Origin of the sequence: Pseudomonas sp. PS02288, from assembly GCF_029959715.1 — a bacterium.
GTDB classification, from domain to species: Bacteria; Pseudomonadota; Gammaproteobacteria; order Pseudomonadales; family Pseudomonadaceae; genus Pseudomonas_O; species Pseudomonas_O kuykendallii.
In genome coordinates this window covers 55217-107410 of sequence record NZ_JASCPA010000005.1, presented here as the reverse complement: position 1 = coordinate 107410, position 52194 = coordinate 55217, and the positions used below count along the sequence as shown (strand labels likewise).

Sequence of the window (52194 nt, the reverse complement as noted above, 5' to 3'; positions counted from 1 at the left end):
GGGCTGAAGCCCACCACCCTACGATGATGTCTCCCAGACTGCGCCGAACAAAAAAAGCCCCGCGACTGCGGGGCTTTTTCATTGCGGCTGATGCCTCACAGGCGCGGGTAGTCGATGTAGCCTACCGGGCCCTGGCCGTAGAAGGTTTCCGGGTGCGGCGTGTTCAACGGCGCATCGGCCTCCAGGCGTGCCGGCAGGTCCGGGTTAGCGATGAAGGGAACGCCGAAGGCGACCGCATCGGCCTTGCCGCTTTGCAGCCAGGCGTTGGCCTGCTCCTTGGTGAAGCGTTCGTTGGCGATGTACACGCCGCCGAACTGCTGCTTGAGTTGCGGGCCGAGGCTGTCGTCGGCTTCCTTCTCGCGGGCGCAGATGAAGGCGATGCCGCGCTTGCCCAGCTCGCGTGCGACGTAGCCGAAGGTCTCGGCGCGGTTCGAGTCGCCCATGTCGTGGGAATCGGCGCGCGGCGCCAGGTGCATGCCGACACGGCCCGGCGCCCATACGCCGAGTACTGCGTCGGTGACTTCCAGCATCAGGCGGGCACGGTTTTCCAGCGAGCCGCCGTACTGGTCGTCGCGCTGGTTGGTCGAGTCCTGCAGGAACTGGTCGAGCAGATAGCCGTTGGCGCCGTGGATTTCCACGCCGTCGAAACCGGCGCGCTTGGCGTTCTCGGCACCCTTGCGATAGGCCTCGACGATACCTGCGATCTCCGCTGTCTCCAGCGCGCGCGGGGTGACGAACTCTTTCATCGGGCGCACCAGGCTGACGTGGCCGGCCGGTTTCAGCGCGCTCGGCGCCACCGGCAGTTCACCGTCGAGGTACAGCGGGTCGGAAATCCGCCCGACGTGCCACAGCTGCAGGACGATGCGTCCGCCGTTGGCGTGCACGGCCTGGGTAATGTTGCTCCAGCCGGCGACCTGTTCCTCGGACCAGATGCCGGGGGTGTCGGGGTAGCCGACGCCCAATGGCGTGACCGAGGTGGCCTCGCTGATGATCAGCCCGGCCGAGGCGCGCTGCACGTAGTACTCGGCCATCAGCGCGTTGGGCACGCGGCCGACGTCGGCGCGGCAGCGGGTCAGCGGCGCCATGATGATGCGGTTGGGCAACTCGAGGTCGCCGACTTTGATGGGATCGAAAAGCGTAGGCATGTTCGTTACTCCGGTTGCGTTGGTCATTCGGTTACAGGCATGAGACGGGCTTTGCCGGCGCTGAAGGTGATCAGCGTGGCGATCAGCGCCAGCACGGCGAGCACGGCGGCGGCCAGGGGGACGCGGGTCAGGCCTAGGCCCTGGTCGATGACCAGTCCGCCGACCCAGGCGCCCAGGGCGTTGCCGACGTTGAAGGCGCCGATGTTCAGGGTGGAAACCAGGTTCGGTGCGTCCTGGCCGAAGGCGACCACGTTGACCTGCAACGCCGGCACGGCGGCGAAGGAGGCAGCCGCCCAGAGGAACAGGGTGACTTCGGTCGGCACCAGGGCGTGGCTGGTCCAGCTCAGCGCGGTGGACACCAGCGCCATCGCGGCGAACACGCCGAGCATCGTGGTGCGCAGGCGCCAGTCGGCCAGACGCCCGCCGATCACGTTACCGACGGTGAGACCCAGGCCGATCAGCAGCAGCGTCCAGGTCACCCCGCGTGGCGACACGCCGGTGACTTCGCCGAGCAGCGGCGCGACGTAGGTGAACAGGGCGAACATCGAGGCGGCGAACAGCACCGTGGTGCTCAGCGCCAGCCACACACCGGCGCCGCTGAGGGCGCGCAGCTCGGCGCGCAGGTCGGTCTTTTCCTCGTCGTGTCTGTTCGGCAGCACTTTCCACAGGCCGATCAGCGCCACCACGCCGATCAGCGTCACCGCCCAGAAGGTCGAACGCCAGCCGGCGGCCTGGCCGAGCGCGGTGCCCAGCGGCACGCCGAGCACGTTGGCCAGTGTCAGACCGGTGAACATCAGCGCCACCGCTGAGGCGCGGCGGTTGGTAGGCACCAGACTGGCGGCGACCACCGAACCGATGCCGAAGAAGGCGCCGTGGCAGAGCGCGGTGACCACCCGGGCGAGCATCAGCAGGTCGTAGTTGGCGGCCAGCGCACAGAACAGATTACCGGCGATGAAGAAGCTCATCAGCACCAGCAGGGCGCCCTTGCGCGGCAGGCGCGCCGTGGCCATGGCCATGAAGGGCGCGCCGATGGCGACACCCAGGGCGTAGCCGGTGACCAGCCAGCCGGCACCGGGGATGGAGACGCGCAGGTCGGCTGCCACCTCGGGCAGCAGGCCCATGATGACGAATTCGGTGGTGCCGATGGCAAACGCGGACAAAGCGAGTACGAGAAGCGAAGTAGGCATGCGCCGGCTCCTGATGTAATTCAGTGGTGGCAGTGGCCAAAGGGCCAGGGCAGGACCAGGTCCTACTAGCAGCTGTTCAAAGCTCGTCGCTCAACTGCTGGAGGAATTCGCGAATCACCGCATCGTTGCGGCTGAAGAAACTCCATTGGCCGATCTTCTTGCTGCTGATCAGGCCGGCACGCTGCAAGGTCGCCAGGTGCGCGGAAATCGTCGATTGCGACAGCCCGGCGCGCGCGTCGATCTTGCCGGCACAGACACCCATCTCGAACGGATGGTCCTGCTCGGTGAAATGCGCGTGCGGGTCCTTCAGCCAGTGCAGGATTTCCCGGCGTACCGGGTGAGCCAGCGCTTTGATGATGCCGTCGAGGTCGAGGGCCATGGGGGTTCTCCGGTGTTCCGGTAAAACGGTATATCGCGATGGAGCGAACTTTATATCGGTATTTCGCGATATGCAAATATATCGATCCAGGACATGACAGCCGGTAGCGTGCATCGCACACTGGGCCGATGAATTACCTCGCACACCTTCACCTCGGCGGCGAGCAGCCGGCGCAACTTCTCGGCAGTCTCTACGGCGACTTCGTCAAAGGGCCGCTGGAAGGGCGCTTCCCCGAACCCATCGAAACGGCGATCCGTCTGCATCGGCGCATCGACGCCTACACCGACAGTCATCCGCTGGTACGCCAGGCCAAGCAGCGCTTCCCGCTGCAACACCGGCGCATCGCCGGTGTGCTGCTCGACCTGTTCTTCGACCACTGCCTGGCACGCGACTGGCCGGATTACGCCGAGCAGCCTCTGGATGCCTTCACCGCGCACGTCTATCGGGTGCTCGCCGGGGAACCGGCGTTGCCCGAGCGCCTGGCTTATGTCGCCCCGCGCATGGCCGCGCAGGACTGGCTCGGCAGCTACCGCGAGTTCGCCGTGCTCGGCCAGGTGATCCAGGGCATGAGCCGGCGCCTGTCGCGTCCGGAGTTGCTGGCCGGCACGCTGCCTCTGCTGAGCGACCTGTACGAGCCGTTGAGCGACGATTTCCGGCTGTTCTACCCCGAACTGCTCGGCTTCGTGCGGCAAACCTCCACCTGAATCCTGCCCGCCGCAGCGCGACTTTCTTCGCTGACCTGTATCAACGGCCCCGCGCGGGCACTCGGGTCGAATAAGCCGCTCGACCCAGGCAGGCACGGAGGAAACACATGGACAGATTGGTGGTGGCAACGGACCTATCCAGCCGCTCGGACCGTGCGCTGCTGCGCGCCGCGCAGCTGGCGGGCCGCTTCGGCTGCGAATGGACGATTCTGCATGTGGTCGACGACGACGTGCCGTCGGTGCTGGTCGAACGGGTGGTCAGCCAGGTCAACGACCTGCTGCTGGCCAAGGCGGAGAAACTGGCCGAGGTCGCCGGCCAGTGGCCGCGGGTGATGGTCGCCAGCGGCAATGTCGAGGAAACCATCATCGAGGTCGCCCGCGGGTTGTCCGCCGAGGTGTTGCTGGTCGGCACGCACCGTCGCCTGGCATTGCGGCAGTTGTTCCTCGGCAGTACCAGCGAGCGGGTGATTCGCAGCAGCCCGATCCCGGTACTGCGGGTCGGCAGCGCGAATGCGCCCTACGAACGGCTGCTGCTGGCACTCGACCTGTCGCCGCGCTCGGCGGACGTGCTGCGCACGACGCGCGCGCTGGGGCTGCTGGAGGCGCTGCATCCGATGGTGCTGCATGCCTTCGTGCCGGGCGAGGGCGCCGAGGCGCAGGCGCGCCAGGCGTTGCGCCAGTTCTTCCGCGGCCAGCATGTCGAGTTCGACGACTACCAGTTGCTGGTGGCCGGGGAGGAACCGCTGGCGATCGTAAGCCGCCTGCCGCTGGAGGTTCAGCCGCAGTTGCTGGCGATCGGCACGCCCGGGCGGGAAACCTCGGATAACCACATGCACGGCAGCGTCGCGGTGGAGCTTCTGCGCGGGCTCGACTGTGACATCCTCTGCGTACCGCCGCGCAGCTAAGCGGCCATGAACAAAAAGCCCCTGGCCGAGTGATCGTCCAGGGGCTTTTTGCTGGTGCCGGCTCAGGCGGCCCGGGCAGCCTCGGGTTCCCCGTAGAGCGCGCGTTCGATGCAGGTGCGCGCCTGGTCGGCCAGTTGCGAGCGACTGCGGCCCAGGCTGGCGATGGGTTCGAGGAACTGGATGCGTACCTCGGCGATCTCGCCGGCGAACAGGCGACGCAGGTGCGTCACCAGCTCGTCGTCGCCGACGAAGGGCGCCAGCGGATCGCGCTCGCCGTCGCGCAGGTAACTGATCGCCAGCGGTTGCAGCGGCCGTTGGGCCTCGATGGCGGCGCCGAGCATGCGCCCGTGGAAGTGCCGCACGCAGGCGCCGTCGCTGCTGGTGCCCTCAGGGAAAACCAGCACCGGCAGGCCCCGCCGCAGCCGGTGTGCCATCGACTGGCTCAGCGCGCCACTGTCGCCGGCGCCACGGCGAATGAACAGGGTGCCGGCCTGCTGCGCCAGCCAGCCGGCGAGCGGCCAGTGGCGCACGTCGGACTTCGACAGGAAGGACAGCGGCGCCAACCCGCCGATCAGCGGGATGTCGGCCCAGGAAACGTGGTTGCTGACCCACAGCATCGGCTGGCGCGGCGGCGTGCCCTCGATGCGCAGGCGAAATGGCAGCGCGCGCCCCAGGTGGGCAAGGAACCGCCGTGTCAGACGCTGGCGCAGCGGCAGCAACTCGCGTCGGGTAAGGGCGCAGAGCAGGGCCACCAGCCCGCCGAGCGCCGCGCCGAGGGCCAGCACAGCGAGTAGCCGGGTAAAGCGCAGGGCGGCGCGCATCAGACGGCCGCCTTGAAGTGACGGGCGTAGCGCGGGCACAGCTCGTCGCGCTTGAGCAGGACGAAAACGTCGGCGCTCTGGAAGTCCGGGTCCCAGCAGGGTTCACCGCAGACCTTGGCACCCAGGCGCATGTAGGCCTTGAGCAGCGGCGGCATCTCGACGATCAGGTTGTCCGGCAGCTCCAGCCGCGGCAGCGGGTTGGTCGGCTCGGCGCGCAGGTGTTCGGTGCTCAGATGGCGTTCGCGCAAGCGCTGCATCACCGCCTGGGCCTGGATGCCGCCGTCGCGCAGGGAGATGCTCGCGCAGCCCATCAGGTAGCGGTAGTCACCTTCGTTCAGCACTTCGGCCAGCTCGCTCCAGAGCACGGCGATGGTGCCGCCGTTGCGGTAGCGCGGATCGACGCAGGTGCGGCCGATTTCCAGCAGCGGACCTTGCAGGCCGTCCAGACCGTGCAGCTTGAATTCCTTCTCGCTGTAGAAGCGCCCCAGGCGGGCGGCGGCACGGTGGTCGAGCAGCCGGGTGGTGGCGACCAGCTCGCCGCTTTGCAGGTCGCGCACGCCGATGTGGCTGCAGTGCCGGTCGAACTCGTCGCTGTCCAGCCCGGCGTCGGCGCCGTCCAGGTGCGCGTCGAACTCGGCGCTGAATACCCGAAAGCGCAGCGACTGCGCCTCCTGCAGGGCTCGCCGGCCGACCAGGCGTTCGGCTTGCAGGCGACGGGCGTGGCGGGTTTCGCGTTCAAGGGCGAGTTGCGTCATGGCAAGCCTCCGGGGGCAGCGGGTTGCGGCCGGTCGGTAATGTTGGGCAAGCTCAGGCTAGGTACCCGTGGTGTCGACCGGATGACCGTTCGGTGACACTTGCATGACGCCCACCGAGGACATCGCTATGCCCTGGCAGCCCCTGCTTGGTTCGCTCGATCGGCTGCCCGCCGACCTGGCCCTGGACGACTGGTACGACGCCCTGCTGCAGCGGGCGGGCGAAGGCTCGCCGATGGAGCTGGCGATGCTCGCCGGACGCTTGGCGGCGACGCCCGGGCTGGCGTTTCTCGGTGGCTACCAGGCTGCGCTTCGCGTGCTCTGGCCATCGGCGCCGGCCAGCCTCGGCGCGCTGTGCGTGACCGAGCAGCGCAGCACCCGGCCGGCGGACATGCAGACGCGCCTGGACGGTTTGCTGCTGGACGGGCGCAAGGATTTCGTCACCGCCGCCGATGCCGCCGACTGGCTGCTGGTCGCCGCGCGCGACGAAGCGCCGGGCGCGTCCCCGCGACTGGCGCTGTGCGTGGTGCGCAACGGCGCACCCGGCGTGCGCGTGGAAAAACTGCCGGCGCTGCCGCTGATGCCCGACATCGCCCATGGCCGGCTGCACCTGCAGGGCGCGCAGTGCCAACGCCTGGCCGGCGATGGCTGGGACGACTACACGAAGCCGTTCCGCACCCTCGAAGACATCCATGTGCTGAGTGCGGTGCTGGCCTGGGTCTACGGCGTCGGCATGGAATGCGACTGGCCGCAGGCGTTGCGCCTGCGTTTGCTGGCACTGCTCGCCGGTTGCGCCGAAGTCGGACGGTTGTGCGCGCGCGCCTCGGCGACGCACCTCCTGCTCGCCGGGCTTTTCGCGCAGATGGATGCCCTGCGCGGCGAACTCGATGCGGCCTTCGCGGCGGGGCCTTCCCACTGGTCCGCCCTCTGGCAGCGGGACGCGGGGTTGCTCAATCTGGCCGCCAAGGCCCGCGCCAGACGCCTGGAAAAGGCCCTGGCGAACGCCTGAGAGAAGGCTGGCAAAGCGCCACCCTAGGGCCCTTAGGGCGCGGCCTTAGGGGGCTCGTAGGGGTTTACCCAATTTCCGCGGTTGACCGGCGTCAATAAAATTCACCCCAAGCGTACCGACACAACGACGTGCATCGCAGCTGATGGGCAGCGCCTCGTGAACCTACCTCTCTCCAGGTACGCCAAGGAGAATGAAGATGCTGTCCAAGAAAATCATCGCCGGCGCCGCCCTCGTAATCGCCTCCCTCTCTGCCGGTTCCGCCCTCGCTGCAGGCACCCTGCAAGGCCAGATGAATGTGCAGATCACCGTCGGTAGCGGTTGCACCGTCACCAACGGTACCAATGACGGTTCCAACAACGCCTTCGGCAACCTGACCTTCGGCAGCTACGCCGACCTCGCCAACATCGTCAACGGTCGCTCGGTCGGCTCGGGCGGCGGCAGCTCCTTCGGCGTCAAGTGCAGCCAGGGCACCGCCTACAGCGTCGCCCTCGACTCCGGCCAGAACGCCAGCGGCAACCAGCGCCGTATGCAGCACAACGGCGAGTTCGTGAACTATGACCTCTACCAGGACACCAGCCGCAGCCAGGCCTGGGGCAACGGGAGCAACGGCGGCACCACGCTGGCCGGCGTCGGCACCGGCAACAACAGCGAGCTGGTCGTCTACGGTCGCGTTCCGGCGCAGACCACCCCGTCGCCGGGCACCTACCTGGACACCGTACAAGTCACGGTCGCCTGGTAATTCCACGCCCGCCTGCGGAGCACTCGACCATGGCCTGGAACTTCTTGCTGCGCGCCGCGCTCTTCGCGGCGCTGCTCGGCGGCTCCTACGCGAGCCACGCCGCCAGCAAGACCGCCACCCTCGGCGTTCAGGCCACCCTGCTGCCCGCCTGCACGGCAGGAAGCAGCGTCTCGGGAACGGTCTCCTTCGATACCCTCAATTTCGGCACCTACCTGACCCTGGACTCGGCGGTCAGCATGGTCGGCCAGGCCGGTTCCGGCGCATTGCGCGTCAACTGCCTGAACAACACCCCGTACCGCGTGCTGATCAGCGCCGGCGGTTCCGGCTCGGTCGCCAATCGCACGATGACCGGCCCTGGTGCGAAGACCCTTGGCTACAACCTCTACACCGACGCCGCTTTCACCACCGTGTGGAACGACAGCACCGGCGTCAGCCGCACCGGCAACGGCCAGGACCAGTGGCTGCCGGTATACGGGCGCGTCCCGGCGCAGGCCGTGCCGCTGGCCGGCGTGTATGCCGACACCCTGACCGTGACGATCAGCTGGTGAAAAGGCGGCCTGGATTTCGCGCGCGCCTGTGCCTGGCCTGCCTGCCGGCGGCCCTGGCGGGAATGCCGGGCGCGGCATCGGCCGATACCGGCAGCAATGAGCTGACCCTGACCGCCAGCTTCCAGCTCAGCGCCGCGGTGCAGGCCGGCTGCGTGCTCGGTGGCGGCGGCACCGACGTCACCAGTTTCGGCAGCATCGACTTCGGCCAGCTGGCCAGCCTGAGCGCCGACGTCAAGGTGGCGAGCACCGTCAGTGGTGGCTCGATCCAGCTGCAATGCACGCCCGGCACCGCGCTGACCATCTCGCTGAACAGCGGCGCAAATGCGGCCTCGGGTGCGCGCTACATGGCTAAAGGCAGTGAGCGACTACGCTATCAGTTATATCAGGACGCCTCGTACGCCACGGTGTGGGGCGACCAGAACAGCGGGACGCCGTTGAGCATGACCTTTCCCGCCGGCGGCACGCTGTCCCTGCCGGTGTACGCACGTCTGTTCGCCAGCAGCCCGTTGCCTTCGGCCGGTCTGTATTCCGACGTGGTGACCGTGACTGTCACCTACTGAGAACGAATCCTCCCATGCCTGATGCCCGTTCCTCCCGTCATCTCCGTACCCTCCGGCGCCTGCTCGGCGTGCTGGGTTTCTCCGGTCTGCTGGGCAGCGCGCAGGCCGCCACCTCGGTGCTGATCTGGCCGATCAACCCGGTCATCGAGGGCGAGGGCAGCGGTGTCGCGCTCTGGCTGGAAAACCGTGGCGACGCGCCGGTGAAGCTGCAGACGCGCGTACTCGACTGGAAGCAGCAGGGTTTCGCCGACCAGCTCGGCGCGCAGCAGGGCGTTGTCGCGAGCCCGCCGATCATCAGCGTCGAACCAGGCAAGCGTCAGTTGATCCGGCTCATTCGCCGGCAGCCCGCGCCGCCGGGCGTCGAGCAAGCCTACCGCGTGCTGGTGGACGAGCTGATCCCGGAAGGCGGCCCCCAGGGCGACAAGGCCGGCGTGCAGTTCCAGATGCGTTACTCGGTGCCGCTGTTCGTCTACGGCGCCGGCCTGGCCGCGCCAAAGGACGGCGCCGCCATCGCCGATGACAAGGCGGCCGCCGTGGCCCTGAGCTATCGCGTGGAGAGCGAAGGTGGCCGCCGCTGGTTGCGCCTGCACAACGCCGGCAGCGTTCACGCGCGACTGTCCGAGGTTCGCCTGGTCCAGGGCGGCAAGGCCGTGCCGGTTGCCGAGGGGCTGCTCGGTTACGTGCTGCCCGGCGCCGACATGCGCTGGCTGATGCCGGAGGCTGTGCAGCCCGGCGCGTTCACCCTTGAGGCACGGGTGAACGAGCGCAGCGATCCGCAGACCATCGGTGCTCAGTAGCAGGTAGGGCCAGCGTGCGGGGGCTGATATGGAGTGTTTTGCGGGCGTGTCGCCGATCGCTGCTGCTGTGCCTGTGCATCGTCGGCACGGCTGCGTCGGCCGACGAGGAGCCGATGCAGCTGTTCCTCGAGCTGGTGCTCAACGAGCTGCCGACCGGGCAGATCATCGAGGTGCAGGCCGTCGGGGAGCGCTATCTCGTGGCGCGGCGTGACCTGATCGCCGCCGGCCTCAAGCTCGAGGCCGAGGGCGCCGACCCCGTCTCGCTGGACAGCCTCGCCGGCGTGCGCAGCACCTACGAACAGGAGATGCAGCAGCTCCGGCTGGACGTGCCGGTCGAATGGCTGCCGCGCCAGCAGATCGGCGTGAGCAAGAGCAGTGAACGGGTCGAGGCCGTCACCTCGCTGGGCGCGTTGTTCAACTACGACGTCTATTACAGCAACACCGAAGGCGGCAATGCGCTGGCCAGCGCGTTCACCGAGCAGCGCGTGTTCGGCGAAAAGGGCGTGTTCTCCAACAGCGGCGTCTATCGGCGCAGCTTCGGCGGTGTTCGCGATCTCGACGGCTACTACCGCTACGACAGCTTCTGGCGCTTCAACGATCAGCAGTGCCTGCTCAGCTATGCCGCGGGCGACGTGGTCAGCGGCGCGCTGACCTGGAACAGCGCGGTGCGCCTGGGTGGCGTACAACTGTCGCGCAACTTTACCCTGCGTCCGGACCTGATCACCTATCCGATGCCGCGATTCTCCGGCGACGCCTCGGTGCCGAGCACCGTCGACCTGTTCATCGACAACACCCGGGTCAGCAGCGAGACCCTCAAGCCGGGGCCGTTCACCTTCAACAGCGCGCCGGTGATCAGCGGCGCCGGCCAGGCCACCGTGGTGACCACCGATGCGCTGGGTCGCCAGGTGGCGACCACGGTGCCGTTCTATGTCACCAATACGCTGCTGCAGAAGGGCCTCACCGACTATTCGTTGTCCCTCGGCCGGCTGCGGCAGAACTACGGGCTGGAGAACTTCTCCTACGGGCGCTATGCCGGCAGCGGCACCTTCCGCTACGGCCTCAACGACCGGATCACCCTGGAAAGCCACGCCGAAACCACCAGCGGCTTCCAGCTGACCGGCGTCGGCAGCACCTTCTCGGTCGGCACTTTCGGCAGCGTCACCTCCTCAGTCAGCCAGAGCCGCTACACCGACAGCGGCCAGCAATACAGCCTCGGTTACAGCTACTTCTCGCGCCTGTTCGGCGTTTCGGCGCAGCGCGTCGAGCGTACCCGTGGCTACGCCGACCTCAGCGTGGTAGAGGCGCTGGACGCGCGTCCGCTGGACAACTTCCTGCTCAAGCGCAGCGACCAGGTAACCCTGACCTTCAGCCCGTCAGGGCTTGGTTCGGTCGGCCTCGGCTACTTCGCCAACCTGGCGCAGGACGGCAACAGCACCCGGCTGATCAACCTGTCCTGGTCGCGCACCCTGTGGAAGAACATCAGCTTCTACGTATCGCTCAACCGCGTGCTGGACGAGGACGGCTTCGCCGCCCAGGCGCAGGTGGTGGTGCCCTTCGACATGCTCTCGACCCTCAGCGCCAGCACCGACCGCAGCCGCAGCGGGCGCTATTCGCAGCGGGTCAACTACAGCCGCAACGCACCCAGCGAAGGCGGCGTGGGGATGAACCTCGGCTACGGCAGCGGCGACAGCGAATACGCCCAGGCCGACTTCACCTGGCGCAACCAGAGCGTGCAGTTGCAGGGCGGCGCCTACAACGATGCTGGCGATATGACCCACTGGGGCGACGCCAGCGGCTCGCTGGTGGCGATGGACGGCGGCCTGTTCGCCACCAACCGGGTCGACGATGCCTTCGTGCTGGTCAGCACCGAGGGCTATCCAGGCGTGCCGGTGACCTTCGAGCACCAACTGATCGGCGAGACTGATCGCAACGGCCATCTCCTGGTGCCCTGGGTGCCGTCGTACTACCGCGGCCAGTACGAGGTGGATCTGCTGAACCTGCCGAGCAACGTGGTCGCCGGCGACACCCAGCAGTTCATCGCGGTGGGCGAGGGAAGCGGCGCGTTGCTCGCCTTCACGCTGCGCCGGCAGTTTTCCGCCAGCGTCGTGCTGGTCGACGAAAGCGGCGCATTCCTGCCCCAGGGCGCGGTGGCCACGCTGGTCGGCGGCACCGGGAGAAGCCAGGTCGGCTGGGACGGCGTGGCCTACTTCGAGAACCTCGCCGCGCACAACGAGCTGGACGTACGGACTCCCGAGGCTGGCCAGTGCCGCGCCCGTTTCGACATCGACCCGCAGATCGCCGAAATGGCGCAGATCGGCCCCCTGACCTGTCATCGAACCACCGGAGCGCCATGAACAGAGTTTCCCCGATGTGCCGCTGGCTGCTGCCGATGCTTCTGCTGGCCGGCCTGACGCTGCAACAGGCCGCGGCCTGCAACACCACGACCTCGGACATCAACCTGGGAACCACCAGTTCGCTGACCCTGCCCACCACCACCTCGCAGGCGGCAGGGGCGGGCGGGCTGACCTGCAGCGGATCGCTGCAACTGGTGACCGGGGCCTACCTGCGCGTCACCCTGCTCAGCAGCACCCTGGTGCTGACCGGCGACCAGGGCGGCAGCGTGCCCTTCAACCTGTACTCCGACAGCGGCTACACCCAGGCCATGCTGGCCGGGCAGACCCTCACCCTCGGCGCCACCAACCTCCTGGCTATCGGCGGATCGGGCATCAGCGTGCCGCTCTATGCGCGCACCCAGCTCGGCGCCAACGTGCCGGCCGGCACCTACACGGGGACCGTCTCGGTGCGCTGGTACTGGGCGATCTGCCCGTCCGGCGTGCTCAACCTGTGCACCTGGGACACCAGTCCCGGAGTGGTCCAGCCGACCGGAACGGCCTGCGTGCTCAACTGCACGCCGACCAACTGGGGAACCGGCGCACTGGCCCAGATCAGCGTCAAGCTGGTCGTCACCAAGGCGTGCCAGCTGAGCACGCTGGCGGCGGTGGACTTCGGCGCGCAGGCGCTGGTATCGCAGTTCGCCCAGCGCACCCAGACCGTGGTGGTCCGCTGTACCAACACCGAAGGCTTCACCCTGGGCTTCGGCAATGGACAGAACTACCAGGCGCCGTGGCGACAACTGGCCAGCGGCGCGAACCGCCTGCGCTACAACATCTACCGGCCAGACGGGGTCACCGTGGTGAATACCGCGACGCCCTTTCCCGCGGTGGGGACGGGCAGCAGCCAGAGCTTCGAATTCAAGGCGATCATCGACCCGACCCAGGCCAACGTACCGGTGGGAACCTACATCGATAACGTGGTGTTGACGGTCAGCTACTGAGCCGACGCAGGGGGCTACCAGTAGAGGGTGACCACGGTCGGCGCCTTGTCGGCCGAGAGGGTGAGGGTGGACCTGGGCTGCAGATCGAAGGCGGTGCGGTTGCTGCCCGCCTGTTGCACCACGCGGAAACGGCTGGCGCCGGCACAGTCGTGGTTTTCCAGCCGGTAACCGTCCTTCGTCGCCTGGGTGCCGACTTCGCAACTGGCCTGCAGGGTGATGCCGATGTTCAGCGCGCCCGCCACCATACCGCTTGCCGATACGACGGTGCTGAAGCTGGCGAATGCCAGCAGGAGTACCAGGTTGCGACGTGTCATCGGTTACTTCATCCGGCTCGGGGTTAGTGGTGCGACTCCCTCCTTGGGATGTGCGGCTCCAGAAGGGCGTCATGCCTCACCGCATGGCAGAGACTACAGGGAGTGATAGCATACTGCCATTAATTTGCGCGCAAGATTACGTCAGGCTTACGAACGGTGATTCAGAGCTTGCCGCACGGAGCCGATCCGGCACGGGCGTTTTCGTCGCTTGAGCCCGGGCGTCGAAAGCCCCGTGGCACGCGGCTTGACACAAGTCAGTGGGGCAAAGCGTCACGCCGGTTAAGGTCGCGGCGCACTCTACGACGAGGTTTCCATGCGACGCGAACCCATCGTGCTGTTCGACAACGGCACCCACCAATGCATGATGTTCGACGATCTCGTCACGGGAGACGGCGTCCAGTCCAACCAGTTCCTGATCACCGATCACGAACAGTACCTGCTGCTCGATCCGGGCGGCGACCTGACCTACACGCCGCTGTCGCTGGAACTCTCCAAGCGCATCGATCTGCAGGAACTCACCTACATCTTCGCCTCGCACCAGGACCCGGACATCATCGCCTCGCTGGACAAGTGGCTGTTGCACACCCGCGCCAAGGTGATCTGTTCCAAACTCTGGGCGCGTTTCCTGCCGCACCTGACGGCCAACTATCTGGCCATCAGCCACGGCATTTCCACCTACGACCGGATCATCGCGCTGCCCGACGCCGGCCAGGCGATCCCGCTGGGGCGCAGCCTGCTGAAGGCGGTGCCGGCGCATTTCCTGCACTCGGTGGGCAACTTCCAGATCTACGATCCGGTGAGCAAGATCCTCTTCTCCGGCGACATGGGTGCCTCGATGGTCGACGACGCCAGCCCGGTGCGGGACTTCGCCGCCCACGTGCCGCACATGGAAGGCTTCCATCGCCGCTACATGGCCAGCAACAAGGCCTGCAAACTCTGGGCACAGATGGTGCGCGGCATTCCGGATCTGGAAATGATCGTTCCGCAGCACGGCCAGCCCTTCGTCGGCAAGGCGATGGTCGGTGCGTTCCTCGACTGGATCGAGAAACTCGAATGCGGCATCGACCTCATGGGCCCGAACGACTACCGCATTCCGAAGTAAGCGCCGCACCTCGCGTCATTCCCCTCCGTCGATCGTCGCGATTTCCCGTTGCCATGCAAAGGGTGGCGGGGAACTCCGCGGCGCATTGCCCTGCCTATACCTGCGTTCGGCGGCAGGCCGCTGCGCCTGCGCCGGGCGTTCCGTCGTCTGTCGGCGCCGTTTTTCGGCGTCAGCCCATGGCGGCTGAGATCAACGAATCACGGATGGTCGCGTCACCTGGGCAGGCGGTGCGGCGGCCGCCTCGCGGAGGTTCCATGCGCTGTCTGACGCTCTTGCTCGCGTTCTTCCTCAGCCCGTTGGCGATGGCCGACTGGCAACTGCAGACCGACTACTCGCGGATCAGCTTCGTCTCGGTGAAACGCGGCGACAGCGCCGAGGTGCAGCGTTTCACCGGCCTCACCGGCGTGGTCGATGCGCAGGGCGGCGTGCGCATCATGGTGCCGTTCAGTGGCCTCGACAGTGGTCTAGCGCTGCGGGACGAACGCATGCGCAACGACCTGTTCCAGATCGCCCGGTTCAGCGACGCGCAGGTCAGCAGCCAGGTCGACCTGGCGACCTGGGAAGCCCTCGCGGTCGGCGCGTCGAAGATCGACACCCTCGAATTCAAGCTCAGCCTGCACGGCCAGGAACGCCGGCTGAAGGCCGAGGTCCTGGTCAGCCGCATCGGCGAGCACAACATGCAGGTCAGCACGCTGGAGCCGGTCCTGCTCAAGGCCGTAGACTTCGATCTGGTCGAGGGGCTGCAGCGTCTCAAGGAGATTTCCGCGGTCCCCGATATCACCCCTGAAGTCCCTGTGTTCGCGGTGCTCACCTTCCAGTGGCACCCCTGATGCGGCGTACCTCCGGCCGCCGCCTGTAACCGCTGTCCCGCGCACCGAAACAGGAATTTGCATGCGCCCGTCGTTTTCCCGTTCCAACCCGGCCAGTCCCGTCGCGGCAGCGCGTCCAGCGTGATGCAGGACGGCGCGGTATTCCCCTGGCGCGGCGGCAACCGTTTCGCCCTGCTGGTCGACGGGTCGGTCTTTTTCCCGCGCATGCTGGAGGTCATCGCCGCAGCGCAGACCCGCGTCGACCTCGAGCTGTATCTGGTCGAGGACGGCGTTTGCGTGCAGCGGCTGATCGAGGCGCTGGTCGGCGCGGCGGCGCGCGGAGTGCGGGTGCGCTGCCTGTTCGACGGATTCGGCAGCCTGAAACTGGGCAGCGCGGCCCGCGCGCAGATCGAGGCGGCCGGCATCGAGCTGCGCCTGTACAACCCGTTGCGCTGGCAGCGCGGCGTGCGCAACCTGTTTCGCGATCACCGCAAGCTGCTGCTGGTGGACGAGCACCTGGCGTTCGTCGGTGGCACCGGCGCCACCGACGAGTTCTGGAACCCGGACATCGCGGAACTGCCCTGGCATGAGGTGATGGTGGAGATCGAAGGCCCGCTGATGCAGGACTGGCGGGCCTTGTTCGCCTACCAGTGGGCCCGCTGCGGCGAGCGCCGCTTCTGGTGGCCGAGCGATCCGCTGCAGCCTGCGCGCATTCCGCCTAGCCCGAGCCTCGGCGACGGCATGGGCCGCGTGGCCTACGCCGCGGCGCGCCAGCATCGGGATATCCTCCGCGCGCTGATCCGCAGCCTCAACCAGTCCAGGGAACGCATCTGGCTGGCGACCCCGTACTTCCTGCCGACCTGGAAAGTCCGCCGCCTGCTGATGAAAGCCGCGCGCCGCGGCGTCGATGTGCGCCTGCTGCTGACCAGTCGCAACACCGACCATCCGCCGATCCGCTTCGCCGGTCAGCGCTACTACGCGCGGCTGCTGCGCGCCGGGGTGCGCATCTTCGAGTACCAGCCGCGTTTCCTGCACATGAAACTGGTGCTGGTGGACGGCTGGGTCAGCGTCGGTTCATGCAATTTCGATCACTGGAACCTGCGCTGGAACCTCGAAGCCAATGTGGAGACCTTCGACCGCACGCTGACCCGCGAGGCCGAGGAGTGCTTCATCGCTGATTTCGCCGAGAGCCGCGAGATCACCCTCGAGGACTGGCGGGCGCGACCACTGCTCAAGCGGCTCTACCAGCGGCTGTGGGGCTGGATCGACCGGCTGGTGGTGAATCTTCTCGACCGGCGCCGCTGAACGCGCTTCGATGATCCAAACCGCGCGGATCGGCCGTTCGCCAACTAGGCTGGTAGCGCTGCTGTTCAACCCTCAGGAGAGTGCTCATGGCTGCCAAGAAGATCCTCATGCTGGTCGGCGATTACGTCGAAGATTACGAGACCATGGTGCCGTTCCAGGCGCTGGCCATGGTCGGCCACAGCGTCCACGCGGTCTGCCCGGACAAGAAGGCGGGGCAGACCGTGCGCACCGCGATCCACGATTTCGAGGGCGACCAGACCTACAGCGAGAAGCCCGGTCACCTGTTCGCACTGAATGCGGATTTCGCCTCCGTGCGTGCCGAGGATTACGACGCGCTGGTGATCCCCGGTGGCCGTGCGCCTGAGTACCTGCGCTTGAACGCCAAGGTGCTGGAGCTGGTGCGTGCCTTCGACGCCGCGAAGAAGCCGATCGCCGCCGTCTGCCATGGCGCCCAACTGCTCGCCGCCGCCGGCGTGCTCGAAGGCCGCGCCTGCAGCGCCTATCCGGCCTGCGCGCCGGAAGTGCGGCTGGCGGGTGGCGAGTACATCGACATCCCGGTGGACCAGGCCCACGTACAGGGCAACCTGGTCAGCGCCCCGGCCTGGCCCGCCCACCCGGTGTGGCTGGCGAAGTTTCTCGAGGTGCTGGGGACGCGGATCACGCTGTGAAGGGGTCGCGGTAAAGGAAAAGCCCCGGGCGTGGTGCCCAGGGCTTTTTTGTTTGGCCGGAGGCGCCATGGTGTTCGCTTGGGCTCCGTGTGTTTCCGCAGCCCTCACCCCCGGCCCCTCTCCCATGAATGGGAGAGGGGAGCAAAGCACGCTTCAGCAGATTTCCTTCGAGCACAAAAAAGCCCCGGTATTGACCGAGGCTTCTTGAATTTGGCTCCGCGACCTGGACTCGACGGCGTCAGCCGAACGCGCTTCAGCGCGGCCCCGCAGGGGTGAGCGTAAGCGAATAACCGGGGACGCAGTCCCTGGTGCGAGTCCGGGCGGATACAAAAAAGCCCCGGTACAACCGAGGCTTTCGAATTTGGCTCCGCGACCTGGACTCGAACCAGGGACCCAATGATTAACAGTCATTTGCTCTACCGACTGAGCTATCGCGGAACAACGACGCGCATCCTACTGATTACGAAGAAGAAGTCAACTACTGCAAAGCGCCGGGCGATGACTGAATCGGCCGGCAGCCTGCGCGCGAGCGCGAGCTGCCGGCGACGCTTCAGAGGACCTTGGCGATGGCCTGGGTCACGGCGCCGAGGTTGCCGTGGTTGAGGGCGGCGACGCAGATGCGCCCCGTGCCGACGGCGTAGATGCCGAACTCGCTGCGCAGGCGCTCGACCTGTTCGCTGGTCAGTCCGGAGTAGGAGAACATGCCGCGCTGGCGGGCGACGAAGCTGAAGTCGCGCGTGGCGCCCAGGGCACCCAACTGATCGACCAGTGCCACGCGCATGCCGCGGATGCGCTCGCGCATCTCGCCCAGCTCCTCTTCCCACAGGGCGCGCAGCTCGGGGCTGTCGAGCACGGCGGCGACGACGCTGGCGCCGTGGGTCGGCGGGTTGGAGTAGTTGGTACGGATCACCCGCTTGAGCTGCGAGAGCACGCGTGCGGCTTCGTCTTTCGTGCCGGTGACGATGGACAGCGCGCCGACGCGCTCGCCGTACAGCGAGAAGGATTTCGAGAAGGAGCTGGAGACGAAGAACGCCAGGCCGGACTCGGCGAACAGGCGCACGGCTTCGGCGTCTTGGTCGATGCCATCGCCGAAGCCCTGGTAGGCGATGTCGAGGAAGGGCACGTGCTCGCGCTCGCGCAGCACCTCGAGCACGGCTTTCCAGTCTTCCGGCTGCAGGTCGACGCCGGTCGGGTTGTGGCAGCAGGCGTGCAGCACGACGACCGAACGCGCCGGCAGGGCCTTCAGGTCGGCGAGCAGGCCGGCGCGGTCGACGCCATGGCTGGCGGCATCGTAGTAGCGGTAGTTCTGCACCGGGAAACCGGCGGATTCGAACAGCGCGCGGTGGTTTTCCCAGCTCGGGTCGCTGATCGCCACCACGGCGTCGGGCAGCAGGCGCTTGATGAAGTCGGCACCGACCTTCAGCGCGCCGGTGCCGCCGAGGGCCTGGGCGGTGACCACGCGGCCTTCGGCGAACAGGGAGGAGTCGGCGCCGAAGAGCATCTTCTGCACGGCCTTGTCGTAGGCGGCGATGCCATCGATCGGCAGGTAGCCGCGCGGCGCATGGGCGGCGATGCGGGCCTTCTCCGCTTCGGCGACGGCGCGCAGCAGCGGAATTCGTCCCTCTTCGTTGGTGTAGACGCCGACACCGAGGTTGACCTTGGTGCTTCGGGTGTCCGCGTTGAACGCCTCGTTCAGGCCAAGGATCGGGTCGCGCGGTGCCATTTCTACAGCGGAGAACAAACTCATGGTCGGGGAGCTCGAAGGGAAGAGGGCGATAGTCGGTGCGCCCCCTTGCCGTCAGGCGCTGAGGAAGGCGCAAACGGGGCGGTATTATAGCGGCCGAGTCCGCTACTCGCGATATCATCGACGGCCGTTATCGGGGAAATTTCCCGCTACGGGGTGATCGTCGTCACCTTCGCGCGTTTCGCTTCCACCCGCTTCGAGGTCCACATGTCCGAGTTCCAACTGGTTACCCGCTTTCAGCCCGCTGGCGACCAGCCCGAGGCAATCCGACAGATGGTCGAAGGCATCGAGGCAGGTCTGTCGCACCAGACCCTGCTCGGGGTGACCGGCTCCGGCAAGACGTTCAGCATCGCCAACGTGATCGCCCAGGTGAAGCGACCGACCATGGTGCTGGCGCCGAACAAGACCCTGGCCGCGCAGCTGTATGGCGAGTTCAAGGCGTTCTTCCCGAACAACGCGGTGGAGTACTTCGTTTCCTACTACGACTACTACCAGCCCGAGGCCTACGTGCCGTCGTCGGACACCTACATCGAGAAGGATTCCTCGATCAACGACCACATCGAGCAGATGCGCCTGTCGGCGACCAAGGCGCTGATCCAGCGTTCCGACGCGATCATCGTCACCACGGTGTCGTGCATCTACGGCCTGGGCAGCCCCGAGACCTACCTGAAGATGGTCCTGCACGTCGACCGTGGCGACAAGCTCGACCAACGCGAGCTGCTGCGTCGGCTCACCGAATTGCAGTACACGCGCAACGAGATGGACTTCGCCCGCGCCACCTTCCGCGTGCGCGGCGACGTGATCGACGTGTTCCCGGCGGAATCGGACCTCGAAGCGGTGCGTATCGAGCTGTTCGACGACGAGGTGGAGAGCCTGTCGGCCTTCGATCCGCTGACCGGCGAGGTAATTCGCAAGCTGGCGCGCTTCACCTTCTTCCCCAAGACCCACTACGCCACGCCGCGTGACACGCTGCTGGGCGCGGTGGAGAACATCAAGGCCGAGCTCAAGCAGCGTCTGGATTACCTGAGAGAGAATCACAAACTGGTGGAGGCGCAACGGCTGGAGCAGCGCACCCGATTCGACCTGGAGATGATCCTCGAGCTGGGCTACTGCAACGGCATCGAAAACTACTCGCGCTACCTCTCCGGGCGCGGTCCTGGCGAGGCGCCGCCGACCCTTTTCGACTACCTGCCGGCCGACGCGCTGCTGGTGATCGACGAGTCCCACGTCAGCGTGCCGCAGGTCGGCGCCATGTACAAAGGCGACCGTTCGCGCAAGGAAACCCTGGTCGAGTACGGCTTCCGCCTGCCGTCGGCGTTGGACAACCGGCCGCTGCGCTTCGACGAGTGGGAGGCGATCAGCCCGCAGACCATCTTCGTTTCCGCCACGCCCGGGCCTTACGAGGCGGAGCATGCCGGGCGGGTGATCGAGCAGGTGGTGCGGCCGACCGGGCTGGTCGACCCGCAGATCGAGATCCGCAAGGCGACCACCCAGGTCGACGACCTGCTTTCGGAAATCACCAAGAACGTCGCCATCGGCGAGCGCGTGCTGGTCACCACGCTGACCAAGCGGATGGCCGAAGACCTCACCGACTACCTCGCCGACCACGGCGTGCGGGTGCGCTACCTGCACTCGGACATCGACACCGTGGAGCGCGTGGAGATCATCCGCGACCTGCGCATCGGCACCTTCGACGTGCTGGTGGGGATCAACCTGCTGCGCGAGGGCCTGGACATGCCCGAGGTGTCGCTGGTGGCGATCCTCGATGCCGACAAGGAAGGCTTCCTGCGTTCCGAGCGCTCGCTGATCCAGACCATCGGCCGCGCCGCGCGCAACCTCAACGGCCGGGCGATTCTCTACGCCGACAACGTCACCGGCTCGATGCAGCGCGCCATCGACGAGACCGAGCGTCGACGCAACAAGCAGATTGCCTTCAACGAAGCCAACGGCATCGTCCCGCGCGGGGTGACCAAGGACGTTCAGGACATCCTCGAGGGCGCCACCGTGCCGGGATCGCGCAGCAAGAAGCGTCGCGGCGAAGCCAAGGCCGCGGAGGAAAGCGCGCGCTACGAAAACGAGCTGCGCTCACCGAGCGAGATCAACAAGCGCATCCGCACGCTGGAGGAAAAGATGATGCAGCTCGCCCGCGACCTCGAGTTCGAAGCCGCCGCGCAGATGCGCGACGAGATCCACAAGCTGCGCGAGCGCCTGCTGCAGGTCTGACCGGTTCGCCTGCGCCCCCGGCGTCGCCCGTAGGCTGGGCTTCAGCCCACCACCTTCAGCCCACCACCTTCAGCCCACCACCTTCAGTCCACCATCTCAGCGTGCCTTCGTCGCTCGGGCCGGCACGGCCCGCCGTCCGCACGCCGTCAATGCCCACCGCCACCGCCCTGCATGCCCTTGGGCAGCGCGCGTGTCAGCAGTACCGCGATCATGCTGATGCCCAGCGCGATGCCCACGCAGTGGAAGGCGTCGTTGTAGGCCATGATCGCCGCCTGCTGGTGGACGATCTCGTTGAGCTTGCCCAGCGCCGCGGTTTCGTTGCCGAGTTGCCCGGTCAGCAGGTTCAGGCGTTCGGCGACCTGCGGGTTGCTCGGCACCACGGCCTCACGCAGGTAGTCGAAGTAGACCTTGGTGCGGCTGTCCAGCAGCGTGGCGAGCAGGGCGATGCCGATCGCACCGCCGAGGTTGCGCAGGATGTTGAACAGGCTGGAGGCCGAGCCGGCGTCCTGCGGCTGGATGTAGGCAGTGGCGATCAGCGAGATGGTCACCATGATCATCGGCTGGCCGAGGGCGCGGATGATCTGGATGGGGTGGAACTGGTCGCCAGCGAAGTCCGGGTTGAGCACGCCCGAGGCGAAGCTGGAGAAACCGAACAGGGCGAAACCGGCAGCGCACAGCAGCTTCGGCGGGATCACCTTCATCAGCTTGGGCACGAAGGGAATCAGCACCAGCTGCGGCAACCCCATCCACATGATCACTTCGCCGATCTGCAGCGCGTTGTAGTTCTGGATCTGCGCCAGGTACAGCGGCAGCAGGTAGATCGAGCCGTAGAGCCCCAGGCCCATGCCAAGGCTGGCGATGCTGGTCAGGCCGAAGTTGCGCTCGCGCAGGATGCCGAGGTTGATCAGCGGATGCGGGCGGGACACCTGCAGGATGACGAACAGGATCAGGCTGACCAGCGCGGTGGAGCCCAGGCCGACGATCAGCGAGGACTCCAGCCAGTCCTTGCGGTGGCCTTCCTCGAGGAACACCTGCAGGCAGCCGAGGCCGATGGCCAGGGTGACGATGCCGGCGTAGTCGCTGGTCTTCAGCAGCTCCCAGTGCGGCGCCTTCTTCTCCAGCCCGTAGAGCAACCCGGCGATCATCAGCAAGCCGGGCGGCACGTTGATGTAGAAGATGTATTCCCAACCCCAGTTCTCGGTCAGCCAGCCACCCAGCGTCGGGCCGATGGAGGGCGCGAAGGTGGCGGTGATGGCGAACAGCGCCATGCCCTTGGCGCGGTGGTGTTCGGGCAGCTTGATCAGCGTGAGGGTGAACGCCAGAGGAATCAGCGCGCCGCCGGTGAAGCCCTGCAGCGCGCGGAAGACGATCATGCTCTCAAGGTTCCAGGCCATCGAGCAGAGCAGCGACGAGGCGAGAAATCCCAGCGACACCCACACCGCCAACCGGCGCGCCGAGAGCAGCTGCACCAGCCAGGCGGTGAGTGGAATCATGATGATTTCCGCCACCAGGTAGGAGGTGGAAATCCACGAACCTTCCTCCAGGGTGGCGGACAGCGCGCCCTGGATGTCCTTGAGCGAGGAGTTGGTGATCTGGATGTCGAGCACCGCCATGAAGGCGCCGAGCATGGCGCTCATCACGGCGATCCAGTCGCGCCGGCTGGGCTCGCCGGTCGGCCGGATCAGTTGATCGCCGGCCACGCTATTCGGCGGCCTGGAGGCTGACGTCGACGTCCACCGACATGCCCGGACGGATGCGCCCCTTGAGCGGGTTGTCGGCGGGGATGGCGATCTTCACCGGGATGCGCTGCACCACCTTGGTGAAGTTGCCGGTGGCGTTGTCCGGCGGCAGCAGGCTGAACTGCGCGCCGGAGGCGGCGAACAAACTCTGCAAACGGCCTTCGATGGGCGCGTCGGGGAAGCTGTCGAAGGTCAGTTCGGCCTTCTGTCCCGGCGCCATCTTGCCGATCTGGGTTTCCTTGAAGTTGGCCTGAACCCAGATCGCCTCGTCCGGCACCAGCGCCAGCAGGTGACTGCCGACCTGGGTGTATTGCCCGGCGCGGGCGCTGCGCTGGCCGACCAGCCCGGAGACCGGGGCGTGGATTTCGGTGCGCGTGAGGTTCAGTTCGGCCTGGGCGAGGTCCGCGCGGGCGCTGGCGATCTGTGCGTCGAGGCGCTTGAGGTCGGCGTTCAGGGCCTCCACCTGCTGGCGTTGCCCGGCGAGGTCCGCCTGCGCCTTGGCCATCTGCGAGCGTGCCACGCGGCTGTCGGCGGACAGCGTGGTGACGCGTTCTTCGGAGACGTAGCCGGGTTTGCGCAGCGCTTGCGCGCGCGACAGGTCGACCTGCGTCCGCCCCAGTGTCGCCTGGCTGGCGGCGACCTCCGCCTCGCTGGCGGCGATCAGGCTGCCCTGCTGGGTCAGCCGGCTCTGCGCCTGCGCGCGCTCGGCCTCGCGGGTGGCGAGGGTGGCGCGGGCGCGTTCCAGAGCCAGCTGGAAGTCGTCCGGCTCCAGGCGAATCAGCAGGTCGCCCTTGTTCACCTGCTGGTTGTCGTCGACCAGCACTTCCACGACCCGCGCGCTCACCTGGCTGGAAATACGGGTGATCTCGCCTTGAACGTAGGCGTTGTCGGTGTGTTCGTGGAAACGGCCGATTAGCCACCAGTGAGCGAAGAAGGCGCCGACGACGAGGGCGACGAGGAGCAGGAAAACGAACAGGCGGCGTTTGAGTTGCGCGGGCATGGGGCGGGGCTCGAGGCGATTCTTGGAATTTGGGGAGAAGAATCTACCAGTGTTCCCGAATGGCATATAGCCGCTACACTTCCGAAATTTGTTGCGTATAGGGAACAATAATGGGTCTTGATGATGCGCTGATTTTTACCCGGGTCGTCGAATACCACAGCTTCACCCAGGCCGCGCAGAGCCTGGGCATGCAGAAATCCACCGTCAGCCGGCGCATCGCGCTGCTCGAGGAACGCCTCGGCGTTCGCCTGCTCAACCGCACCACCCGCAAGCTGAGGCTGACCGAAGTCGGGCAGGCCTACTACGAGCGCTGCCGGCAGATCATGCTGGACTTCGCCGAGGCCGAGCAGGCGGTCACCCAGTTGCAGAAGGACCCTTCCGGTCTGCTGAGAATCACCGCGCCGATCGAGTTCGGCCAGTTGTTCCTCGGGCGCCTGCTCGGCGCTTTCATGCGCGACAACCCGCAGATCATCGCCGAGGTCGAGCTCACCTCGCGCCAGGTCGATCCGGTGGAGGAGGGCGTCGACATCGTCATCCACATCGGCCAGCCGCAGGATTCCAGCCTGATCGCGCGGATGCTCTGCGAGAACCCCCGGCGCCTGTGCGCAAGCCCGCTGTATCTCGAACTCAACGGTACGCCGCGGAACGAAGCGGACCTCGCCACCCACCGGGCGATCCTGATGCCGCACGACTCTCCGCGCTACTGGCCGATACTCGGGCAGAACATTCCCTGCCATCGGGTGCTTTCCTCGAACAACATCAGCTTCGGTCGCGAGGCGGCCCTGGCCGGTGCCGGCATCGCGGCGCTGCCGATGATGATGTGCGAGGAGGAGGTCCGCTCCGGGCAGCTCATCGAGCTGCTGCCGGATGCACGCCTGCCGATGGGCGAGCTTTACGCGCTGTATCCGTCGCGGCGCTTCCAGGCGATGAAGGTCAAGGCCTTCCTTGATTTCCTGATGACCCACCTGCCGGTTGAGAACGGTCGCTTGCTGGAGCCATCCGCCGCACGCCTGTTAACATCGCGGCTTTGATCGACCCTCCGTTCCGCCCCCCGTTTCGAGAGACGCCATGACCACCGTCCGTACCCGCATCGCGCCGTCGCCCACTGGCGATCCGCACGTCGGCACCGCTTACATCGCCCTGTTTAACCTGTGTTTCGCGCGCCAGCACGGCGGCCAGTTCATCCTGCGCATCGAGGACACCGACCAGGTCCGCTCGACGCGCGAATCCGAACAGCAGATCTACGACGCCCTGCGCTGGCTCGGCATCGAGTGGGACGAGGGTCCGGACGTCGGCGGCCCGCACGGTCCCTACCGGCAGAGCGAGCGCGGCGAGATCTACCGCAAGTACGCGCTGGAGCTGGTCGAGAAAGGCCATGCCTTCTACTGCTTCTGCACCCCGGAAGAACTCGACCAGATGCGCGCCGAGCAGATCGCGCGCGGCGAGACGCCGCGCTACGACGGTCGCGGTCTGCTGCTCTCCGACGAGGAGGTGCAGCGGCGCCTGGCCGCCGGCGAGCCCCACGTGATCCGCATGAAGGTGCCCAGCGAAGGCATCTGCGTGGTGCCGGACATGCTGCGCGGCAACGTCGAGATTCCGTGGGACCGCATGGATATGCAGGTGCTGATGAAGACCGATGGCCTGCCGACGTACTTCCTCGCCAACGTCGTCGACGACCACCTGATGAACATCACCCACGTGCTGCGTGGCGAAGAGTGGCTGCCGTCGGCGCCCAAGCTGATCAAGCTGTACGAATACTTCGGCTGGGAGCAGCCGGCGCTGTGCTACATGCCGCTGCTGCGCAATCCGGACAAGAGCAAGCTGTCCAAGCGCAAGAACCCGACCTCGGTCACCTTCTACGAGCGCATGGGCTTCCTTCCCGAGGCGATGCTCAATTACCTCGGGCGCATGGGCTGGTCGATGCCCGACGAGCGCGAGAAATTCTCCCTCGCGGAGATGATCGAGCATTTCGACGTCAACCGCGTGTCGCTCGGTGGGCCGATCTTCGATCTGGAGAAGCTCTCCTGGCTCAACGGCCAGTGGCTGCGTGAACTGCCGGTGGAGCGTTTCGCCGCCGAAGTGCAGAAGTGGGCGCTGAATCCCGACTACCTGATGAAGATCGCTCCGCACGTTCAGGGCCGGGTGGAAACCCTGAGCCAGATCGCGCCGCTGGCCGGGTTCTTCTTCTCCGGCGGGCTGAACCTGGACGCGAGCCTGTTCGAGCACAAGAAGCTGTCCGCCGATCAGGTGCGCCAGGTGATGCAACTGGTGCTGTGGAAGCTCGAAGCGCTGCGCCAGTGGGAGAAGGAGCGCATCACCGGCTGCATCCAGGCGGTGGCCGAATCGCTGCAGCTCAAACTGCGCGATCTGATGCCGCTGATGTTCCCGGCGATCACCGGCCAGGCCAGTTCGGTGTCGGTGCTCGATGCCATGGAGATCCTCGGCCCGGACCTGACCCGCTTCCGCCTGCGCCAGGCGCTGGAGCTGCTGGGCGGGGTGTCGAAGAAAGAAACCAAGGAATGGGAGAAGCTGCTCGCGGCGATCGCCTGACGGGCGTGGATGTCGCAGTCGCCTTTCTGCCACCTTCGCTTTTAAGTAATTGTTCTTATGGCGGAAAATTTTCAAAGTCGGCAAAAATACTGTTGACAGCCCCAAGGTCCTTACCTACTATGCGCCCCGTCCTCGAGACGGGGCTATAGCTCAGCTGGGAGAGCGCTTGCATGGCATGCAAGAGGTCGACGGTTCGATCCCGTCTAGCTCCACCAATTTGCCACGGTCAGTTCACGAACTGGTTGATGTTGTAGAAGGGCTTGCGTCCCCTTCGTCTAGTGGCCTAGGACACCGCCCTTTCACGGCGGTAACAGGGGTTCGAGTCCCCTAGGGGACGCCATTATTCCAGCAGCGACGTTTCGGCGCCGCGAGTCGAGAGACGATAAATCCGGGGCTATAGCTCAGCTGGGAGAGCGCTTGCATGGCATGCAAGAGGTCGACGGTTCGATCCCGTCTAGCTCCACCAATTCACGGACAAGGCCAGCCAGGTGCTGGCCTTGTTTTTCGAAGGTTTCGTCCCCTTCGTCTAGTGGCCTAGGACACCGCCCTTTCACGGCGGTAACAGGGGTTCGAGTCCCCTAGGGGACGCCATTTTTTTACCCGTGTCTTACGGGATGTTAAGGGTCACCCCTCATTGGGTGGCCCTTTTGTTTTTCTGTCGCCGGATTTTCGTTCGGCGCATCGCAACCGCTAGACTCGCAGTCTTTGCCAACCGGGAGTCGAACCGTGAACTGGGATTTCCCCGAGCCTTTCCTGACCGACATCCAGGTCGCCGCCGAAGACATCGACGGCCTCGGCCACGCCAACAATGCGGTTTACGTCAGCTGGCTGGAGCGCTGCGCCTGGCGCCATTCGCAGAGCCTGGGTCTGGACCTGGCCGAGTACCGCCGGCTCGACCGGGCGATGGCCGTGGTGCGGCACGAGATCGATTACCTGGCCGCTGCCTACGAGGGCGACGAGCTGCGCATGGCGACCTGGATCGTCGAATCCGATCAGCGCCTGCGTATGAACCGGCACTTCCAGTTGATACGGGGCAGCGATGCCAGCGTGCTGCTGCGCGCGCAGACCACCTTCGTCTGCATCGAACTGTCCACCGGCCGCCCCAAGCGAATGCCTGCAGAGTTCGTCGAGGGTTACGGGCGCGCGCTGCTTCCTGCCGCCGCCAGGGGCTGAGTCACTCGATCTGCGGCGAGAGGAAGAATCCGGACGCGTTCTGCATCACCTTGTAGCCGCGGGTCTCGCCCGGCTGCAGAAGCACCGACTGTACGCTGACCTGGGCCTGGTCCGGCTTGCACAGCGCCGAGCCGGCCTGTGCGACGCTCAGGGCGATATCGCCGGCCGCCACTTCCAGCACCACCTGTTCGCCCGGCGGTATCTGTGCCGCCATCTGGCTCTGGACGTACAGGTCTACCGTGCAGGCATTCAGCCCTTCCTCGTCGCGACTTACGATCAGCCGTGCCGGCGAATCGGGCGCCGGGTTTTCCGCTGGCGGCGCCATCGCGCCGTTCCCCATCGCCGGTGGCGGGCTGGCCGTGGCCAGTCCGCAGGAAACCGTGAGCAGCGCGGCAAGCAGGCTTCTTTGCAGGTTCATCGTCGATTCTCCATGTCCTGTCTACACAGACAGCCGGCGCCGGCGATAGCTCCCGGCCCCTGTGCCCGCCCGGACGGGGCACGTAAACTACGCGACTTTTTCCGCGAGACCGCCGTTATGCAGATCGCCCTGGCGCCCATGGAGGGGCTGGTCGATGAGATTCTCCGCGATGTGCTGACCGGCGTCGGCGGCGTCGACTGGTGCGTCACCGAGTTCATCCGCGTCAGCGACCGGCTGTTGCCCGCCTCGCACTTCCACAAGCTGGCGCCGGAACTGCGCGACGGTTCGCGCACGCCGTCCGGCACGCCGATGCGGGTGCAACTGCTCGGCTCCGATCCCGCCTGCCTGGCCGACAACGCGGCCTTCGCCTGTGGCCTGGGCGCGCCGGTGATCGACCTCAACTTCGGCTGCCCGGCGAAGACCGTGAACAAGTCGCGCGGCGGTGCGGTGTTGCTCAGGGAGCCCGAGCTGCTTCACGCGATCGTCACTGAGGTTCGCCGCGGCGTGCCGGCGGCGATTCCGGTCACGGCTAAGATGCGCCTGGGTTTCGACAGCCCCGATGTCGCGCTGGATTGCGCGCGGGCGCTTTCGGATGCTGGCGCCGCGCAGATCGTGGTCCATGCGCGAACCAAGGTGCAGGGCTACAAGCCGCCGGCGCACTGGGAATGGGTGGCGCGCGTGCAGGAGGTGGTGCCGGTACCGGTGTACGCCAACGGCGATATCTGGACGCTGGAGGACTGGCGGCGCTGCCGCGAGATCAGCGGCGCGCGCGACATCATGCTCGGTCGCGGACTGGTTTCCTGCCCGGATCTCGCCCGGCAGATCGCCGCGGCGGAGGCCGGGCGAGCGGTCGAACCGATGACCTGGAGCGAGCTGCTGCCGCTGTTGCGCGCGTTCTGGGTGCAGGCACGGCGCAAGCTGTCGCCGCGCTATGCGCCGGGGCGCCTCAAGCAGTGGCTGGCCATGCTGATGCGCAGCTATCCCGAGGCGGTGGAGCTGTTCGGCGCGATCCGCCGGGAGAGCGACTGCCCCCTGATCGACCGCCTGCTCGGCGTGGACCCGAAGGCGCTGCCGGCGATGCGAATCGCCTGAGTTCCCTCCAACTCAGCGACCACCCAAGTCCAGCAGGGCGTTGGGTGCTGCGACTGTTTTCGTCCTGAAGATTTCCTGACGAACGGTATTTTTCGGCGAGCTTGAAATCGTTTTCTGCGTCCTCATCTTGGTTCTCGCGGGGATGCCGAAGACGGGTTTCCGCCACTTACCACTTGCTGATTATTCAGGAGATTCGACATGAGTACTGCTCTTTCCATGGCTCCACTGTTCCGCCAATCCATCGGTTTCGATCGTTTCAACGATCTCTTCGAGTCGGCCCTGCGCAATGACGCCGGCAGCTCGTACCCACCCTACAACGTCGAGAAGCACGCCGACGACCAGTACCGCATCGTCATCGCTGCGGCCGGTTTCCAGGAGTCCGATCTCGAGTTGCAGGTCGAGCGCGGCGTACTGACCGTCAGCGGCGGCAAGCGCGAGCGCAGCGAGGAAAACGTCACCTTCCTGCACCAGGGCATCGCCCAGCGTGGCTTCAAGCTGTCGTTCCGCCTCGCCGACCACATCGAAGTGAAATCGGCCGGACTGGCCAACGGGCTGCTCAGCATCGACCTGCTGCGTGTCGTACCGGAAGAAGCGAAGGCCAAGCGCATTCCGATCGCCAGCGAGCGTCCGGCGCTGAACAGCTGAGTCATCGTCAAAGACGAAAAGGGGCGCCGCGGCGCCCCTTTTTCTTGCCCGCCGTTTCCGCTCTGGGTCAGTCGGCCGGCGCCGCGCTTTTCAGCAGTTCGCGGAACCGCTCCAGCGGCAGCGGCTTGCTGAACAGGTAGCCCTGATAGAGATGGCAGCCCTGGCGCTGGAGAAGCGCGAGCTGGTCCTTCTGCTCGACGCCCTCGGCGAGGATTTCCAGGCCCAGTGCGCGCGCCATGGCGATGATGGCGCGGACGATTTCCGCATCGCTGGGGTTGTTCACCGCGTCGCGGACGAACGACTGGTCGATCTTCAGCATGTCCACCGGTAGCTGCTTGAGGTAGGTCAGCGACGAGTAGCCGGTGCCGAAATCGTCCATCGCGAAGGTCAGGCCCAGGCGCTTGAGGCGCAGCATCTTGCCGATGGTCTCCTCGAGGTTCTGGATCACGATGCTTTCGGTGATCTCCAGCTTCAGCAGGGTTTCCGGCAGTTGGCTCTGTTCCAGGCAGCGTTCGACACGGGCGACGAAGTCACTGTGGCCGAACTGGCGCGGGCTGATGTTGATGCACAGGCTGAAGCGCTGCGCATCGATCAGTCCGTCGCGCAGCAGCTCGGCGCAGACCTCGCAGGCGCGCTGCAGCACCCAGCCGCCGACTTCGTAGATCAGCCCGCTTTCCTCCAGGATCTGGATGAACTGCCCCGGTGGGCGCGGCCCCAGCGTCGGATGCTCCCAGCGCAACAGCGCCTCGGAACCGACGATGCGGCCGCTGCGGGCGTCCACCTGCGGCTGGAAGTGCAGGTCGAATTCGTTGCGTGCCTGTGCGAGGCGCAGGTCGTTTTCCAGGCGCAGACGTTCGCTGGCGGCTTCCTGCATGCTGCTGCGGAACAGCTGGATGGCGTTGCGCCCCTGTTCCTTGGCCTTGTACAGGGCAATGTCGGCGCGCTTGAGCAGGTCCGCCGGGGTGCTGCCGTGATCGGGAATCAGCGCGATGCCGATGCTCGGCGTCACCTGCAGGCGCTGGCCGTCGAGCAACATGGGTTCGGCGAGCAGCCGGCGCAATTTGTCGGCGATCTGCCGGACCCGGCGGGTGACTTCGCCGCGTTCGCCCTCCAGCCCGGACAGCAGCACGACGAACTCGTCGCCGCCCAGGCGGGCGACGGTGTCCTCCTGGCGCGTGCTGGCTTCCAGGCGTGCGGTGATCATCTTCAGCACGGCGTCGCCGACCGGGTGGCCGAGGGAGTCGTTGATGTGCTTGAAGTGATCGAGGTCGACGAACATCAGCGCGCCGCGCATGCCGTGGCGGCGGAGCAGGGCGATCTGCTGCTTGAGGCGGTCCATCAGCAGCGCGCGGTTCGGCAGGTTGGTCAGTGAATCGTGATAGGCCAGGTGCTGCACCTGGGCCTGCGCGGCCTTCAACTGGCTGATGTCGCGCGCCGTGAGCAGCAGGCAGTGCACGCCGTTCAGCTCGATGGGCTCTACCGACACCTCGAAGGTGAGAATCTCGCCGTTGTGATGCAGGCCGCGCAGCTCCTGGTGCTTGACCCGGCCATCGCGCTTCAGCGTCTCGATCATCGCCTCGCGCTCGGCGGGGTCGGCCCAGATGTCGAGCTCTAACACGCTCTTGCCAATGACCTCGTCGGCACGGTAGCCGGTGAGCCGGGTGAAGCCCTCGTTGACCTCGATGTAGCGGCCGCTGTCGCGCTCGCTGATGGTGATGGCGTCCGGGCTGGAGTGGAACGCCTTGGCGAACTTCTCCTCGCTGGCCTTCAGCGCGGCTTCGGCACGCTTGCGTTTGGTGATGTCGCGGAAGGTGGTGGTGATGCACAGCGCGCCGTCGACATGGATGAAGCGGCTGGAGATCACGCAGGTCAGCTCCTGGCCGGCGCGCGTGCGGAAGTGCGCTTCGATGTTGGTCAGTTCGCGTTCGGTTTGAATGCGCTCATAGAGCCGCTGGCGCTGTTCCGGGTCGGCCCAGAAATTCAGCTGCTCGGCGCTCTTGCCGGCCGCGTCCTCGGGCTTCCAGCCGAAGGTGGCAGTGAAGCTCGGGTTGATTTCGATGAAGGTGCCTGGGTCCACGCAGTTCACGCAGATCGGATCGGGGCTGGCCTCGAACAGGGTGGCGAACTTCTCCTCCGAGGCCGCCAGGCGTTGTTCGCGCTCCACCCGGTCGGTGATGTCGACCAGGATGCCGGCCATGCGCAGCGGCTTGCCACGCTCGTCGCGGTAGAGCTTGGCGGTGTTTTCCAGGTAGCGCAGGCGCCCGTCGGCGAGGCGCGTGCGGTAGACGTTCTGGTACTCGGTGCGGCGGCTGGCGAGCAGCGCCCGGTAGGTCTTGCGGATCTTGATCCGGTCGTCCAGATAGACGCTGCTGAAGAAGTCCTGGAAGTTGCCCTGGTAGGGCTGCTCGGCGAGCCCGTGAAGCGCCGATGAGCGCGCGGAGCCGTACAGCGCGTCGCTCGGAATGTGCCAGTTCCACGTGCCCAGGGAGGCGGATTCCAGCGCCAGTTGCAGGCGTTCCTGGCTGACTTTCAGCGCCTGCTCCTGTTCGCGCTGGCGGGTGATGTCGCGCACCGTCAGCACCAGGCAGCGCTGGCCTTCGAGTTCCACCTCCCCGCCGTACAGCAGGTTGATGCTTCGCCGGCCATCGCGATGGTAAAGGTGTGCCTCGAGGTCGCGGAAATGGCCTTGCTTCAGGGCTTCGAGCATGCGCTGGCGTTCACTGAGGTCGCTCCAGATGCCCAGGTCCATCGAGGTGCGGCCGAGGGCTTCGGCCTTGCTCCAGCCGAACTGGCGCTCGAAGCCCGGATTGATCTCGAGGAAGCGCCCGCTGAGCAGTTCGGTGATCACCACCGCATCGGGGCTGCTGAGGAAGGCGTTGGCGAACTTGTTTTCACTGGCGCGCAGCGCGGATTCAGCGCGTTTGCGCTCGCTGGTGTCGAGGAAGGTACAAAGCAGGAAGGGCTCGTCGTGGATTTCCAGGTGCTTGCAGGACAGCGTGCCGTCGAGCACGCGGCCGTCCTGGGTTCGCAGTTGGACCTCCTGGATCACCGGGTCCGAGGTCAGCGAGACGCTGCGGATGATGAAGTCCCGTTGCGCCAGGTTGACCCACAGCCCGATGTCCTGGGTGGTGCGGTTTTGCGTCTGTGCGCGGCTCCAGCCGAACAGGGTCTTGAACTGGTGGTTGGTTTCGATCAGCAGCCCGTCGGGGTACTTCACCAGGAAGATCGCGTCCGGGCTCATCTCGAACAGGCTGGAGAAGCGGTGCTCTGAACTGATCAGCGCTTCCTCGCGCGCCTGTTGCTCGTCGATGCCGCGGCATACGCCGAGCAGAAGGCGGCCGTCTTCGCGCTGGCGCAGGCTGCCACCGAGTTCCAGCCAGTACAGACCGCCGTCGGCGCGGTGCATCCGGTGGCGATAGGTCTGCGCACTGCCTTCGGCCAGCGCCTGGAAGATCGCCAGGACCTCGCCCTGTTCCTCGTCCGGCACCTGGCTCAGGTAATCGACGGCGCCCGCCCGGCCGCTGCCATCGAGGCCGAATAGCCTGAGCGCGCTCGGCGAGGCATGGAGTTCGCCGCTGTCGACGGACCAGTACCAGATGCCGAGGTGCGCACCGTCCAGCGCCGCCAGCAGCAGAGGCGCGTCGTGCCAGATATCGTCGAAGCCAGGCGAGTCTTGCGGAACGATGCGAGGATTGGGGAAGCGGCGCTTGTCGGCCATCGCGATTCTTCTTGGTGCTGGCGGCCACGCGACAGGGTCGTGCAGCGGCAGAATGCCATTATGTGGCTACGTTAGCGTCCGTCCTGACGCCAGCGCAACCATCGGCGCTGCGGTCGAGCAGGGCCATGAAGGCTTTTGCCGCGTTCGACAGCGTTCGCTCGGTGTGCAGGATATAGCCCAGCTGGCGATTGAGCTGGATACCGCCCAGCGGCAGACGCGCCACCTGCTCGTCGAGCATGGTCCGCGGCAGCACGCTCCAGGCCAGTCCGATGGACACCATCATCTTGATCGTCTCCAGGTAGTTGGTGCTCATGGCGATGTTCGGCGTGAGCCCCTGGCCCTCGAACAGCCGCTGCACGATGTGATGGGTGAAGGTGTTGCCGCCGGGAAACACCGCCGGGTGCTTGGCGACGTCCTCCAGGCTGATCTGCTGCTTCAAGGCCAGCGGGTGCTCGGGCGCGGCGACGAAATCCAGCGGGTCGCTCCATACCGGCACCGCTTTCACCGGCGCCGCCGTGGCCGGCGCCAGGGTGATCACCGCCAGCTCGGCGCGGCCATGGAGAATTTCCTCGTAGGCCACTTCCGAATCGAGGAACTGGATGTCCAGCGCCACCTGCGGATGGGCGCGGGTGAAGGCGCGCAGCAGCGGCGGCAGGCGATGCAGTCCGATGTGATGGCTGGTGGCGAGGGTCAGCCGGCCGCTGATGTCGCCGCTCAGGTTGGTCAGCGCGCGGCGCGTATCGTCGAGCACGTTGAGGATGCGATAGGCGCGCGGCAGCAGCGCGCGACCGGCTTCGGTGAGGCTGACTTCGCGGCCTAGGCGGTCGAACAGGCGCACCTTGAGCTGCTGCTCGAGGGCGGCGATGCGCTTGCTTACCGCCGGTTGGGTCAGGTGCAGGCGTTCACCGGCTATCGAAAAACTGCCGGTTTCGGCGACGGCGATGAAGGCGTTGAGGTTGGCGAGGTCCACGGCAGATCCCTTGAGCGCGCGCTTTGCGGCTTTTCCTGGCGTTATAGCTCAAGTCATTCCCCGCGGGAATGCGCCTGATGAAAAAGATGAATTGGAGTTATCCAGGCGCTCCCTTTAGCATTCGCCCTACAAGCCAGGTGGGTTTTCATGCATCGCCACCCCGGCATAGAAAAGTACCGATGAGGAACAACCGAAATGGCCGGCAAGACGCTCTACGACAAGCTCTGGGAAGCCCATGAAGTGAAGCGGCGCGACGATGGGTCGTCGCTGATCTACATCGACCGCCACATCCTTCACGAGGTGACCTCGCCGCAGGCGTTCGAAGGCCTGCGCCTGGCCGGTCGCAAACCCTGGCGCATCGACGCCAACATCGCCACGCCCGACCACAACGTGCCGACTACCCGCACCGAGCGACAGGGCGGCCTTGCGGCGATCTCCGACGAAGTCTCGCGCATCCAGGTGATGACTCTGGACGAGAACTGCGACGACTTCGGCATCCTCGAATTCAAGATGAACGACGTGCGCCAGGGTATCGTCCACGTGATCGGCCCGGAGCAGGGCGCGACCCTGCCGGGCATGACCGTGGTCTGCGGTGACTCGCACACCTCGACCCATGGCGCGTTCGGCGCGCTGGCACACGGCATCGGCACTTCGGAAGTCGAGCACGTGCTCGCCACCCAGTGCCTGATCGCCAAGAAGATGAAGAACATGCAGGTGCGCGTCGAAGGCAAGTTGCCCTTCGGCGTGACCGCCAAGGACATCGTCCTCGCGGTGATCGGCAAGATCGGCACCGCCGGCGGCAACGGCCATGCGCTGGAATTCGCCGGCAGCGCGATCCGCGATCTGTCGATGGAAGGCCGCATGACCATCTGCAACATGTCCATCGAGGCCGGTGCCCGCGTCGGCATGGTCGCCGCGGACCAGAAGACAATCGACTACGTGAAGGGCCGCCCGTATTCGCCCAAGGGCGAGGATTGGGACAAGGCCGTGGCGGCCTGGGCCGACCTGGTGTCGGACGACGACGCGCATTTCGATACCGTGGTCGAGCTGCGTGCCGAGGACATCAAGCCGCAGGTCAGCTGGGGCACCTCGCCGGAGATGGTCCTTGCCGTCGACCAGAACGTGCCTGACCCGGCGCGCGAGGCCGATCCGGTCAAGCGCGATTCGATCGAGCGCGCACTCAAGTACATGGGCCTGGCCGCCAACCAGGCGATCACCGATATCAAGCTGGACCGCGTGTTCATCGGTTCCTGCACCAACTCGCGGATCGAAGACCTGCGCGCCGCCGCCGAAGTGGCCAAGGGCCGCAAGGTCGCGGCCAACGTGATCCAGGCGATGGTGGTTCCGGGTTCCGGGCTGGTCAAACAGCAGGCCGAGGAGGAGGGGCTGGACAAGATCTTCCTCGACGCCGGTTTCGAATGGCGCGAGCCCGGCTGCTCGATGTGCCTGGCGATGAACCCGGACAAGCTCGGCAGCGGTGAACATTGCGCTTCCACCTCCAACCGCAACTTCGAAGGCCGCCAGGGCGCCGGTGGGCGCACCCATCTGGTCAGCCCGGCGATGGCCGCCGCCGCCGCGGTGACCGGCCGTTTCATCGATGTTCGCGAATTGATCCAGGCCTGAGGAAGCAGACATGAAAGCCTTTACCCAGCACACCGGTCTCGTCGCGCCGCTCGACCGCGCCAACGTCGACACCGATCAGATCATCCCCAAGCAGTTCCTCAAGTCGATCAAGCGCACCGGCTTCGGGCCGAACCTGTTCGACGAGTGGCGCTACCTCGATATCGGCCAGCCGAACCAAGACAACAGCAAGCGCCCGATCAACAAGGATTTCGTGCTGAATTTCCCGCGCTACCAGGGCGCCAGCGTGCTCCTTGCCCGTGAAAACTTCGGCTGCGGTTCCTCCCGCGAGCACGCGCCCTGGGCGCTGGACGAGTACGGCTTCCGCAGCGTGATCGCGCCGAGCTACGCCGACATCTTCTTCAACAACAGCTTCAAGAACGGCCTGCTGCCGATCATCCTGAAGGACGAGGAAGTCGACGAGCTGTTCGAGCAGGTCGAGGCCACCGAGGGCTACCTGCTGACCGTCGACCTGGCCGCGCAAACGGTGACCCGACCGGACGGCAAGAGCTATTCGTTCGAGGTCGACGCCTTCCGCAAGCATTGCCTGCTCAACGGGCTCGACGACATCGGCCTGACTCTTCAGGACGCCGATGCCATCAAGCAGTTCGAGGCCGGTCACCAGCAGCGCCAGCCCTGGCTGTTCGGCGCCATCAAGTAAGCGGCGCGCCGTAAGGTGCGCCATGCGCACCTTGCCCTCTACGCGGAGTCACGACGTGAATCAGAAAGCCCATTCCCAGGTGGTGCAGACGCAGTTCGGCGAACAGGCCAACGCCTACCTGAACAGCGCGGTGCATGCGCAGGGCAGCGAATTCGCCGCCCTCCAGGCCGCGGTCGCCGGCCGCGCCGATGCGCGTCTGCTCGATCTCGGCTGTGGCGCCGGCCACGTGGCGTTCCATGTCGCACCGGCGGTGGCCGAAGTGGTCGCCTACGACCTGTCGCAGGACATGCTCGACGTGGTGGCCAAGGCCGCCGGCGAGCGCGGCCTGGGCAACATCCGCACCCAATGCGGCGCGGCCGAGCACCTGCCGTTCGCCGATGCCCGCTTCGATTTCGTCTTCAGCCGCTACTCCGCGCACCATTGGAGTGATCTCGGCCAGGCCCTGCGCGAAGTGCGCCGGGTGCTCAAGCCGGGCGGCGTGGCCGCCTTCGTCGATGTCGCGGCGCCCGGCCTGCCGTTGTTCGATACGCATCTGCAAACGGTGGAAGTGCTGCGCGACAGCAGCCATGTACGCGATTATTCGCCCTCCGAGTGGACCCGCCAGCTCGGCGAGGCCGGTCTGGTGGTGACCGCGTGCAGCCGCCAGCGCCTGCGCCTGGAGTACAGCTCCTGGGTCGAACGCATGCGCACGCCGGACGTGTTCCGCGCGGCGATCCGGGCGATGCAGCAGGCGGTGGGCGACGAGGTTCGCGAGTATTTCGAGATTGCCGACGACGGCTCCTTCAGCACCGACGTACTGCTGATCTGGGCCGAACGTTGATTTTTTACCGGTGCCAGGCGGCACCCAACGAGAGAAAAGCATGAGCAAGCAGATTCTGGTTCTCCCTGGCGACGGCATCGGTCCGGAAATCATGGCCGAGGCGGTCAAGGTGCTGAACCTGGCCAACGAGAAGTACAGCCTGGGCTTCGAACTGATCGAAGACGTGATCGGCGGCGCCGCCATCGACAAGCATGGCGTGCCGCTGGCCGACGAGACCCTGGCGCGCGCCCGTGCGGCCGATGCGGTGCTGCTCGGTGCGGTCGGCGGGCCGAAGTGGGACAAGATCGAGCGCGACATCCGTCCCGAGCGCGGCCTGCTGAAGATCCGTTCGCAACTGGGCCTGTTCGCCAACCTGCGTCCGGCGATCCTCTACCCGCAACTGGCCGACGCCTCGTCGCTGAAACCCGAAGTGGTTTCCGGCCTGGACATCCTGATCGTTCGCGAACTCACCGGCGGCATCTACTTCGGCGCCCCGCGTGGCACCGAGACCCTGGAGAACGGCGAGCGCAAGGCCTTCGACACGCTGCCCTACAGCGAGAGCGAAATCCGCCGCATCGCGCGCGTCGGCTTCGACATGGCGCGCGTGCGCGGCAACAAGCTGTGCTCGGTGGACAAGGCCAACGTGCTCGCCTCCAGTCAGCTCTGGCGCGAAGTGGTCGAGGAAGTGGCCAAGGATTACCCGCAGGTCGAGCTGTCGCACATGTATGTCGATAACGCCGCCATGCAACTGGTCCGCGCGCCCAAGCAGTTCGACGTGATCGTCACCGACAACATGTTCGGCGACATCCTCTCCGACGAAGCCTCGATGCTCACCGGCTCCATCGGCATGCTGCCGTCGGCCTCGCTGGACGCCAGCAACAAGGGCATGTACGAGCCGTGCCACGGTTCCGCGCCGGACATCGCCGGGCAGGGCATCGCCAACCCGCTGGCGACCATCCTCTCGGTATCCATGATGCTGCGCTACAGCTTCAACCAGACCACGGCGGCCGACGCCATCGAGCAGGCGGTCAGCAAGGTGCTCGACCAGGGCCTGCGCACCGGCGACATCCATTCCGCCGGAATGCGCAAGGTCGGCACCGCCGAGATGGGCGATGCGGTGGTCGCGGCACTGCGTGCACTCTGAGGTTTCAGGCGTTAATCTCTTCGGCCCGCCGCGATTCGGCGGGCGATTTCGACAATAAAGGTACGGTTGCGATGAAACGTGTAGGTTTGATCGGATGGCGCGGCATGGTCGGTTCCGTGCTCATGCAGCGGATGCTGGAAGAGCGGGACTTCGACCTGATCGAACCGGTGTTCTTCACCACCTCCAACGTCGGTGGCCAGGGCCCCGACGTGGGCAAGGACGTCGCTCCGCTGAAGGACGCCTACAGCATCGACGAGCTCAAAGGTCTGGACGTGATCCTCACCTGCCAGGGCGGCGACTACACCAGCGAAGTCTTCCCCAAGCTGCGCGAAGCCGGCTGGCAGGGCTACTGGATCGATGCCGCCTCCAGCCTGCGCATGGACGACGACGCGGTGATCGTGCTCGACCCGGTCAACCGCAAGGTGATCGATCAGAAGCTCGACGGCGGGGTGAAGAACTACATTGGCGGTAACTGCACCGTCAGCCTGATGCTGATGGGCCTCGGCGGCCTGTTCGAGGCCGGCCTGGTCGAGTGGATGAGCGCCATGACCTACCAGGCGGCTTCCGGCGCCGGCGCGCAGAACATGCGTGAACTGATCAAGCAGATGGGCGCCATCGAAGCCTCCGTGGCCGACGAACTGGCCAACCCGGCCAGCGCCATCCTGGACATCGACCGTAAGGTCGCCGAGATGCAGCGCAGCGAAGCCTTCCCGACGGAAAACTTCGGCGTGCCGCTGGCCGGCAGCCTGATCCCGTGGATCGACAAGGAGCTGCCCAATGGCCAGAGCCGCGAGGAGTGGAAGGGGCAGGCCGAGACCAACAAGATTCTCGGGCGGTTCAAGAACCCGATCCCGGTGGACGGCATCTGCGTGCGCATCGGCGCAATGCGTTGCCACAGCCAGGCGCTGACCATCAAGCTGAACAAGGACGTGCCGCTGTCCGATGTCGAAGGGCTGATCAGCCAGCACAACCCATGGGTCAAGCTGGTGCCGAACCAGCGCGAGATCAGCATGCGCGAGCTGACTCCGACCGCCGTCACCGGCACCCTCAGCGTTCCGGTAGGTCGCCTGCGCAAGCTGAACATGGGCTCGCATTACCTGGGCGCCTTTACCGTGGGCGACCAGTTGCTGTGGGGCGCGGCCGAGCCGCTGCGGCGCATGCTGCGGATTCTTCTCGAGCGCTGATGGCGATGCCGGGAGCGGATTTCTCCGCTCCCGAGCCGCGCACCCGCTGCGAACGGCGGCGGGCCGCGTGCTTTCCCCCTCCGGTTTTCCTCTATAAAGTGCCTCTCCATTCGCAAGAGGCCGCTTCCGTCATGAGCCAAACCATCGACATCGCCGTAGTCGGCGCCAGCGACGAGGTCGGCAAGACCCTGGTCGAACTGTTCGGCGAGCGCGACTTCCCGGTCGGCAACCTGTTCCTTCTCGGCGACCCTGAAAGCGCCGGCGAATCGCTACCGTTTCGCGGCAAGAACCTGCGCGTGCGCGACGTTGCCGACTTCGATTTCTCCCAGGCCACCTTGGTGTTCTTCGTCGCCGGCGCGGCGCTGACCCGCTCCTACGCCCCGCGGGCGGAAGCGGCGGGGTGCTCGCTGCTCGACGTGACCGGCGCCCTGGATGCACAACGCGCGCCGAGCGCGGTGCCCGAGGCCAATGGGCTGGCGATCGAGGCGCTGAGCCTGCCCGTGCAACTGAGCAGCCCGTCGCCGGTAGCGGTTGCGTTGGCGGTGGTGCTGGCACCGTTGCGGCAGTTGGTCGAATTGCAGCGGGTCACGGTCAGCGCCTGCCTGGCGGTGTCGAGCCGCGGCCGCGAGGGCGTCAGCGAACTGGCCAGGCAGACCACGGAACTGCTCAACCTGCGCCCTCTGGAGCCGCGTCTGTTCGACCGGCAGATCGCCTTCAATTTGCTGGCTCAGGTGGAAGCATGCGATGCCCAGGGCCATGGCTCGCTGGAGAAACGTCTGGCTGGCGAGCTCAGGCAGCTCCTCGACCTGCCGCGCTTGGCGGTGTCCTCGACTTTCATTCAGGCGCCGGTGTTCTTCGGCGACAGCATCAGCGTATCTCTCGTCGCCGAAGAGCCGCTGGACATGGCCGCGGTGCGTCAAATACTGGGCACTGCGCCGGGTGTAGAGTTGCTGGAAGACGATTATCCGACGGCCACCGGGGATGCGGTCGGTCAGGACGTGGTGTACGTAGGGCGCCTGCGTGGCGGGCTGGACGATCCCCATGAACTCAATTTGTGGATTGCTTCTGATAATGTACGAAAAGGCGCCGCGCTGAATGTGCTGCAACTGGCTGAGTTATTGATAAAACACTATCTGTAAAAGATACTTACCTTTGAGTTTGAAGAACTATTCTAGGTTTGTTGCTACGGGCTTGGCTGATCGCTGACGGGGACCATCGCAGGATGGAGCGGGCAGCGAGTATCTAGTTTCTCCTCGGGTTTTCGGGGGGAAGGCGAAAACAAGGGAAAACACTATGGTTCGGGTTCGCAAACTGGTGCTGGCAATCGCAGCCGCTACGTCGCTCACCTCAGGGATGACGTATGCGCTGGGCTTGGGCGAAGTCACACTGAAATCCGCGTTGAACCAACCGTTGCAGGCGGAGATCGAGCTCCTCGACGTCAAGGGGCTCGAAACCGACGAAGTCCGGCCGAAACTGGCCTCTCCCGAAGATTTCGCCAAGGCCGGCGTCGACCGCCAGTTCTTCCTCACCGACCTCAAGTTCACCCCGGTCCTGAATGCCAACGGCAAGAACGTCATCCGTGTGACCTCTTCCAAGCCGGTACGCGAGCCCTACCTCAACTTCATGGTGGAAGTGCTCTGGCCGAGCGGTCGTCTGCTGCGCGAGTACACCCTGCTGCTCGACCCGCCGCTGTATTCCCCGGAAACCGCGGCCGCCGTAGCGCCGCAACTGCCGGTCGCCAGGCCGCTCACGCGTCCGCCGGTAGCCACCGCGCCGCGCCCGGCTCCGGCCCCGAGCGCAGCGCCCGCGACCGCGCCACGTCCCTCGGCTCCGGCGGCATCCGCTCCACGCGTTGCCAGCAGCGAATACCGCACCACTTCCCGCGACACCCTCTGGGAAGTCGCCCAGCAGGTCCGCAGCGGCGGAACCGTCCACCAGGCGATGCTGGCAATCCAAGACCTAAATCCGGATGCTTTTCTCGACGGCAACATCAACCGTATGAAGAGCGGGCAGGTACTGCGCCTGCCCACCGACGAGCAGATCCGCAGCCGCTCGCAGAGCGAAGCGCTGGCCCAGGTCGCTGCGCAGAACGCCGCCTGGCGCTCGGGTCGCCGCGCGGCACCTGGCGCCCGGCAACTGGATGCCACACGCCGCGCCGAAGCGGGCGCCGCGCCCGCGCAGAGCGAGCGTAGCGACAACCTCCGCCTCGTGGCTCCGGAAGCCGGCAGCGCCACCAGCGGCAGCGAAGCCGGCGGAACCGGCGGCGGCAACAGCAAGGCGCTGGTGGACAAGCTGGCGGTCACGCAGGAGAGCCTCGATTCGTCGCGTCGCGAAAGCGCCGAGCTGAAGAGTCGGGTCGACGACCTGCAGAGCCAGTTGGACAAGCTGCAGCGGCTGATCCAGCTCAAGGACAGCCAGTTGGCCAAACTCCAGGCCAGCGTGGCCGAGCAGGGCCAGGTTCCGGCAACGCCTGCTGCACCCGCGACCGCTTCGCCAGCCCCGACTGTGCCGACGCCAGCGCCCGCAGCACCCACCGAAAACCAGCCTGCTGGCGCCCAGACTTCTGCACCCGCTGGGGAGCCGGATGCCACCGAGGACGCCGCGGGCGCTCCGGCCACTGCGCCGGAAGCTTCTCCCGCCGAACCTGCCGCGCCCGTGGAGCCTCAGGCCGAACAGGCTCCCGCGCCGGTGGAGCCAACCCCGGAGCCTGCGCCTGCTCAACCGCTGCCCGCAGCCGACGAGCCTGACGAAGGTATCCTCAGCTCGCTGCTGGCCAACCCGACCATGCTCGCCCTCCTAGGCGGCGGGGCCTTGCTGCTGTTGCTGATCGCCCTGCTGATCCTGTCGCGGCGCAATTCCGCCAAGGAAACCGTCCAGCAGAACAACGTGATCATTGGTGGCGATGACGCCGCCAACAAGTTCGACAGCGACATGGGGCTGGGCGCCGGCAGTTTCGATGCCCTCGACGACGATCCGCAGGTCGAGCTTTCGTCCCCTGTCAGCGAGCGCGTCACGCCCCAGACCGGCGATCCGCTGGGCGAGGCGGATATCTACATCGCCTACGGCCGTTTCAACCAGGCGGCGGAGTTGCTCCAGGGCGCCATCAATGACGAGCCGCAACGTGCCGACCTGCGTCTCAAGCTGATGGAGGTGTATGCGGAGCTGGGTGATCGTGAAGGCTTCGTTCGCCAGGAAAACGAACTGCGCGAAATGGGCGGCAGCAGTTCCGATATCGACTCGCTGAAGCTCCGCTACCCGGCCATGAGCGCGCTGGCCGCCGCCGCCCTGGCTAGCGCCGCGGCCGCGGCCTCCCGAGATGACGAGCGTGACGAGTTCAATCTGGACGATCTGGCGATTCAGGAGCCTGCGCCCAGTGCGGCCCTGGATGACGATGCCTTCGATCTCGACGACCTCGACCTGGACTTCGATACCGATCCGTCCCCGGCTGCGAAGACCGAGCCGGCAGACGACCTGGGCGATCTGTCGCTGGATGACGACCTGCAATTTGCGTCGACGTCCTCGCCAGCGGCCGAGCCGGATCTGGATTTCGATCTGGATCTGGACAAGGACGAGGGCGCTTCCAGCCCCGACCTGACCGACGAGCTGGCCGACTTCAACCTGGATCTGGACGCTCAGGAAGCCGATGAAAAGCCGCTGTCCGCGGACGATGACTTCCTCTTCAACCTCGAAGACGAGCCTGTCGTAACTTCTGAGACGGGCACCCTCGACGAGCCGAGCTTCGAGTTGCCGCAAGAGCCGGTGGTAGATCCGCGCAGCTCGGTCGACGCTCCACTGGCCGATTTCGATCTGTCGCTGGACGACGATGAGCCGGCTAAGGACGACTTCGCCGCACAGCTCGACCGTGTTGCCGCGCAACTCGATCAGATGAATGACGAGGCCCAGCCGCCGGTCGTTCCCGAGCCCGTTGTCGATGAACCTTTCGATGACCCGTTCGCGGATGCGCCGATGACAGCCGATACCCTGGCCGGGCCGAGCGACGAAGACGATTTCGACTTCCTCTCCGGTACCGACGAAACCGCGACCAAGCTGGACCTGGCGCGTGCGTACATCGACATGGGTGACAGCGAAGGCGCCCGCGACATCCTCGACGAAGTGCTCGCCGAAGGCGACGCTGCTCAGCAGCAGGAAGCGCGCGAGATGATTTCCCGACTGGTTTGACAAATGACCGATGCAGTACCCGAAGCGGCAGCCCCAGTGGCTGCCGCTGGCTTTTTCAGAGTCGCCCTGGGCGTTGAGTACCGCGGAACCCGCTACCGCGGCTTCCAGCGTCAGCGCGCCGGCGTTCCGTCGATTCAGGAGTCCCTCGAAAAGGCCCTGTCCAAGGTCGCCGGTGGGGCACCCGTTACCCTGAGTTGCGCGGGGCGAACCGATGCCCTGGTACATGCCAGCGGCCAGGTGGTGCACTTCGATACCTCGGTGGAGCGCTCGCTGCATTCCTGGATCATGGGCGCCAACGTGAATCTCCCCCCGGACATCAGTGTGACTTGGGCCAAGTTCATGCCGCGCGCGTTCGATGCTCGGTTCTCGGCCATGGCGCGGCGCTATCGCTATGTCATCTACAACGATCAGATTCGTCCGGCGCACATGGCGGAGGAGGTGACCTGGAATCACCGCCCGCTGGACGTCGCGCGCATGCGCGAAGCCGCGCGCAGTCTGGTCGGCACGCATGACTTCAGTGCCTTTCGCGCGCGTCAGTGCCAGGCCAAGTCGCCGATAAAGACCATCCATCACCTTGAGCTGATCGAGCACGGTCGCTTCATCGTTCTGGACATCCGTGCCAACGCGTTCCTTCATCACATGGTGCGCAACATCGCCGGCGTGCTGATGACCATCGGTGCCGGAGAGCGTCCGGTGGAATGGGCTCGGGAAGTGTTGGAAACCCGTGTGCGACGCACCGGCGGCGTAACGGCGCATCCCTTCGGTCTGTACCTGGTGCAGGTCGAGTATCCGGCCGAGTTCGAGCTCCCCCAGCGCTACCTGGGCCCGCATTTCCTCTCCGGCCTGCCGGACGTGATGGCTGACGCCTAGAAGCGCATTTGCTACCATTCGGGGCTATCAGATCCCTGAGGTCCTCGCAACTTGCCAGCCGTTCGCAGCAAAATCTGCGGTATTACCCGCATCGAAGACGCTCTCGCCGCGGTTGACGCCGGTGCCGATGCCATCGGCCTGGTGTTCTACCCGCGCAGCCCGCGTGCGGTTTCCGTTCAGCAGGCGCGGGCGATCATCGCGGCCTTGCCGCCCTTCGTGACCACCGTCGGGCTGTTCGTCGATGCCAGTCGCTGCGAGCTGGGAGAGATCCTCGACGCCGTGCCGCTCGATCTTCTGCAGTTCCATGGCGATGAAAGCGCGGATGCCTGCGACGGCTATCACCGGCTGTTCATCAAGGCGCTGCGGGTCAAACCCGGCGATGACATCGCCGCGCTGGCCGCCCACTACCCGAAGGCCAGCGGCATTCTGCTCGACACCTATGTCGCCGGCGTTCCCGGTGGTACCGGCGAATCCTTCGACTGGTCGCTGATTCCCCGGGAACTGTCCAAGCCGCTGATCCTCGCCGGTGGGCTCACGCCCGATAACGTCGCCGATGCCGTTCGGCAGGTTCGTCCGTATGCCGTGGACGTCAGTGGCGGGGTGGAGGCCAGCAAGGGCATCAAGGATGCGCAGAAGATTCGTGCGTTCATCGACGCTGTCAAAGGCGGCTCGGCGGCGTGATCCTGCGGGTGGCCGAAAGCTGCGATCACGCTGTTCATGTGACGGGCTTCCTTCGTCAGCCGTCCACTAGCACTGACGCGTCGTCGACGCGGGCGCGAAGCGCTGCGGGCGCTCTACGGCGCCTGTCGACGAACTGTTTTTCGATCCGTGTGCCTGCTCGTTCGAGTGGCGGCGCGGATCAGCCCGGCCCCGTGGGTGCCTGGCACGCCGAATGCGCCGCTCGCGGTCGCGACTTTGAATCCGCCCGGCAAGCGCCCTCGTGGCGCGCGGGCCCGAAGCTTTGGAGAACGACAGCATGAGCAACTGGCTGGTAGACAAACTGATCCCTTCGATCATGCGGTCCGAGGTGAAGAAGAGTTCCGTGCCCGAAGGGCTCTGGCACAAGTGCCCGTCCTGCGAGGCGGTGCTGTACAAGCCCGAGCTGGAAAAGACCCTCGACGTCTGCCCCAAGTGCAACCACCACATGCGCATCGATGCGCGTGCGCGGCTGAACATCTTTCTCGATCCGGAGGGTCGCGAAGAGATCGGCGCCGAGCTCGAGCCGGTGGATCGCCTCAAGTTTCGTGACAGCAAGAAGTACAAGGACCGTTTGACCGCGGCGCAGAAGGACACCGGCGAGAAGGACGCGCTGATTGCCATGCGCGGCACGCTGCAGGACCTTCCAGTGGTCGCGGTGGCTTTCGAGTTCTCCTTCATGGGCGGCTCGATGGGTGCCGTGGTGGGTGAGCGATTCGTGCGCGCGGCCAACGTCGCCCTCGAGCAGCGCTGCCCGATGCTGTGCTTCTCCGCGTCCGGCGGCGCACGCATGCAGGAAGCACTGATCTCGCTGATGCAGATGGCCAAGACCTCGGCGGTGCTGGCGCGTCTGCGCGAAGAAGGCCTGCCGTTCATTTCCGTGCTGACCGACCCGGTGTATGGCGGGGTGTCGGCCAGTCTGGCCATGCTCGGCGACGTGATCGTGGCCGAACCCAAGGCGCTGATCGGCTTCGCCGGCCCGCGTGTGATCGAACAGACGGTGCGCGAGAAGCTGCCGGAAGGCTTCCAGCGTAGCGAGTTCCTGCTCGATCACGGCGCCATCGACATGATCATCCACCGCGCCGAACTGCGCCCGCGTCTGGCGCGCCTGCTCGCTCAGCTCATGGGGCTTCCCAGCCCCGTGCACTCCATGGCGCCGGTCCAGGCTCCCGCCGAGGCATGATCGAGCGCAGCCTGGGCGACTGGCTCGCTTACCTCGAGCAACTGCACCCCACGGCCATCGAAATGGGCCTGGAACGCTCGCGGGAAGCGGCCCGGCGCCTCGGGCTGGGCAGACCCGCGCCGCGGGTGATCACCGCCACCGGCACCAATGGCAAGGGCTCTACGTGCGCGTTTCTCGCCGAGCTGATGCGGGCGCAGGGGCTGCGCGTCGGCGTTTATAGCTCGCCGCACCTTCTGCGTTACAACGAGCGCGTCCGGCTGAATGGCATCGAGGCCAGCGATGCGCAGCTGTGCGAGGCCTTCACCGCGGTCGAGGCCGCGCGTGGCGATATTTCCCTGACCTATTTCGAGATGGGCACACTGGCGGCCTTCTGGTTGTTCGAGCGGGCCGGGCTCGACGCCGTGGTGCTCGAAGTCGGCCTCGGCGGGCGGCTGGATGCGGTGAACCTGATCGATGCCGATCTGGCGCTGGTCACCAGCATCGGCCTCGATCACGCCGACTGGCTGGGCGACAGCCGCGAATCGGTCGCCTTCGAGAAGGCTGGCATCCTGCGCGCCGGCAAGCCCGCGCTGTGCGGCGACCTCGATCCCCCGGCGCCGTTGCTGGACAAGGCCGCCGAGCTGGAGGCGCCCCTGTACTTGCGGGGACGCGATTACGATCTGGCGATCGGCGAGCAGGGCTGGCACTGGCAGGGCCGCGATGGCGCCGGCCAGGTGCCGGAGCTGCACGACCTCCCGCTGCTAGACCTGCCGATGGAAAACGCAGCGCTCGCCCTGCAGGCCTTCGCGCTACTGGGGCTCGACTGGCATCCTCCGGTGCTCTTCGAGGCGCTGGCGCGAACCCGCGTTACCGGGCGGTTGGACCGGCGGGCGATTCACTGGCGAGGCAAGTCCCTGACACTGTTGCTCGATGTTGGGCATAATCCCCATGCCGCCGAGTACCTGGCACGCCGTCTGGCATCGACGCCGATCGGCGGGCAGCGTCTGGCGGTGTTCGGTCTGCTGGCCGACAAGGACCTTGCGGGCGTGCTGCAGCCGCTGTTGCCACGCATCGCCCATTGGGCGGTCGCTGCGCTACCGACACCGCGCTCCCGGCCGGCCGCCGAGTTGCTGGCCGCGTTGCAAGAGGCCGGGGCCGAGGCGAGCGACGCAGGCGACATCGGTCGCGCCATCGAGGCTCAGTGCGAGCGGGCGTCGACGGGCGACGAAATCGTGGTATTCGGTTCTTTTTATTGTGTGGCCGAGGCCCTGGAATGGTTGGCCCGGCACTAGGAGCGGGGAATGGCTGTGCTGGACAAAGGGCTCAAGCAACGTATGGTCGGCGCGCTGGTGCTGGTCGCGCTGGCGGTGATCTTCGTGCCGATGCTGCTCTCCCGCGACGACGAACTGCGTCGCGTCGTGGTGGACGCGCCGAGCATGCCGGCGACCCCGGCGCCGCCGACCATCGAGGTCGAGTCGGTCGCGGTGCCCGAGCCCCAGCCTCTGCCGGACGAGCCGGTGCCGGCCGATCCGCCGGAGACGCCGATTGCCGCTTTGCCTGCGACGCCCGCCGCCAGCCTTCCGGCTCCGACCGCGCCGGCTGCTCCGGCTGCCGCCCCCTCGGCAACCGTTCCCGCGCCAGCACCGGCGAGCAAACCGGCGGACAGTCGTCTCGATGCCAATAATCTCCCCATCAGTTGGTCGGTCCAACTGGCCAGCCTGTCCAATCGCGCCAGCGCCGAAACGCTGCAGGCGACCCTGCGCAACCAGGGCTACAACGCCTACATCCGCAACGCAGAGAACATGAACCGCGTATTCGTCGGTCCGGTGATCGAGCGGGCGGAGGCCAACCGTCTGCGCGATCAGCTCAACAAGCAGCAGAAGCTCAACGGTTTCGTGGTGCGCTTCAAACCTTGATAGGCGCAGCCAGGCGAGACGATAGAAAGCTTCGCTTACCGGAGCGGGTCGGCTCTGCTAAAATGCCGCGCCTTTCCCGTTCGCAGGCAGCACCGTGTTGGCAGGCAGCATCGTGGCATTCACCTGGGTCGATTGGGCGATAGTCGCCGTCATCGCCGTCTCCAGTCTGATCAGTTTGAAGCGCGGCTTCGTCAAGGAAGCCCTGTCGCTGCTCACCTGGATCGTTGCCGGCGTGGTCGCCTGGATGTTCGGCGGTGCACTGTCGGTGTACCTGGACCGCTTCATCGAAACCCCGTCGGCGCGCGTGATCGCCGCCTGCATCATTCTTTTCGTGGTGACACTGCTGGTCGGTGCGTTGATCAATTTCCTGATCGGCGAGCTGATCCGGGTCACCGGCCTTTCCGGTACCGACCGTTTTCTCGGCATGGTCTTCGGCGCGGCGCGCGGTGCGCTGCTGGTGGTGGTCCTGGTGGGGCTGCTGAGCCTGGCGCCGGTCCAGGAGGACGTCTGGTGGCAACAGTCGGTGCTGTTGCCGCATTTCCTGATGGTCGCCGACTGGTCGAAGAACCTGATTCTGAATCTTGCCGGTCATTGGATGATCGACAGTGCCGTTTCCCAGGGATTGAACGCCAGTGGGCTGATGCCCAAGTAAAAGAGGTCATGCGGTTGTCGTGCGAACATGCCGGCCTTCGCAAACCTGTCTTTAGCCTGAACCAGTGAGGTTGCGTCACATGTGTGGCATCGTCGGTATCGTCGGTAAGTCGAACGTCAATCAGGCGCTGTATGACGGCCTGACCGTCCTCCAGCACCGCGGCCAGGATGCTGCCGGAATCGTCACCAGCCACGACGGTCGCCTGTTCCTGCGCAAGGACAACGGCCTGGTGCGTGACGTCTTCCAGCAACGCCACATGCAGCGCCTGGTCGGCCACATGGGCATCGGCCACGTGCGCTACCCGACCGCCGGCAGCTCCAGCTCGGCCGAGGCGCAGCCGTTCTACGTCAACTCGCCGTACGGCATCACCCTGGCGCACAACGGCAACCTGACCAACGTCGAGCAGTTGGCCAAGGAAATCTACGAATCCGACCTGCGCCACGTGAATACCAATTCCGACTCGGAAGTGCTGCTCAACGTGTTCGCTCACGAACTGGCTCAGCGCGGCAAGCTGCAGCCGACCGAGGAAGACGTGTTCGCCGCCGTCACCCACGTGCACGAGCGTTGCCTGGGCGGTTACGCCGTGGTGGCGATGATCACCGGCTACGGGATTGTCGGGTTCCGCGACCCCAACGGCATTCGTCCGATCGTGTTCGGCCAGCGCCACACCGACGAGGGCGTGGAATACATGATCGCCTCCGAGAGCGTCTCGCTGGACGTGCTCGGCTTCACCCTGATCCGCGATCTGGCGCCGGGCGAGGCGGTGTACATCACCGAGGACGGCAAGCTGTTCACCCGGCAGTGCGCGACGAATCCGAAATATGCTCCGTGCATCTTCGAGCACGTCTACCTGGCGCGTCCGGACTCGATCATGGACGGCATCTCGGTCTACAAGGCGCGCCTGCGCATGGGCGAGAAGCTGGCCGACAAGATCCTCCGCGAGCGTCCGCAGCACGACATCGACGTGGTCATCCCAATTCCCGATACCAGCCGCACCGCCGCGCTGGAGCTGGCCAACCGCCTGGGCGTGAAGTTCCGCGAGGGCTTCGTCAAGAATCGCTACATCGGGCGGACCTTCATCATGCCCGGCCAGGCGGCGCGCAAGAAATCAGTACGGCAGAAGCTCAACGCCATCGAGCTGGAGTTCCGCGGCAAGAACGTGATGCTGGTGGACGACTCCATCGTGCGTGGTACCACCTGCAAGCAGATCATCCAGATGGCCCGCGAAGCCGGCGCGAAGAGCGTCTACTTCTGCTCGGCTGCGCCGGCGGTGCGTTATCCCAACGTCTACGGCATCGACATGCCCAGCGCCCATGAGCTGATCGCTCACGGCCGTACCACCGAAGAAGTCTGCGAGCTGATTGGCGCCGACTGGCTGATCTACCAGGATCTGCCGGATCTGATCGAAGCGGTCAGCGGCAGCAAGAAGATCAAGATCGCCAACTTCGACTGCGCGGTGTTCGATGGCAAGTACGTCACCGGTGACATCGACGAGGCCTACCTGAACCGCATCGAGCAGGCGCGCAACGACGCGAGCAAGGTCAAGTCTCAGGCGGTCAGCGCGATCATCGACCTGTACAACAACTGATGCTGACGGGCAGGGGCGACCTTGTCCGTTTTGAGGGTGCGTTCGGCGCACCCTGCAGTCCGACTTTTCGTGAGGTAGCGATATGACCCAGGAATGGGATGCCGGTCGGCTCGACAGCGACCTGGACGGTGTAGGTTTCGACACCCTGGCGGTGCGTGCCGGCCAGCAGCGCACGCCCGAAGGCGAGCACGGCGAGCCGTTGTTCTTCACCTCCAGCTACGTGTTCCGCACCGCTGCCGATGCCGCCGCGCGCTTTGGCGGCGAGGTGCCGGGCAACGTCTATTCGCGCTACACCAACCCCACCGTGCGCATGTTCGAGGAGCGCATCGCCGCGCTCGAAGGCGCCGAACAGGCGGTCGCCACCGCCTCGGGGATGTCCGCGATCCTGGCCATGGTCATGAGCCTGTGCAGTTCCGGCGATCATGTGCTTGTCTCGCGCAGCGTCTTCGGCTCGACCATCAGCCTGTTCGAGAAGTACCTGAAGCGTTTCGGTGTGCAGGTCGACTACCCGCCGCTGGCCGATCTCGACGGCTGGCGCGCGGCGTTCAAGCCGAACACCAGGCTGGCCTTCGTCGAATCCCCCTCGAACCCGCTCGCCGAACTGGTCGATATCGCCGCGCTGGCCGAAATCACCCACGCCCACGGCGCGCTGCTGGCGGTGGACAACTGCTTTTGCACGCCCGCGCTGCAGCAGCCGCTGAAGCTTGGTGCGGATATCGTCATCCACTCCGCGACCAAGTACATCGATGGCCAGGGTCGCTGCCTCGGCGGCGTGGTCGCCGGTCGCGCGGCACAGATGGCCGAAGTGGTGGGGTTCCTGCGTACCGCCGGTCCCACGCTGAGTCCGTTCAATGCCTGGGTGTTCCTCAAGGGCCTGGAAACCCTGCGCGTGCGCATGCGCGCGCACAGCGAGTCGGCGCTGGAGCTGGCGCAGTGGCTGGAAGGCCAGCCGGGTGTCGAGCGCGTCTATTACTCCGGTCTGGCCAGCCATCCGCAGCATGAGCTGGCCAAGCGGCAGCAGAAGGCGTTCGGTGCGGTGGTGAGCTTCGAGGTCGCCGGCGGCAAGGCGGGCGCGTGGGCGTTCATCGATGCCACGCGGATGATCTCCATCACCACCAACCTGGGCGATACCAAGACCACCATCGCCCATCCGGCGACCACCTCGCACGGGCGCCTGTCGCAACAGGATCGCGAACGCGCCGGTATTCACGACAACCTGATCCGGGTCGCCGTGGGCCTCGAGGACATCGACGACATCAAGGCGGACCTGGCCCTGGGCCTCGCTGCCCTGCGCACGGTATGACAGCGGGCGAGCGGGACGCCCTGGAGTGGGCGCCCCGTTCCGCCGCAGGAGCGAACGGCAAGGTCGCGCT

General features: G+C 66.0%; 47 protein-coding genes and 5 tRNA genes (1 of these 52 running past the window's edge). 39 read left to right on the top strand and 13 right to left on the bottom strand.

The features are described from left to right. Nucleotides 1–95: 95 nt before the first annotated feature. The 3 genes from QMX85_RS04270 to QMX85_RS04260 all read right to left on the bottom strand — a co-directional run bounded on the left by QMX85_RS04270 (nt 96) and on the right by QMX85_RS04260 (nt 2711). Nucleotides 96–1145 (bottom strand): alkene reductase, encoded by a 1050-nt coding sequence (locus QMX85_RS04270; protein WP_282338959.1) that lies wholly within the window; start codon nt 1143–1145, stop codon nt 96–98. Nucleotides 1146–1168: 23 nt separating this feature from the next. Continuing rightward, the gene (locus QMX85_RS04265; protein ID WP_282338958.1) at nt 1169–2332 is read right to left on the bottom strand and encodes an MFS transporter; all 1164 of its coding nucleotides are present in this window, start codon (nt 2330–2332) and stop codon (nt 1169–1171) included. A gap of 76 nt (nt 2333–2408) precedes the next feature. Continuing rightward, nucleotides 2409–2711 carry a helix-turn-helix transcriptional regulator gene (locus tag QMX85_RS04260; protein WP_282338957.1) on the bottom strand — a complete coding sequence of 101 codons (303 nt, stop codon included), beginning with the start codon at nt 2709–2711 and terminating at the stop codon, nt 2409–2411. A gap of 128 nt (nt 2712–2839) precedes the next feature. Between QMX85_RS04260 and QMX85_RS04255 the strand changes: the two genes are divergently transcribed. Further along, entirely contained in the window at nt 2840–3415 is a 576-nt protein-coding gene (locus tag QMX85_RS04255; RefSeq protein ID WP_282338956.1) for an ACP phosphodiesterase, read from the top strand. A gap of 107 nt (nt 3416–3522) precedes the next feature. Continuing rightward, nucleotides 3523–4320: a universal stress protein gene (locus QMX85_RS04250; protein ID WP_090227510.1), complete on the top strand. Its 798-nt coding sequence runs from the start codon at nt 3523–3525 to the stop codon at nt 4318–4320. Between the two features lie 62 nt (nt 4321–4382). On the opposite strand, the gene QMX85_RS04245 is transcribed toward QMX85_RS04250, so the two are convergent. Further along, entirely contained in the window at nt 4383–5141 is a 759-nt protein-coding gene (locus QMX85_RS04245; protein WP_282338955.1) for a lysophospholipid acyltransferase family protein, read from the bottom strand. Next, nucleotides 5141–5896: an L-ornithine N(alpha)-acyltransferase gene (gene olsB, locus QMX85_RS04240; protein ID WP_282338954.1), complete on the bottom strand. Its 756-nt coding sequence runs from the start codon at nt 5894–5896 to the stop codon at nt 5141–5143. Before olsB ends, QMX85_RS04245 begins: the two co-directional genes overlap by 1 nt. Before the next feature lie 127 nt (nt 5897–6023). On the opposite strand from olsB, the gene QMX85_RS04235 reads away from it, so the two are divergent. The 7 genes from QMX85_RS04235 to QMX85_RS04205 all read left to right on the top strand — a co-directional run bounded on the left by QMX85_RS04235 (nt 6024) and on the right by QMX85_RS04205 (nt 12880). Beyond that, on the top strand, nt 6024–6902 hold the full coding sequence (locus QMX85_RS04235; RefSeq protein ID WP_282338953.1) for an acyl-CoA dehydrogenase family protein: 879 nt from the start codon (nt 6024–6026) through the stop codon (nt 6900–6902). Nucleotides 6903–7098: 196 nt separating this feature from the next. Further along, the gene (locus QMX85_RS04230; RefSeq protein ID WP_282338952.1) at nt 7099–7641 is read left to right on the top strand and encodes a spore coat U domain-containing protein; all 543 of its coding nucleotides are present in this window, start codon (nt 7099–7101) and stop codon (nt 7639–7641) included. 29 nt (nt 7642–7670) lie between these two features. After that, nucleotides 7671–8189: a spore coat U domain-containing protein gene (locus tag QMX85_RS04225; RefSeq protein ID WP_282338951.1), complete on the top strand. Its 519-nt coding sequence runs from the start codon at nt 7671–7673 to the stop codon at nt 8187–8189. After that, nucleotides 8186–8749 carry a spore coat U domain-containing protein gene (locus QMX85_RS04220; RefSeq protein WP_282338950.1) on the top strand — a complete coding sequence of 188 codons (564 nt, stop codon included), beginning with the start codon at nt 8186–8188 and terminating at the stop codon, nt 8747–8749. Before QMX85_RS04225 ends, QMX85_RS04220 begins: the two co-directional genes overlap by 4 nt. Nucleotides 8750–8763: 14 nt before the next feature. Next, nucleotides 8764–9546, top strand: coding sequence for a molecular chaperone (locus QMX85_RS04215; protein WP_282338949.1), 783 nt, complete (start codon nt 8764–8766; stop codon nt 9544–9546). A gap of 113 nt (nt 9547–9659) precedes the next feature. Continuing rightward, on the top strand, nt 9660–11900 hold the full coding sequence (locus QMX85_RS04210; RefSeq protein ID WP_282338948.1) for a fimbria/pilus outer membrane usher protein: 2241 nt from the start codon (nt 9660–9662) through the stop codon (nt 11898–11900). Continuing rightward, nucleotides 11897–12880, top strand: coding sequence for a spore coat protein U domain-containing protein (locus QMX85_RS04205; RefSeq protein WP_282338947.1), 984 nt, complete (start codon nt 11897–11899; stop codon nt 12878–12880). The genes QMX85_RS04210 and QMX85_RS04205 overlap by 4 nt, the downstream gene beginning before the upstream one ends. Nucleotides 12881–12894: 14 nt before the next feature. Here QMX85_RS04205 and QMX85_RS04200 read toward each other — a convergent pair whose 3' ends face one another. Then, the gene (locus QMX85_RS04200; RefSeq protein WP_282338946.1) at nt 12895–13194 is read right to left on the bottom strand and encodes a hypothetical protein; all 300 of its coding nucleotides are present in this window, start codon (nt 13192–13194) and stop codon (nt 12895–12897) included. Between the two features lie 313 nt (nt 13195–13507). Between QMX85_RS04200 and QMX85_RS04195 the strand changes: the two genes are divergently transcribed. The 4 genes from QMX85_RS04195 to QMX85_RS04180 all read left to right on the top strand — a co-directional run bounded on the left by QMX85_RS04195 (nt 13508) and on the right by QMX85_RS04180 (nt 17078). Continuing rightward, entirely contained in the window at nt 13508–14296 is a 789-nt protein-coding gene (locus QMX85_RS04195; protein ID WP_090227485.1) for an MBL fold metallo-hydrolase, read from the top strand. Nucleotides 14297–14550: 254 nt separating this feature from the next. Continuing rightward, entirely contained in the window at nt 14551–15126 is a 576-nt protein-coding gene (locus tag QMX85_RS04190) for a YceI family protein (protein WP_282338945.1), read from the top strand. Between the two features lie 123 nt (nt 15127–15249). Then, entirely contained in the window at nt 15250–16410 is a 1161-nt protein-coding gene (locus QMX85_RS04185; protein ID WP_282338962.1) for a phosphatidylserine/phosphatidylglycerophosphate/cardiolipin synthase family protein, read from the top strand. 86 nt (nt 16411–16496) lie between these two features. Continuing rightward, entirely contained in the window at nt 16497–17078 is a 582-nt protein-coding gene (locus QMX85_RS04180; protein ID WP_282338944.1) for a DJ-1/PfpI family protein, read from the top strand. Nucleotides 17079–17440: 362 nt separating this feature from the next. Here QMX85_RS04180 and QMX85_RS04175 read toward each other — a convergent pair. Then, nucleotides 17441–17516, bottom strand: a tRNA-Asn gene (locus QMX85_RS04175). A 112-nt stretch (nt 17517–17628) separates the two neighbouring features. Then, nucleotides 17629–18825: an amino acid aminotransferase gene (locus QMX85_RS04170; RefSeq protein WP_282338943.1), complete on the bottom strand. Its 1197-nt coding sequence runs from the start codon at nt 18823–18825 to the stop codon at nt 17629–17631. A 204-nt stretch (nt 18826–19029) separates the two neighbouring features. Here QMX85_RS04170 and uvrB point away from each other — a divergent pair, with 204 nt between their 5' ends. Further along, complete coding sequence (uvrB, locus tag QMX85_RS04165; RefSeq protein ID WP_282338942.1) at nt 19030–21045, top strand: excinuclease ABC subunit UvrB; 2016 nt, start codon at nt 19030–19032, stop codon at nt 21043–21045. Between the two features lie 146 nt (nt 21046–21191). Here uvrB and QMX85_RS04160 read toward each other — a convergent pair whose 3' ends face one another. Beyond that, nucleotides 21192–22685, bottom strand: coding sequence for an MDR family MFS transporter (locus QMX85_RS04160; RefSeq protein WP_282338961.1), 1494 nt, complete (start codon nt 22683–22685; stop codon nt 21192–21194). A gap of 61 nt (nt 22686–22746) precedes the next feature. Next, nucleotides 22747–23784, bottom strand: a complete 1038-nt coding sequence (locus QMX85_RS04155; protein ID WP_282338941.1) for an HlyD family secretion protein — start codon at nt 23782–23784, stop codon at nt 22747–22749. A 110-nt stretch (nt 23785–23894) separates the two neighbouring features. Between QMX85_RS04155 and QMX85_RS04150 the strand changes: the two genes are divergently transcribed. The 7 genes from QMX85_RS04150 (at nt 23895) to QMX85_RS04120 (ending at nt 27507) form a co-directional block, all read left to right on the top strand. Next, a complete protein-coding gene (locus tag QMX85_RS04150) occupies nt 23895–24815 on the top strand; it encodes a LysR family transcriptional regulator (protein WP_282338940.1) in 921 nt (306 codons plus the stop codon). 37 nt (nt 24816–24852) lie between these two features. After that, nucleotides 24853–26334 carry a glutamate--tRNA ligase gene (gltX, locus tag QMX85_RS04145; protein WP_090227469.1) on the top strand — a complete coding sequence of 494 codons (1482 nt, stop codon included), beginning with the start codon at nt 24853–24855 and terminating at the stop codon, nt 26332–26334. Between the two features lie 139 nt (nt 26335–26473). Next, a tRNA-Ala gene (locus QMX85_RS04140) sits at nt 26474–26549 on the top strand. Nucleotides 26550–26598: 49 nt separating this feature from the next. After that, nucleotides 26599–26674 (top strand) — tRNA-Glu (locus tag QMX85_RS04135). Between the two features lie 50 nt (nt 26675–26724). After that, nucleotides 26725–26800: transfer RNA gene (locus QMX85_RS04130), tRNA-Ala, on the top strand. Between the two features lie 49 nt (nt 26801–26849). Then, nucleotides 26850–26925 (top strand) — tRNA-Glu (locus QMX85_RS04125). Nucleotides 26926–27060: 135 nt separating this feature from the next. Next, nucleotides 27061–27507, top strand: coding sequence for a thioesterase family protein (locus QMX85_RS04120; protein ID WP_282338939.1), 447 nt, complete (start codon nt 27061–27063; stop codon nt 27505–27507). A 1-nt stretch (nt 27508) separates the two neighbouring features. Here the strand turns inward: QMX85_RS04120 and QMX85_RS04115 are convergent, their stop codons facing one another. Next, nucleotides 27509–27925, bottom strand: coding sequence for a hypothetical protein (locus QMX85_RS04115; RefSeq protein ID WP_090230352.1), 417 nt, complete (start codon nt 27923–27925; stop codon nt 27509–27511). Between the two features lie 117 nt (nt 27926–28042). On the opposite strand from QMX85_RS04115, the gene QMX85_RS04110 reads away from it, so the two are divergent. Both QMX85_RS04110 and QMX85_RS04105 read left to right on the top strand, forming a co-directional pair. Beyond that, nucleotides 28043–29017, top strand: coding sequence for a tRNA-dihydrouridine synthase (locus QMX85_RS04110; RefSeq protein ID WP_282338938.1), 975 nt, complete (start codon nt 28043–28045; stop codon nt 29015–29017). Nucleotides 29018–29215: 198 nt separating this feature from the next. After that, nucleotides 29216–29662 carry an Hsp20 family protein gene (locus tag QMX85_RS04105; protein WP_090230347.1) on the top strand — a complete coding sequence of 149 codons (447 nt, stop codon included), beginning with the start codon at nt 29216–29218 and terminating at the stop codon, nt 29660–29662. A 67-nt stretch (nt 29663–29729) separates the two neighbouring features. Here QMX85_RS04105 and QMX85_RS04100 read toward each other — a convergent pair whose 3' ends face one another. Beyond that, a complete protein-coding gene (locus tag QMX85_RS04100; protein WP_282338937.1) occupies nt 29730–33380 on the bottom strand; it encodes a PAS domain S-box protein in 3651 nt (1216 codons plus the stop codon). A 58-nt stretch (nt 33381–33438) separates the two neighbouring features. Then, nucleotides 33439–34350 carry a LysR family transcriptional regulator gene (locus QMX85_RS04095; RefSeq protein WP_282338936.1) on the bottom strand — a complete coding sequence of 304 codons (912 nt, stop codon included), beginning with the start codon at nt 34348–34350 and terminating at the stop codon, nt 33439–33441. A 195-nt stretch (nt 34351–34545) separates the two neighbouring features. Between QMX85_RS04095 and leuC the strand changes: the two genes are divergently transcribed. From leuC to QMX85_RS04015, 16 genes are all read left to right on the top strand, one after another. After that, nucleotides 34546–35973 (top strand): 3-isopropylmalate dehydratase large subunit, encoded by a 1428-nt coding sequence (leuC, locus tag QMX85_RS04090; RefSeq protein WP_282338935.1) that lies wholly within the window; start codon nt 34546–34548, stop codon nt 35971–35973. Between the two features lie 10 nt (nt 35974–35983). Continuing rightward, nucleotides 35984–36631: a 3-isopropylmalate dehydratase small subunit gene (leuD, locus tag QMX85_RS04085; RefSeq protein WP_282338934.1), complete on the top strand. Its 648-nt coding sequence runs from the start codon at nt 35984–35986 to the stop codon at nt 36629–36631. Nucleotides 36632–36686: 55 nt separating this feature from the next. After that, nucleotides 36687–37451 (top strand): class I SAM-dependent methyltransferase, encoded by a 765-nt coding sequence (locus QMX85_RS04080; RefSeq protein WP_282338933.1) that lies wholly within the window; start codon nt 36687–36689, stop codon nt 37449–37451. Nucleotides 37452–37491: 40 nt separating this feature from the next. After that, complete coding sequence (gene leuB / locus QMX85_RS04075) at nt 37492–38574, top strand: 3-isopropylmalate dehydrogenase (protein WP_282338932.1); 1083 nt, start codon at nt 37492–37494, stop codon at nt 38572–38574. Nucleotides 38575–38645: 71 nt separating this feature from the next. Next, nucleotides 38646–39758: an aspartate-semialdehyde dehydrogenase gene (asd, locus tag QMX85_RS04070; protein ID WP_282338931.1), complete on the top strand. Its 1113-nt coding sequence runs from the start codon at nt 38646–38648 to the stop codon at nt 39756–39758. 131 nt (nt 39759–39889) lie between these two features. Beyond that, nucleotides 39890–40897 (top strand): aspartate-semialdehyde dehydrogenase, encoded by a 1008-nt coding sequence (locus tag QMX85_RS04065; RefSeq protein WP_282338930.1) that lies wholly within the window; start codon nt 39890–39892, stop codon nt 40895–40897. 154 nt (nt 40898–41051) lie between these two features. Then, nucleotides 41052–43937: a FimV/HubP family polar landmark protein gene (locus QMX85_RS04060; protein ID WP_282338929.1), complete on the top strand. Its 2886-nt coding sequence runs from the start codon at nt 41052–41054 to the stop codon at nt 43935–43937. 3 nt (nt 43938–43940) lie between these two features. Next, nucleotides 43941–44807 carry a tRNA pseudouridine(38-40) synthase TruA gene (truA, locus tag QMX85_RS04055; RefSeq protein ID WP_282338928.1) on the top strand — a complete coding sequence of 289 codons (867 nt, stop codon included), beginning with the start codon at nt 43941–43943 and terminating at the stop codon, nt 44805–44807. A 51-nt stretch (nt 44808–44858) separates the two neighbouring features. Beyond that, entirely contained in the window at nt 44859–45488 is a 630-nt protein-coding gene (locus QMX85_RS04050; protein WP_282338927.1) for a phosphoribosylanthranilate isomerase, read from the top strand. A 295-nt stretch (nt 45489–45783) separates the two neighbouring features. Further along, nucleotides 45784–46686, top strand: coding sequence for an acetyl-CoA carboxylase, carboxyltransferase subunit beta (gene accD, locus QMX85_RS04045; protein ID WP_282338926.1), 903 nt, complete (start codon nt 45784–45786; stop codon nt 46684–46686). Continuing rightward, a complete protein-coding gene (gene folC / locus QMX85_RS04040) occupies nt 46683–47957 on the top strand; it encodes a bifunctional tetrahydrofolate synthase/dihydrofolate synthase (protein ID WP_282338925.1) in 1275 nt (424 codons plus the stop codon). The genes accD and folC overlap by 4 nt, the downstream gene beginning before the upstream one ends. A 9-nt stretch (nt 47958–47966) precedes the next feature. Continuing rightward, nucleotides 47967–48581 (top strand): SPOR domain-containing protein, encoded by a 615-nt coding sequence (locus QMX85_RS04035; RefSeq protein WP_282338924.1) that lies wholly within the window; start codon nt 47967–47969, stop codon nt 48579–48581. Between the two features lie 112 nt (nt 48582–48693). After that, the gene (locus tag QMX85_RS04030) at nt 48694–49233 is read left to right on the top strand and encodes a CvpA family protein (RefSeq protein ID WP_090230412.1); all 540 of its coding nucleotides are present in this window, start codon (nt 48694–48696) and stop codon (nt 49231–49233) included. Between the two features lie 79 nt (nt 49234–49312). Next, the gene (purF, locus tag QMX85_RS04025) at nt 49313–50821 is read left to right on the top strand and encodes an amidophosphoribosyltransferase (protein ID WP_090230314.1); all 1509 of its coding nucleotides are present in this window, start codon (nt 49313–49315) and stop codon (nt 50819–50821) included. An 82-nt stretch (nt 50822–50903) separates the two neighbouring features. Then, entirely contained in the window at nt 50904–52124 is a 1221-nt protein-coding gene (locus QMX85_RS04020) for an O-succinylhomoserine sulfhydrylase (RefSeq protein ID WP_282338923.1), read from the top strand. Beyond that, a protein-coding gene (locus tag QMX85_RS04015) for an SDR family oxidoreductase (RefSeq protein WP_282338922.1) crosses the window boundary here: on the top strand, nt 52121–52194 show its 5' end (the start). Its footprint extends 727 nt past the window's final position; 74 of the gene's 801 nt are visible here — the first part of the coding sequence; the start codon lies at nt 52121–52123; its stop codon lies off the right edge, out of view. Before QMX85_RS04020 ends, QMX85_RS04015 begins: the two co-directional genes overlap by 4 nt.

Coding starts and splice junctions, on each gene's coding strand:
- QMX85_RS04065 (WP_282338930.1), top strand. CDS start 39,890: ATGAGCCAAACCATCGACATCGCCGTAGTCGGCGCCAGCGACGAGGTC.
- QMX85_RS04200 (WP_282338946.1), bottom strand. CDS start 13,194: ATGACACGTCGCAACCTGGTACTCCTGCTGGCATTCGCCAGCTTCAGC.
- uvrB (WP_282338942.1), top strand. CDS start 19,030: ATGTCCGAGTTCCAACTGGTTACCCGCTTTCAGCCCGCTGGCGACCAG.
- QMX85_RS04185 (WP_282338962.1), top strand. CDS start 15,250: ATGCAGGACGGCGCGGTATTCCCCTGGCGCGGCGGCAACCGTTTCGCC.
- purF (WP_090230314.1), top strand. CDS start 49,313: ATGTGTGGCATCGTCGGTATCGTCGGTAAGTCGAACGTCAATCAGGCG.
- QMX85_RS04105 (WP_090230347.1), top strand. CDS start 29,216: ATGAGTACTGCTCTTTCCATGGCTCCACTGTTCCGCCAATCCATCGGT.
- QMX85_RS04195 (WP_090227485.1), top strand. CDS start 13,508: ATGCGACGCGAACCCATCGTGCTGTTCGACAACGGCACCCACCAATGC.
- accD (WP_282338926.1), top strand. CDS start 45,784: ATGAGCAACTGGCTGGTAGACAAACTGATCCCTTCGATCATGCGGTCC.
- QMX85_RS04150 (WP_282338940.1), top strand. CDS start 23,895: ATGGGTCTTGATGATGCGCTGATTTTTACCCGGGTCGTCGAATACCAC.
- QMX85_RS04225 (WP_282338951.1), top strand. CDS start 7,671: ATGGCCTGGAACTTCTTGCTGCGCGCCGCGCTCTTCGCGGCGCTGCTC.
- QMX85_RS04235 (WP_282338953.1), top strand. CDS start 6,024: ATGCCCTGGCAGCCCCTGCTTGGTTCGCTCGATCGGCTGCCCGCCGAC.
- gltX (WP_090227469.1), top strand. CDS start 24,853: ATGACCACCGTCCGTACCCGCATCGCGCCGTCGCCCACTGGCGATCCG.
- QMX85_RS04170 (WP_282338943.1), bottom strand. CDS start 18,825: ATGAGTTTGTTCTCCGCTGTAGAAATGGCACCGCGCGACCCGATCCTT.
- QMX85_RS04260 (WP_282338957.1), bottom strand. CDS start 2,711: ATGGCCCTCGACCTCGACGGCATCATCAAAGCGCTGGCTCACCCGGTA.
- QMX85_RS04180 (WP_282338944.1), top strand. CDS start 16,497: ATGGCTGCCAAGAAGATCCTCATGCTGGTCGGCGATTACGTCGAAGAT.
- asd (WP_282338931.1), top strand. CDS start 38,646: ATGAAACGTGTAGGTTTGATCGGATGGCGCGGCATGGTCGGTTCCGTG.
- QMX85_RS04110 (WP_282338938.1), top strand. CDS start 28,043: ATGCAGATCGCCCTGGCGCCCATGGAGGGGCTGGTCGATGAGATTCTC.
- olsB (WP_282338954.1), bottom strand. CDS start 5,896: ATGACGCAACTCGCCCTTGAACGCGAAACCCGCCACGCCCGTCGCCTG.
- QMX85_RS04020 (WP_282338923.1), top strand. CDS start 50,904: ATGACCCAGGAATGGGATGCCGGTCGGCTCGACAGCGACCTGGACGGT.
- QMX85_RS04270 (WP_282338959.1), bottom strand. CDS start 1,145: ATGCCTACGCTTTTCGATCCCATCAAAGTCGGCGACCTCGAGTTGCCC.
- QMX85_RS04155 (WP_282338941.1), bottom strand. CDS start 23,784: ATGCCCGCGCAACTCAAACGCCGCCTGTTCGTTTTCCTGCTCCTCGTC.
- QMX85_RS04060 (WP_282338929.1), top strand. CDS start 41,052: ATGGTTCGGGTTCGCAAACTGGTGCTGGCAATCGCAGCCGCTACGTCG.
- QMX85_RS04100 (WP_282338937.1), bottom strand. CDS start 33,380: ATGGCCGACAAGCGCCGCTTCCCCAATCCTCGCATCGTTCCGCAAGAC.
- folC (WP_282338925.1), top strand. CDS start 46,683: ATGATCGAGCGCAGCCTGGGCGACTGGCTCGCTTACCTCGAGCAACTG.
- QMX85_RS04115 (WP_090230352.1), bottom strand. CDS start 27,925: ATGAACCTGCAAAGAAGCCTGCTTGCCGCGCTGCTCACGGTTTCCTGC.
- QMX85_RS04190 (WP_282338945.1), top strand. CDS start 14,551: ATGCGCTGTCTGACGCTCTTGCTCGCGTTCTTCCTCAGCCCGTTGGCG.
- truA (WP_282338928.1), top strand. CDS start 43,941: ATGACCGATGCAGTACCCGAAGCGGCAGCCCCAGTGGCTGCCGCTGGC.
- QMX85_RS04035 (WP_282338924.1), top strand. CDS start 47,967: ATGGCTGTGCTGGACAAAGGGCTCAAGCAACGTATGGTCGGCGCGCTG.
- QMX85_RS04230 (WP_282338952.1), top strand. CDS start 7,099: ATGCTGTCCAAGAAAATCATCGCCGGCGCCGCCCTCGTAATCGCCTCC.
- leuD (WP_282338934.1), top strand. CDS start 35,984: ATGAAAGCCTTTACCCAGCACACCGGTCTCGTCGCGCCGCTCGACCGC.
- QMX85_RS04205 (WP_282338947.1), top strand. CDS start 11,897: ATGAACAGAGTTTCCCCGATGTGCCGCTGGCTGCTGCCGATGCTTCTG.
- leuB (WP_282338932.1), top strand. CDS start 37,492: ATGAGCAAGCAGATTCTGGTTCTCCCTGGCGACGGCATCGGTCCGGAA.
- QMX85_RS04210 (WP_282338948.1), top strand. CDS start 9,660: ATGCAGCTGTTCCTCGAGCTGGTGCTCAACGAGCTGCCGACCGGGCAG.
- QMX85_RS04245 (WP_282338955.1), bottom strand. CDS start 5,141: ATGCGCGCCGCCCTGCGCTTTACCCGGCTACTCGCTGTGCTGGCCCTC.
- QMX85_RS04265 (WP_282338958.1), bottom strand. CDS start 2,332: ATGCCTACTTCGCTTCTCGTACTCGCTTTGTCCGCGTTTGCCATCGGC.
- QMX85_RS04215 (WP_282338949.1), top strand. CDS start 8,764: ATGCCTGATGCCCGTTCCTCCCGTCATCTCCGTACCCTCCGGCGCCTG.
- QMX85_RS04255 (WP_282338956.1), top strand. CDS start 2,840: ATGAATTACCTCGCACACCTTCACCTCGGCGGCGAGCAGCCGGCGCAA.
- QMX85_RS04250 (WP_090227510.1), top strand. CDS start 3,523: ATGGACAGATTGGTGGTGGCAACGGACCTATCCAGCCGCTCGGACCGT.
- leuC (WP_282338935.1), top strand. CDS start 34,546: ATGGCCGGCAAGACGCTCTACGACAAGCTCTGGGAAGCCCATGAAGTG.